The 42870-nt window shown below is 72.0% G+C and carries 33 protein-coding genes, 1 tRNA gene and 1 rRNA gene; 24 read left to right on the top strand and 11 right to left on the bottom strand.

What is annotated here, in order from left to right; all coding sequences use genetic code 11:
• The 3 genes from rrf to ACZ573_RS14095 all read left to right on the top strand — a co-directional run.
• Positions 1 to 93: ribosomal RNA gene (gene rrf, locus ACZ573_RS14105) — 5S ribosomal RNA — on the top strand; the annotation flags it as partial.
• 5 nt (positions 94 to 98) lie between these two features.
• A tRNA-Thr gene (locus tag ACZ573_RS14100) sits at positions 99 to 174 on the top strand.
• Between the two features lie 212 nt (positions 175 to 386).
• Complete coding sequence (locus ACZ573_RS14095) at positions 387 to 1001, top strand: HdeD family acid-resistance protein (RefSeq protein ID WP_471303285.1); 615 nt, start codon at positions 387 to 389, stop codon at positions 999 to 1001.
• A gap of 95 nt (positions 1002 to 1096) precedes the next feature.
• Here ACZ573_RS14095 and ACZ573_RS14090 read toward each other — a convergent pair whose 3' ends face one another.
• Positions 1097 to 3682, bottom strand: coding sequence for a SpoIIE family protein phosphatase (locus tag ACZ573_RS14090; RefSeq protein ID WP_471303282.1), 2586 nt, complete (start codon positions 3680 to 3682; stop codon positions 1097 to 1099).
• Positions 3683 to 3850: 168 nt separating this feature from the next.
• On the opposite strand from ACZ573_RS14090, the gene ACZ573_RS14085 reads away from it, so the two are divergent.
• The 9 genes from ACZ573_RS14085 to ACZ573_RS14045 all read left to right on the top strand — a co-directional run bounded on the left by ACZ573_RS14085 (position 3851) and on the right by ACZ573_RS14045 (position 18155).
• Positions 3851 to 9385, top strand: a complete 5535-nt coding sequence (locus ACZ573_RS14085) for a HAMP domain-containing protein (protein ID WP_471303280.1) — start codon at positions 3851 to 3853, stop codon at positions 9383 to 9385.
• A 274-nt stretch (positions 9386 to 9659) separates the two neighbouring features.
• Positions 9660 to 10343, top strand: coding sequence for a response regulator (locus tag ACZ573_RS14080; protein ID WP_390169639.1), 684 nt, complete (start codon positions 9660 to 9662; stop codon positions 10341 to 10343).
• 115 nt (positions 10344 to 10458) lie between these two features.
• Positions 10459 to 13257, top strand: coding sequence for an FtsK/SpoIIIE family DNA translocase (locus ACZ573_RS14075; RefSeq protein ID WP_471303277.1), 2799 nt, complete (start codon positions 10459 to 10461; stop codon positions 13255 to 13257).
• Between the two features lie 220 nt (positions 13258 to 13477).
• Entirely contained in the window at positions 13478 to 14374 is an 897-nt protein-coding gene (locus tag ACZ573_RS14070; protein ID WP_471303348.1) for a helix-turn-helix domain-containing protein, read from the top strand.
• A gap of 126 nt (positions 14375 to 14500) precedes the next feature.
• Positions 14501 to 16018: a 30S ribosomal protein S12 methylthiotransferase RimO gene (gene rimO / locus ACZ573_RS14065; RefSeq protein ID WP_471303275.1), complete on the top strand. Its 1518-nt coding sequence runs from the start codon at positions 14501 to 14503 to the stop codon at positions 16016 to 16018.
• Positions 16015 to 16683 (top strand): CDP-diacylglycerol--glycerol-3-phosphate 3-phosphatidyltransferase, encoded by a 669-nt coding sequence (pgsA, locus tag ACZ573_RS14060; protein ID WP_351162403.1) that lies wholly within the window; start codon positions 16015 to 16017, stop codon positions 16681 to 16683. Before rimO ends, pgsA begins: the two co-directional genes overlap by 4 nt.
• Before the next feature lie 47 nt (positions 16684 to 16730).
• Positions 16731 to 17246 (top strand): CinA family protein, encoded by a 516-nt coding sequence (locus tag ACZ573_RS14055; protein ID WP_471303345.1) that lies wholly within the window; start codon positions 16731 to 16733, stop codon positions 17244 to 17246.
• A 109-nt stretch (positions 17247 to 17355) separates the two neighbouring features.
• Complete coding sequence (locus tag ACZ573_RS14050; RefSeq protein ID WP_030389368.1) at positions 17356 to 17736, top strand: helix-turn-helix domain-containing protein; 381 nt, start codon at positions 17356 to 17358, stop codon at positions 17734 to 17736.
• A 143-nt stretch (positions 17737 to 17879) separates the two neighbouring features.
• Complete coding sequence (locus ACZ573_RS14045; protein ID WP_471303272.1) at positions 17880 to 18155, top strand: hypothetical protein; 276 nt, start codon at positions 17880 to 17882, stop codon at positions 18153 to 18155.
• On the opposite strand, the gene ACZ573_RS14040 is transcribed toward ACZ573_RS14045, so the two are convergent.
• The 4 genes from ACZ573_RS14040 to ACZ573_RS14025 form a co-directional block, all read right to left on the bottom strand.
• Entirely contained in the window at positions 18103 to 18873 is a 771-nt protein-coding gene (locus ACZ573_RS14040) for an SDR family NAD(P)-dependent oxidoreductase (RefSeq protein ID WP_471303270.1), read from the bottom strand. The two genes, ACZ573_RS14045 and ACZ573_RS14040, sit on opposite strands and share 53 nt — an antisense overlap.
• A gap of 89 nt (positions 18874 to 18962) precedes the next feature.
• Positions 18963 to 19757 carry an Fpg/Nei family DNA glycosylase gene (locus ACZ573_RS14035; protein ID WP_471303267.1) on the bottom strand — a complete coding sequence of 265 codons (795 nt, stop codon included), beginning with the start codon at positions 19755 to 19757 and terminating at the stop codon, positions 18963 to 18965.
• Between the two features lie 309 nt (positions 19758 to 20066).
• The gene (locus ACZ573_RS14030; protein WP_471303264.1) at positions 20067 to 20738 is read right to left on the bottom strand and encodes a hypothetical protein; all 672 of its coding nucleotides are present in this window, start codon (positions 20736 to 20738) and stop codon (positions 20067 to 20069) included.
• Positions 20739 to 20892: 154 nt separating this feature from the next.
• Positions 20893 to 25482 (bottom strand): ATP-dependent helicase, encoded by a 4590-nt coding sequence (locus ACZ573_RS14025; RefSeq protein WP_471303262.1) that lies wholly within the window; start codon positions 25480 to 25482, stop codon positions 20893 to 20895.
• An 80-nt stretch (positions 25483 to 25562) separates the two neighbouring features.
• Between ACZ573_RS14025 and ACZ573_RS14020 the strand changes: the two genes are divergently transcribed.
• The 3 genes from ACZ573_RS14020 to ACZ573_RS14010 all read left to right on the top strand — a co-directional run bounded on the left by ACZ573_RS14020 (position 25563) and on the right by ACZ573_RS14010 (position 27495).
• Positions 25563 to 26405, top strand: coding sequence for an AraC family transcriptional regulator (locus tag ACZ573_RS14020; RefSeq protein WP_471303260.1), 843 nt, complete (start codon positions 25563 to 25565; stop codon positions 26403 to 26405).
• A 95-nt stretch (positions 26406 to 26500) separates the two neighbouring features.
• The gene (locus tag ACZ573_RS14015; RefSeq protein ID WP_471303342.1) at positions 26501 to 27190 is read left to right on the top strand and encodes an AzlC family ABC transporter permease; all 690 of its coding nucleotides are present in this window, start codon (positions 26501 to 26503) and stop codon (positions 27188 to 27190) included.
• A complete protein-coding gene (locus tag ACZ573_RS14010; RefSeq protein WP_030010743.1) occupies positions 27187 to 27495 on the top strand; it encodes an AzlD domain-containing protein in 309 nt (102 codons plus the stop codon). The genes ACZ573_RS14015 and ACZ573_RS14010 overlap by 4 nt, the downstream gene beginning before the upstream one ends.
• Here the strand turns inward: ACZ573_RS14010 and ACZ573_RS14005 are convergent.
• On the bottom strand, positions 27464 to 28483 hold the full coding sequence (locus tag ACZ573_RS14005) for a hypothetical protein (protein ID WP_471303257.1): 1020 nt from the start codon (positions 28481 to 28483) through the stop codon (positions 27464 to 27466). The genes ACZ573_RS14010 and ACZ573_RS14005 overlap by 32 nt on opposite strands.
• 81 nt (positions 28484 to 28564) lie before the next feature.
• On the opposite strand from ACZ573_RS14005, the gene ACZ573_RS14000 reads away from it, so the two are divergent.
• Both ACZ573_RS14000 and ACZ573_RS13995 read left to right on the top strand, forming a co-directional pair.
• Complete coding sequence (locus ACZ573_RS14000; RefSeq protein ID WP_030154244.1) at positions 28565 to 28759, top strand: DUF3046 domain-containing protein; 195 nt, start codon at positions 28565 to 28567, stop codon at positions 28757 to 28759.
• A 215-nt stretch (positions 28760 to 28974) separates the two neighbouring features.
• Positions 28975 to 30063, top strand: a complete 1089-nt coding sequence (locus ACZ573_RS13995; RefSeq protein WP_471303255.1) for an AI-2E family transporter — start codon at positions 28975 to 28977, stop codon at positions 30061 to 30063.
• Here ACZ573_RS13995 and ACZ573_RS13990 read toward each other — a convergent pair.
• Complete coding sequence (locus tag ACZ573_RS13990; protein ID WP_471303252.1) at positions 30017 to 30772, bottom strand: Clp protease N-terminal domain-containing protein; 756 nt, start codon at positions 30770 to 30772, stop codon at positions 30017 to 30019. The two genes, ACZ573_RS13995 and ACZ573_RS13990, sit on opposite strands and share 47 nt — an antisense overlap.
• Before the next feature lie 87 nt (positions 30773 to 30859).
• On the opposite strand from ACZ573_RS13990, the gene ACZ573_RS13985 reads away from it, so the two are divergent.
• The 7 genes from ACZ573_RS13985 to ACZ573_RS13955 all read left to right on the top strand — a co-directional run bounded on the left by ACZ573_RS13985 (position 30860) and on the right by ACZ573_RS13955 (position 37967).
• Positions 30860 to 31516 (top strand): class I SAM-dependent methyltransferase, encoded by a 657-nt coding sequence (locus ACZ573_RS13985; RefSeq protein ID WP_471303340.1) that lies wholly within the window; start codon positions 30860 to 30862, stop codon positions 31514 to 31516.
• Between the two features lie 93 nt (positions 31517 to 31609).
• Positions 31610 to 32074, top strand: coding sequence for a hypothetical protein (locus ACZ573_RS13980; RefSeq protein WP_471303250.1), 465 nt, complete (start codon positions 31610 to 31612; stop codon positions 32072 to 32074).
• Between the two features lie 122 nt (positions 32075 to 32196).
• On the top strand, positions 32197 to 32535 hold the full coding sequence (locus tag ACZ573_RS13975) for a deoxyxylulose-5-phosphate synthase (protein ID WP_471303248.1): 339 nt from the start codon (positions 32197 to 32199) through the stop codon (positions 32533 to 32535).
• Positions 32532 to 33434, top strand: a complete 903-nt coding sequence (locus ACZ573_RS13970; protein ID WP_471303246.1) for an SMI1/KNR4 family protein — start codon at positions 32532 to 32534, stop codon at positions 33432 to 33434. Before ACZ573_RS13975 ends, ACZ573_RS13970 begins: the two co-directional genes overlap by 4 nt.
• Positions 33435 to 33644: 210 nt before the next feature.
• Complete coding sequence (gene recA, locus ACZ573_RS13965; RefSeq protein WP_471303244.1) at positions 33645 to 34754, top strand: recombinase RecA; 1110 nt, start codon at positions 33645 to 33647, stop codon at positions 34752 to 34754.
• A gap of 3 nt (positions 34755 to 34757) precedes the next feature.
• Positions 34758 to 35324 carry a recombination regulator RecX gene (recX, locus tag ACZ573_RS13960; RefSeq protein WP_301366004.1) on the top strand — a complete coding sequence of 189 codons (567 nt, stop codon included), beginning with the start codon at positions 34758 to 34760 and terminating at the stop codon, positions 35322 to 35324.
• A gap of 90 nt (positions 35325 to 35414) precedes the next feature.
• Positions 35415 to 37967 (top strand): FtsX-like permease family protein, encoded by a 2553-nt coding sequence (locus tag ACZ573_RS13955; RefSeq protein WP_471303242.1) that lies wholly within the window; start codon positions 35415 to 35417, stop codon positions 37965 to 37967.
• A gap of 92 nt (positions 37968 to 38059) precedes the next feature.
• On the opposite strand, the gene ACZ573_RS13950 is transcribed toward ACZ573_RS13955, so the two are convergent.
• The 4 genes from ACZ573_RS13950 to ACZ573_RS13935 form a co-directional block, all read right to left on the bottom strand.
• Complete coding sequence (locus tag ACZ573_RS13950) at positions 38060 to 38455, bottom strand: rhodanese-like domain-containing protein (RefSeq protein ID WP_471303336.1); 396 nt, start codon at positions 38453 to 38455, stop codon at positions 38060 to 38062.
• Positions 38446 to 38994 carry a cupin domain-containing protein gene (locus tag ACZ573_RS13945; protein WP_471303239.1) on the bottom strand — a complete coding sequence of 183 codons (549 nt, stop codon included), beginning with the start codon at positions 38992 to 38994 and terminating at the stop codon, positions 38446 to 38448. The genes ACZ573_RS13950 and ACZ573_RS13945 overlap by 10 nt, the downstream gene beginning before the upstream one ends.
• Positions 38995 to 39072: 78 nt before the next feature.
• Complete coding sequence (locus ACZ573_RS13940; RefSeq protein ID WP_311318651.1) at positions 39073 to 39159, bottom strand: putative leader peptide; 87 nt, start codon at positions 39157 to 39159, stop codon at positions 39073 to 39075.
• 32 nt (positions 39160 to 39191) lie between these two features.
• Positions 39192 to 40799 (bottom strand): FAD-dependent monooxygenase, encoded by a 1608-nt coding sequence (locus tag ACZ573_RS13935; RefSeq protein WP_471303237.1) that lies wholly within the window; start codon positions 40797 to 40799, stop codon positions 39192 to 39194.
• Positions 40800 to 42870 lie beyond the last annotated feature (2071 nt).

Below are 42870 nucleotides of genomic sequence, written 5' to 3'. Positions count from 1 at the left end.
ACGCCCGGTTACATTCCGAACCCGGAAGCTAAGCCTTTCAGCGCCGATGGTACTGCAGGGGGGACCCTGTGGGAGAGTAGGACGCCGCCGAACAACCCGCCCTTTTAGCTCAGTCGGTAGAGCGTCTCCATGGTAAGGAGAAGGTCAACGGTTCGATTCCGTTAAAGGGCTCCACTGAAAAAGGCCCCCGCCAATTGGCGGGGGCCTTTTTTGTTTTCCGGCACGCACGTCCTCCTGCCGTACGGCCGGCAGAGCCGCCGAGAGCCGCCGATGCCGGAGGGGCGGGCCGCAGCAGAGCTGCCTACCATGGATGTGAAGGGTAGATAAGGTACGTACGGCGGCTTCGAGGTGCCCCCACGGGCCGCTCGGCTGGCCCAGGAGGCGTGATGACCGTACCCCCCGACGCAGCGGCGCCACAGCACACCCAGGGCGACCCCGAGGACGTCCTCAAGCGCATCGGAAGCACGTGGCACTGGGCGCTCGGCTTCGCCCTCGCGACCCTGATCCCCGGCATCCTGGTGCTCGTCTGGCCGGACGAGACGCTGCACATCCTGGCCGTCATCATCGGTCTGCAACTCCTGGTGGCCGGCGCCTTCCGGTTCGTCACCGCCTTTTCGCACAGCCGCGACGGCGGCAGCAGGCTGGCGGGTGTCCTCATCGCCATGCTCGCGTTCCTGGCGGGCGTCCTGGTGCTGCGTCATCCGATGCAGACCATCGGCGCGCTGAGCTTGATCATCGGAGTGTTCTGGTTGCTGTCCGGCGTGCTCGCGGCGTTCACCGCGATCGCCGACCACACGCTCGTGCACCGGGGCCTGCAGTTCGGACTCGGTGCTCTCGGCGCCGTCGCCGGAATCGTCGTGCTCTGCTTCCCGGTGGACTCCGCGGTGGCCCTGACCCGGCTGCTGGGGCTCTGGCTCGTCCTGCTGGGTGTGTTCGAGCTGGTGATGGCCTTCGCACTGCGTTCCGCCACCCGCCGGGTCTCGCCGGCCCGTCCGGGGTGAACTCGGGGCGCCACGTACTCGTACTCTCCTGAGCCTGGGCCCGGCGCACGCCGGGCCCAGGCTCTTGGCGGCGGAGGCACGCGCCGGCCGGTGGCCTATTCGCCGGTGCGCTGTTCCGGGACGCGGAAGGCGAGGATCGCCATGTCGTCCGACGCGGGTTCCGCGGCGAAGCGTTCCACCGCACGCAGAACGCGGGAGGCGACCGCGCCCGCGGTGAGGCCCGTACACGTGGTGAGGACCTCGGCGAGGCCGTCGTCGCCCAGCATGCGGGTGCCCTCGCGGCGTTCGGTCACGCCGTCGGTGACGCAGAGCAGTACATCGCCGGGGTCGAGGGTGAGGGTCTGTTCGTAGAGGTCCAGGTCCTCGATCACGCCCAGCAGCGGCTGCGGGTCCGCGGCCGCGTCGACCTGGCCGTCCGGGCGCAGGCGCAGCGGGAGCGGGTGGCCCGCGCAGACCACCTTCATCAGGGCGCCGCCGTCCGGCTGGGGGTGGAGCTCGCCGTAGAGGAGGGTGAGGAAGCGGCTGCGGGCACCCTCGTCGAGGATGGCCGCGTTGAGGCGTTCGAGGACCGCCGGGCCGCCGAGCCCCTCGCGGGCCAGCAGGCGCAGCGCGTGCCGGGCGAGGCCGGTGACGGCGGCAGCCTCGGGGCCCGTACCGCAGACGTCGCCGATGGCGAAGCCGTACGCGCCGTCGCGGATCGGGAAGACGTCGTAGAAGTCGCCGCCGACCTCGTTGCCCTCGCCGGCCGCGCGGTAGATGACCTCGACCTCCATGCCGGGGATCGCGGGGGAGCCGGGCGGCAGGAGGCTGCGCTGGAGGGAACGGCTGATCGCGGTGCGCTCGGAGTAGAGGCGGGCGTTGTCGAGGGCCAGGGCGGCGCGGCGGGAGAGGTCCTCGGCGAGTTCGAGGATCTCCTGGCGGAAGTGCTCCTCGCGCGGCTTGCCGAGGGTGAGCATGCCGATCACGCGGTTGCGGGCCAGGAGGGGGAGGACCACGGTCTCGCCGCCGACCGCGAGGGTCGCCTCGGCCCACGGGCGGGCGCCGGCTTCGCGGACCGGTTCGGGCGGGCTGACCCGGGAGAGCAGGTCCTTGAGACCGTCGATGCGTTCCTCGTCCTCGTGGAGGACGTAGGAGAGGTACGGGTCGGAGGACTGGTCGGCGATCGTGTAGACGGCGCACCACGTGGCGAGCGTCGGGACGGTCATCTGGGCCATCAGGGCCAGGGTCTGGTCCCGGTCGAGGGTGCCGGCCAGCAGGTCGGAGGCCTCGACGAGGAAGGACAGGGAGCCGCGGCGCAGTCGTTCCAGTTCGCCGAGGCGTGCGGATTCGACGGCGAGGGCGATGCGGTCGGCGGCGAACTGGAGGTGCAGGGCCTCTTCGTTGGAGTAGCGGCCGGGGGTTTCGGCGGCGACGCCGAGTGAGCCGGTGAGGCGGCCTTCCACCTTGAGGGGGACGGTGACGGCGGAGCGCATGCCGGTGGCCTCCAGGAGCGGCACGGCTCCTGGGGAGGCGATGAGGTCGTCGTGGACGGCGGGCATGCGGGCGGAGCCGTAGCGGTTGGTGCCGGCCTCGACGGGGACGCGGGCGAAGCGCTGGCGGGTGGAGGGCAGGCCGGTGGTGGCGCGGACCTCCAGCTCGGTCTCGTCGTCGGTGGCGAGCAGCAGGAAGGCGGCGTCGGCGTCGAGGAGGTCGCGGGCGCGCTCCACGGTGCGCTGGAGGAGCCCGTCGAGGTCGTCGGGGGCGGGGGAGCCGATGAATACCTCGAACGGGTCCGTGGGGCGTGGGTCGGTGAAGTGGCCGCTGTCGGAGGTGGGCACCCGCACCGGGGTCTGGAGCAGGGCGCGCTCGTCGTCGTGGACGAGGAGGCAGACGATGGACGGTTCGCCGTGGGCGTCGCGGACCCGCAGATGTGAGGCGAAGACCGGGATGACGCGGCCGTCGGCGCCGCGGACGCCGTAGCTGCCCTCCCAGCGGGACAGGCGCAGGGCCTCGGCGATGCCGGTTCCGGTGCCGGGGGTCTGGGGCCAGGCGGCGAGCTCGGCGAGCGGGCGGCCGAGCGCCTTCTCGGCGGGGTGGCCGAAGATGTGCTCGGCGTCCTCGTTCCAGGCGGAGATGGAGTCGGTCGAGTCGATCTGGAGGACGGCGACGCGGACCCGGCTGTCGGCCAGGGGCAGCAGCTGGTCGGGGACGACGGGGCCCGCGGAGCGGGTACCGACCGGCCGGTCTGGCAGGTCCAGGCGGAACCACACGTGCTTGTGCGTGGCGGTGTACTCGACGCCCCAGCGGGTGGCGAGGGCGGCGCACAGCATCAGGCCGCGGCCGTTCTCGCGGTCGGGGTCGGCGTAGGGGCGCTCGCCGGGGTGCTGGAGCGGGAGCTCGCGCTCCGGATACCGGTCGGCGACCTCGACCCGTACGCCGCCCTCGGCGCGCAGGCACAGGACCTCGGCCCGGGTGCCGGCGTGGACCACGGCATTGGTGACGAGCTCGCTGGTGAGGACCACCGCGTCGTCGACGATGTCCGCGAAGCCCCAGCCGTGCAGGGTGTCGCGGACGAACCCGCGGGCGGCGGCGACCGAGCGCCCGAGGGGATCGAAGCTGGCAGCCGCCCGTGCCGTGATCACGAATCTCCTTCGACGCGGTTGGACATCGGGTGCCAGGTTACTTACCTTCGCGGACGGCATGGTGCCGTCGTCCGGGATTCCACCCGCAGGGTACGGCGGGTGTGCGATGGTGCCGAAGTGTTATGGCCGGGTTCGGCCAGGGTGAAACACTGGGCAGGCTTGCAGAGCCGGCTTGTGACGAGTCAGGCGTCCGGTGGAAAAGTGGTCGACCCTTTCGGGAGGGACACGGTGGAGTCTGGCGCAGCGGTACGGCGTACGGGAACGCGGCCGAAGGGCGGACGTTCCCGGCGCAGCGGCACGACAGAGGTCGATACCGCCGCACTGAACCGGCTGCTCACGGCCCTGGTGTCGATGCGGGACGGGAATTTCCGCAAGCGGCTGACGGTGTCCGGCGAGGGCGTGATGGCGGAGATCGCCGCCGTCTACAACGAGGTCGCCGACCGTAATCTCCACCTGACCGGGGAGTTGTCCCGGGTGCGGCGGATGGTGGGCCGCGAGGGCAAGCTGAGCGAACGGCTGGAAACGGGTGCCTGTGAGGGCTCCTGGGCGGCCGCGATCGATGCCTCGAACCAGCTGGTGGACGATCTGGCCCGGCCGGTGTCCGAGGTGGGCCGGGTGCTGTCGGCGGTGGCCGAGGGCGATCTGGACCAGCGGATGGATCTGCGGACGCAGGCGGCCGAGGGGGCCGGGCATCCGCTGCGCGGGGAGTTCCTGAAGGTCGGGCGCACGGTCAACAACCTGGTCGACCAGCTGTCGGCGTTCACCGACGAGGTGACGCGCGTGGCGCTGGAGGTGGGTACCGAGGGCAAGCTCGGTGGTCAGGCCCAGGTGCGCGGGATGTCGGGTTCCTGGAAGGATCTGACCGACTCCGTCAACACGATGGCGTACCGGCTCACCGCTCAGGTGCGTGACATCGCTCTCGTCACGACGGCGGTCGCCAAGGGCGATCTGTCGCGCAAGGTCACGGTGCACGTGGCGGGCGAGATGCTCCAGCTGAAGAACACCGTGAACACGATGGTGGACCAGCTGTCGTCCTTCTCCTCCGAGGTGACCCGCGTCGCCCGCGAGGTGGGTACCGAGGGCGAGCTGGGCGGCCAGGCGAAGGTGCCCGGGGTCGCGGGCGTGTGGAAGGACCTGACCGACTCGGTCAACACCATGGCCGGGAACCTGACGGCCCAGGTGCGCGGGATCGCGCAGGTGACCACGGCGGTCGCGAACGGTGACCTGTCGCAGAAGGTACGGGTCAGCGCGCGCGGCGAGGTGGCGCAGCTGGCCGAAACGATCAATCAGATGACCGAGACGCTGCGGACCTTCGCGGACGAGGTCACCCGTGTGGCCAGCGAGGTCGGGGCCAAGGGAACGCTCGGCGGCCAGGCGCAGGTGCCGGGAGCGGCGGGCACGTGGAAGGACCTCACCGATTCGGTGAACACGGTCTTCCGCAACCTCACCACCCAGGTGCGGGACATTGCGACAGTGACGACCGCGGTGGCCAACGGCGACCTGTCGCAGAAGGTCACCGTCGATGTGGCCGGCGAGATGCTGGAGCTGAAGAACACCGTCAACACGATGGTGGACCAGCTGTCCTCCTTCGGCGCGGAAGTGACGCGTGTGGCCCGTGAGGTGGGCGTCGAGGGTGAACTGGGCGGCCAGGCGCAGGTGCCGGGGGCCGCGGGGACGTGGAAGGACCTCACCGACTCGGTGAACACCGCCTTCCGCAACCTCACCGGGCAGGTGCGCAACATCGCCCAGGTGACGACGGCGGTCGCCAACGGCGACCTGTCGCAGAAGGTCACCGTGGACGTCTCCGGCGAGATGCTCCAGCTGAAGAACACCGTGAACACGATGGTCGACCAGCTGTCCTCCTTCGCCGACCAGGTCACGCGGATGGCGCGGGACGTGGGTACGGAGGGCCGCCTCGGCGGCCAGGCCCGGGTGGAGGGGGTGTCCGGCACCTGGAAGGAGCTCACCGACTCCGTCAACTTCATGGCCGGGAACCTGACCTCCCAGGTGCGTCAGATCGCCCAGGTGACGACGGCGGTGGCGCGGGGTGACCTGTCGCAGAAGATCGACGTGGACGCCCGGGGCGAGATCCTGGAGCTGAAGAACACCATCAACACGATGGTCGACCAGCTCTCGGCCTTCGCCGAGCAGGTGACGCGGGTGGCCCGCGACGTGGGTACCGAGGGCCGCCTCGGCGGTCAGGCGCAGGTGCCCGGGGTGGCCGGTGTATGGCGCGACCTGACGGACTCGGTGAACGGCATGGCCGGGAACCTGACCTCGCAGGTGCGCAACATCGCCCAGGTCGCGACGGCGGTGGCCCGCGGTGACCTGTCGCAGAAGATCGACGTGGACGCGCGGGGCGAGATCCTGGAGCTCAAGAACACCCTCAACACCATGGTCGACCAGCTCTCGAACTTCGCGGAGCAGGTGACCCGGGTGGCGCGGGAGGTGGGTACCGAGGGCATCCTCGGCGGCCAGGCGGAGGTGAAGGGGGTCTCCGGTACCTGGAAGGACCTCACCCAGTCCGTCAACTTCATGGCGAACAACCTGACGTCCCAGGTGCGCAACATCGCCGAGGTGACCACGGCCGTGGCCATGGGCGACCTCTCCAAGAAGATCACCGTCGATGCCAAGGGCGAGATCCTCGAACTGGTCACCACCGTCAACACGATGGTGGACCAGCTGTCGTCCTTCGCGGAGCAGGTGACGCGGGTGGCGCGTGAGGTGGGCTCCGAGGGCATTCTCGGCGGCCAGGCCCGGGTGCGCGGGGTGACGGGCATCTGGAAGGACCTGACCGACAACGTCAACTTGATGGCCAACAACCTGACCTCCCAGGTGCGCAACATCTCGCAGGTCTCGGCGGCGGTCGCCAACGGCGACCTGACGAAGAAGGTCACGGTCGAGGCGCGCGGCGAGGTCGCGCAGCTCGCCGACACCGTCAACACGATGGTGAAGACGCTGTCCTCGTTCGCGGACGAGGTGACCCGGGTGGCCCGCGAGGTGGGTACGGAGGGCCGCCTCGGCGGCCAGGCGCACGTGCCGGGCGTCTCGGGGACGTGGAAGGACCTCACCGACTCGGTGAACTTCATGGCCTCCAACCTCACCGGTCAGGTGCGGCAGATCGCCATGGTCACGACCGCCATCGCCAAGGGCGACATGACCAAGAAGATCGACATCGATGCCCGCGGCGAGATCCTGGAGCTCAAGACGACCATCAACACGATGGTCGACCAGCTGTCCTCCTTCGCGGACCAGGTGACCCGGGTGGCCCGCGAGGTGGGTACCGAGGGCATCCTGGGCGGCCAGGCCCGGGTCCGGGACGTCGACGGTACCTGGCGGGACCTGACCGAGTCCGTGAACGAGATGGCCGGGAACCTCACCCGGCAGGTGCGCGCGATCGCGGCGGTGGCCACCGCGGTGACCCGCGGCGACCTCAACCTGAAGATCGACGTGGACGCGGCGGGCGAGATCCAGGTCCTCCAGGACAACATCAACACGATGATCGCGAACCTGCGCGACACCACCTTGGCCAACAAGGAGCAGGACTGGCTCAAGGGCAACCTCGCCCGGATCTCCGCCCTGATGCAGGGCCGCCGGGAGCTCGACGACGTCGCCTCGCTGATCATGAGCGAGCTGACCCCGGTGGTCTCCGCGCAGCACGGCGCCTTCTTCCTGGCGCTGCCGGCCGGCGGTACCACCGAGATCGGGACGGAGGGGGGCGCGGACGGCTCGTACGAGCTGCGGATGCGCGGGAGTTACGCGTACGCGGGCGGTCAGATGCCCATCTCCTTCCGGCCGGGGGAGGGGCTGATCGGGGCGGTCGCCGAGGAGAAGCGGATGATCCTCGTCGAGAACACCCCGCCGGGCTACCTGAAGATTTCCTCGGGGCTGGGCGAGGCGCCGCCGGCACATGTGATCGTGCTGCCGGTGCTCTTCGAGGGGAAGGTGCTCGGCGTCATCGAGCTGGCCTCCTTCACGCCCTTCACCCAGATCCAGAAGGACTTCCTCAGCCAGATCGCCGAGATGATCGGTACGAGCGTCAACACCATCAGCGTCAACTCCAAGACGGAGATGCTGCTGAAGCAGTCGCAGGAGATGACCGAGCAGCTGCGCGAGCGCTCCGACGAGCTGGAGAACCGGCAGAAGGCCCTGCAGGCCGCCAACGCGGAGCTGGAGGAGAAGGCCGAGCTGCTGGCCCAGCAGAACCGGGACATCGAGGTGAAGAACACCGAGATCGAGGAGGCCCGGCAGGTCCTGGAGGAGCGTGCCGAGCAGCTCGCGGTCTCGATGCGCTACAAGTCGGAGTTCCTGGCGAACATGTCGCACGAGCTGCGGACCCCGCTCAACTCGCTGCTGATCCTGGCCAAGCTGCTCGCCGACAACGCGGAGGGCAACCTCTCGCCGAAGCAGGTGGAGTTCGCCGAGACCATCCACGGCGCGGGTTCGGACCTGCTGCAGCTGATCAACGACATCCTCGACCTGTCGAAGGTCGAGGCCGGGAAGATGGACGTCTCGCCGACCCGGATCGCGCTGGTCCAGCTCGTGGACTACGTGGAAGCGACCTTCCGGCCGCTGACGGCGGAGAAGGGCCTGGACTTCTCGGTACGGGTCTCCCCGGAGCTGCCCGCCACGCTGCACACCGACGAGCAGCGGCTGCTGCAGGTGCTGCGCAACCTGCTGTCCAACGCGGTGAAGTTCACCGACACCGGGGCGGTGGAGCTGGTGATCCGGCCGGCCGGCGCCGATGTGCCCACCGCGATCCGCGAGCAGCTGCTGGAGGCCGGTTCGCTGCGGGAGGCGGACGCGGACCTGATCGCCTTCTCGGTCACCGACACCGGGATCGGGATCGCCGCGAGCAAGATGCTGGTGATCTTCGAGGCGTTCAAGCAGGCGGACGGGACGACGAGCCGCAAGTACGGCGGCACCGGGCTGGGGCTGTCCATCAGCCGGGAGATCGCCCGGCTGCTGGGCGGGGAGATCCACGCGGCCAGCGAGCCGGGCCGCGGGTCCACCTTCACGCTGTACCTGCCGCTGCACCCGAGCGAGCTGCCTCCGCAGGGGTACGCGCCGCCGACCCCCGGCGGCGCCCGCGGGGAGCTGTACCGCAGATCGCCGGCCGCGGGCCGGCCGGTGCTGCCGGGCACCCAGGCGGGCCCGGCGGCCCTGCCGTCGGTGCAGGGGCAGCCGGTGCGGCCGGCGCTGTCGGCGGCCGATCCGGCCGGGCAGGGGCAGGGCGGCGGGGCCGCGCTGTTCCGGCGGCGGCGCAAGGCGGCGAGCGATCTGGAGCCGCGTACGGCGGTGCCGGGCCAGCCGAACGTGGTGGGGGCCGAGGACGGCTGGGGCAGCGCGGACGAGGAGCTTCCGGTGGTGCCCCGGACGTACGACTTCCACGGCGAGAAGGTGCTCATCGTCGACGACGACGTCCGCAACGTCTTCGCGCTCACCAGCGTGCTGGAGCAGCACGGACTGGCCGTGCTGTACGCGGAGAACGGGCGGGAGGGCATCGAAGTCCTGGAGCAGCACGACGATGTGACGGTCGTACTGATGGACATCATGATGCCCGAGATGGACGGGTACGCGACGACCTCGGCGATCCGGCGGATGCCGCAGTTCGCCGGGCTGCCGATCATCGCGCTGACGGCGAAGGCGATGAAGGGGGACCGGGAGAAGGCGATCGACTCCGGTGCTTCCGACTACGTCACCAAGCCGGTCGATCCGGACTACCTGCTGTCGGTGATGGAGCAGTGGATGCGCGGCAAGTGATCGCCGGGAGAGCGGAAGGACACCGATCGCCGACCCACTGCGCCCGGAGCGGTGTGAGAGGGCTGTGAACGGGGAACCTTCTGCTCTCCCACCGCGTTTGCGCTTCGTGCACAGTGACATCTCGGTGACAGGGTGTGGCGATCTCGGGACTGGGGCTACGATGACCGGCACAAGGACGGACGGCGCAAGGATGCCGTCCTCTGGGGCGGGGCCCGGCGCACAGGCCGGAGCCCGGAGCCGGGTAGGCCCCATGCCGGGGCGAGGAGGACAGGGCATGGTGCAGAAGGCCAAGATCCTCCTGGTCGACGACCGGCCGGAGAATCTGCTGGCGCTGGAGGCCATCCTCTCCGCGCTCGATCAGACACTGGTCCGGGCGTCGTCGGGGGAGGAAGCGCTCAAAGCGCTGCTGACGGACGATTTCGCGGTCATCCTGCTGGATGTCCAGATGCCGGGCATGGACGGATTCGAAACGGCCGCGCACATCAAGCGGCGGGAACGGACCCGGGACATCCCGATCATCTTCCTCACCGCGATCAACCATGGTCCGCACCACACGTTCCGCGGCTACGCGGCGGGTGCGGTCGACTACATCTCCAAGCCCTTCGACCCGTGGGTGCTGCGGGCCAAGGTCTCGGTCTTCGTGGAGCTGTACACGAAGAACTGCCAACTGCGGGAGCAGGCGGCCCTGCTGCGGCTCCAGCTGGAGGGCGGCAGCTCGGGCGGCGTGGACGCGGGCAAGGAGACGGCCGGACTGCTGGCCGAGCTCTCCGCCCGGCTCGCGGCGGTCGAGGAGCAGGCCGAGGCGCTGACCAAGCAGCTCGGCGAGGACTCGGCCGACGCCGGCGTGGTGGCGACCGCGGCCCACCTGGAGCGCAAACTCACCGGGCTGCGGAGGGCACTCGACGCGCTGGAGCCCGGGACCGCCGGAGGGGCCTCGGTCCTGCCCGCGCAGAACTGACCGTGCCCGGGTCGGTACTGGCGGTGTGTCAAAGCGCCTGCGGAGCCGACGACACGAACGGGTGAAGGGGTGGGCACGCGTGTCCACCGGCACGCGCACCGGTAACCTCGGGCCCATGGCCTCACGTACGTCCGGTAAGGGTTCCCAGAGCACCGCGGGCACCGCGAAGGGCCGCACCGGCCGTACGACGGCGCCGGCGAAGAAGGCCGCGCCCGCTCGCAAGCCCCCGGCCAAGAAGGCCGCGGCCGCCAAGCGGGCCCCGGTCAAGAAGGTCGCGGCCAAGCCCGCGCCCTCCCCGACCGGGGGCGTGGTGCGGCTGGTGCGCGCCGTATGGCTCGGCTGCGCGCACGCGGTCGGCGCCGTCTTCCGCGGGATCGGCCAGGGCGCCCGGAACCTCGACCCCGCGCACCGCAAGGACGGCGTGGCGCTGCTGCTGCTCGCCCTCGCGCTGATCGTCGCCGCCGGTACCTGGTCGAATCTGAGCGGTCCCGTCGGGGACCTGGTCACGATGCTGATCACCGGTCTCTTCGGACGGCTGGATCTGCTCGTGCCGATCCTGCTCGGCGTCATGGCGGTGCGTTTCATCCGCCATCCCGAGCAGACCGATGCCAACGGCCGCATCGGCATCGGACTGTCCGCCCTCGTCATCGGCGTCCTGGGCCTGGTCCACATCGCCTGCGGGGCGCCCGGCCGCGACGAGGGCACCACCGCGATGCAGAACGCGGGCGGCCTCATCGGCTGGGGCGCCTCCAAGCCGCTGATCTTCACCATGGGCGCGCCGCTGGCCGTGCCCATGCTGGTGCTGCTCACGATCTTCGGGCTGCTCGTGGTCACGGCGACCCCGGTCAATGCGATCCCGCAGCGGCTGCGCAGGCTCGGCATCCGGCTCGGGATCATCGCCCCGAACGAGTACGACGAGGGCTACGGCGAGGCCGAGGGCACCGCCGGCGACCGGCACGACCCGGAGCGGTGGCTGGCCCGCGGCGGAGCCGGTGAGGGCTCCGGCGACCCGGCGGACGAGGCCGAGGAGGAGGCGCTCGCCCGGCGGCGCAGGCCGCGCCGGACCCCGGCCCGGCCCGCCATGGAGCGGGGGATGGACGCCGTCGACGTGGCAGCGGCGGCCGCCGCCGCGCTGGACGGGGTGGTCTACGGCGGAATGCCGCCCTCCCCGCTCGTCGCCGACCTCACGCAGGGGATCACCGCCGAGCGCGACGGCGCGGAGCTCACCGCTCCGGTGCCGACCGCCCGCGCGGAGCGTCCCGTACCGGACACCACCCCGGCGAGCGCCCCCGAGAGTGCCTCCGGACCGGCCGGCGCAGGGCAGCCGCACGCCACCACCGCCGCGGCCTCCGGGACGCTGTCGGTGCCCGACCTGACCAAGGCCCCGCCGCAGACCCAGGCGCTGCCGCCGCGCGCCGAGCAGCTCCAGCTGCGCGGGGACATCACGTACGCGCTGCCCTCGCTCGACCTGCTGGAGAAGGGCGGGCCCGGCAAGACCCGCAGCGCCGCCAACGACGCGGTGGTCGCCTCGCTGCGCAACGTCTTCACCGAGTTCAAGGTCGACGCGGACGTCACCGGCTTCACCCGGGGCCCGACCGTCACCCGGTACGAGGTCACTCTGGGCGCCGCGGTCAAGGTCGAGCGGATCACCGCGCTGACCAAGAACATCGCCTACGCGGTGGCCTCGCCGGACGTCCGGATCATCAGTCCGATCCCGGGCAAGTCCGCGGTCGGCATCGAGATCCCGAACACCGACCGCGAGATGGTCAACCTCGGTGACGTGCTGCGCCTCGCGGACGCGGCCGAGGACGACCACCCGATGCTGGTCGCGCTCGGCAAGGACGTCGAGGGCGGCTACGTCATGGCCAACCTCGCCAAGATGCCGCACGTGCTGGTCGCCGGCGCCACCGGTTCCGGCAAGTCCTCCTGCATCAACTGCCTGATCACCTCGGTCATGGTCCGGGCCACCCCGGAGGACGTCCGGATGGTCCTCGTGGACCCCAAGCGCGTCGAGCTGACGGCGTACGAGGGCATCCCGCACCTGATCACGCCGATCATCACCAACCCCAAGCGGGCCGCCGAGGCGCTCCAGTGGGTCGTGCGCGAGATGGACCTGCGCTACGACGACCTGGCCGCCTTCGGCTACCGGCACATCGACGACTTCAACCAGGCCATCCGGGACGGCAAGATCAAACTGCCGCCGGGCAGCGAGCGGGAGCTCAGCCCGTACCCGTACCTGCTGGTGATCGTCGACGAGCTCGCCGACCTGATGATGGTGGCCCCGCGCGACGTCGAGGACTCGATCGTCCGCATCACCCAGCTGGCCCGCGCGGCCGGCATCCACCTGGTGCTCGCCACCCAGCGGCCCTCGGTGGACGTGGTCACGGGCCTGATCAAGGCGAACGTGCCCTCGCGCCTGGCCTTCGCCACCTCCTCGCTCGCCGACAGCCGGGTCATCCTCGACCAGCCGGGCGCCGAGAAGCTGATCGGCAAGGGCGACGGGCTGTTCCTGCCGATGGGTGCCAACAAGCCGGTCCGCCTGCAGGGCGCCTTCGTCACCGAGGACGAGATCGCCGGGATCGTCCAGCACTGCAAGGACCAGATGGCGCCCGTCTTCCGGGACGACGTCACCGTCGGGCAGAAGCAGAAGAAGGAGATCGACGAGGACATCGGCGACGACCTGGACCTGCTGTGCCAGGCGGCGGAGCTGGTGGTCTCCACGCAGTTCGGGTCCACGTCCATGCTCCAGCGCAAGCTGCGGGTGGGGTTCGCGAAGGCAGGGCGGCTCATGGACCTCATGGAGTCGCGGGGAATCGTCGGCCCGAGCGAGGGTTCGAAGGCGCGCGACGTCCTGCTGAAGGCCGATGACCTGGACGGAGTGCTCGCCGTCATCCGCGGCGAGGCCCATCCGTAATGAATTTCCGGGCAACCGTTTCCCTTGGGCCCGCGTCAAGTTGAAGAGAGGTGGCGGTAGGCGCACGAGATCGCTCGCAGTGCCGGGCCGCCGCACCCGAGCATGACCTCCCTTCGCCATTCGGATGGCGTAGGGAGTGCACCCTCCGGTTGCTCCACCCTTTCGTCACCCCCCTAGACTGGACTTCCAGCAGGTGGCTACACGCTCGAAAGGCGCCCACGTGTCCATCGGCAACTCCAACTCCCCCGAAGAAGAGCGGCCTTCGACCGACGACCGGTCCGAGGACCGCATCGTCGAACGTCCCGTCGAAGGACCGTCCATCGGGACGGCCCTCAAGAAGGCCCGGATCGCCGCCGGGCTCACAGTCGACGAGGTCAGTTCCACCACCCGCGTGCGCATCCCGATCGTGCACGCGATCGAAGAGGACGACTTCACGCGGTGCGGCGGCGACGTCTACGCCCGCGGTCACATCCGTACGCTCGCCCGCGCCGTGGGCCTCGATCCGGCACCCCTGGTCGAGAGCTACGACGCGGCCCACGGCGGCCGGCCGGCACCCACGCCCGCCGCGCCGATGTTCGAAGCCGAGCGGATCCGCCCCGAGCGGCAGCGGCCCAACTGGACCGCGGCCATGGTTGCCGCCATCGTCGCCGTGATCGGCTTCGTGGGCTTCACCGCCTTCAGCGGTGGCGACGAGAAGGACAAGCGCCCCGTGGCGGAAGGTTCCGCCTCCCCCAAGCCCGCACCCAAGCAGACCGGCGCCAAGCCGGTCGCCCCGCCTCCGCAGACCCCGCAGGCGCCCAAGCCGGAGCCCTCGGACAGTGCGATCGCCGCCGCGCCCAAGGACCTCGTCACCGTGGTCCTGACGGCCGACACGGGCGAGAGCTGGATCTCCGCGAAGGACTCCACCGGCCGGCTGCTCTTCGACGGCACGATCACGCAGGGTGAGTCCAAGACCTTCACGGACAAGGAGTCCGTCGACCTCGTGCTCGGCGACGCCGGGGCCGTGAAGCTCTTCGTGAACGGCAAGGAGATCAAGGACGACTTCCAGCCGGGTCAGGTGGAGCGTCTGAAATACACGAAGGCCGACCCCGCCCAGGACCAGCCCCAGGCGGGCTGACGCGGGACCGCCCTAGGGCGGAAGGCTTGAATCCGGATCCCCGGGGCGCTGCGCCGCACCCCGGGGATCTTGCTGTACGGGGACTTGCGGCAGGGGCCGACGCCGGGACGAAGTAGTCTTGAGTCCATGCCCGAACGCCGTACCGTCGCCCTTGTCACTCTTGGCTGCGCCCGTAACGAGGTGGACTCGGAGGAGCTCGCAGGCCGCTTGGCGGCGGATGGCTGGGAGCTCGTCGAGGATGCCGCCGATGCGGACGTAGCCGTCGTCAACACCTGCGGCTTCGTCGAAGCCGCCAAAAAGGACTCCGTAGACGCCCTGCTGGAAGCCAACGATCTCAAGGATCACGGCAAGACCCAGGCCGTCGTCGCCGTCGGCTGTATGGCCGAGCGCTATGGCAAGGAACTCGCCGAAGCGCTCCCCGAGGCCGACGGAGTCCTCGGTTTCGACGACTACGCCGACATCTCCGACCGCCTCCAGACCATCCTCAACGGCGGCATCCACGCCTCCCACACCCCGCGCGACCGGCGCAAGCTGCTGCCGATCAGCCCGGCCGAGCGCCAGGCCGCAGAGGTCTCCCTCCCGGGCCACGCCCAGGCCGCGACCGGTGAGCCGACTCCGTCGGCGGAGGTTGCGGAGGCCCCCGCCGATCTGCCGGACGGGCTCGCGCCCGCCTCGGGTCCGCGCGCGCCCCTGCGCCGCCGCCTGGACAAGAGCCCCGTAGCCTCGGTCAAGCTGGCCTCCGGCTGCGACCGGCGCTGCTCCTTCTGCGCCATCCCGTCCTTCCGCGGCTCCTTCATCTCCCGCCGCCCCAGCGACGTGCTGGGCGAGACCCGCTGGCTCGCCGAGCAGGGCGTCAAGGAGATCATGCTGGTCTCCGAGAACAACACCTCGTACGGCAAGGACCTCGGCGACATCCGGCTGCTGGAGACCCTGCTGCCGGAGCTGGCCGAGGTGGACGGCATCGAGCGCGTCCGCGTCAGCTACCTCCAGCCCGCCGAGATGCGGCCCGGCCTGATCGACGTGCTCACCTCGACCCCCAAGGTCGTGCCGTACTTCGACCTGTCCTTCCAGCACTCGGCCCCCGACGTGCTGCGCGCCATGCGCCGCTTCGGTGACACCGACCGCTTCCTGGAGCTGCTGGACACCATCCGCTCCAAGGCCCCGACGGCCGGCGTCCGCTCCAACTTCATCGTCGGCTTCCCCGGCGAGAAGGAATCGGACTTCGCCGAGCTGGAGCGTTTCCTCACCCACGCGCGCCTCGACGCCATCGGCGTCTTCGGCTACTCCGACGAGGACGGCACCGAGGCCGTCACCTACGAGAACAAGCTGGACGAGGACACCATCGCCGAGCGGCTCGCGCACATGCAGCGGCTCGCCGAGGAGCTCACCTCGCAGCGCGCCGAGGAGCGCATCGGGGAGACCCTCGAAGTGCTCGTCGAGACCGTGGAAGCGGTCGACGAGGACGGCGAGGGCGCCTACGGGCGCGCCGCGCACCAGGCGCCCGAAACGGACGGCCAGGTGGTCTTCACGGACAGCACGGGCCTGGTCCCCGGGCGTATCGTCACGGCAAAGGTGGTCGGCACCCTGGGCGTGGACCTGGTGGCCGAGCCCCTCGGCATGGATCTTGAGGAGGCGGCCGGATGACCGGAGTCCCGGCATCTGCGGCGGGCGGGACCGGCCGCCGGCCCGTACCCGGCGCGAAGCTGGGGGCCGCGGCGGTCAATCAGGCCAGCCTGTGGAACATCGCCAACATCCTGACGATGATCCGGCTCGTGCTCGTGCCGGGCTTCGTCCTGCTGCTGCTCGCCGACGGCGGCTACGACCCGGCCTGGCGGGCCTGGGCCTGGGCAGCGTTCGCCGTCGCCATGATCACGGACATCTTCGACGGGCACCTTGCCCGGACGTACAACCTGGTCACGGACTTCGGCAAGATCGCCGACCCCATCGCCGACAAGGCGATCATGGGGTCGGCGCTGATCTGTCTCTCCTGGCTCGGTGACCTCCCCTGGTGGGTGACCGGGGTGATCCTCGGACGGGAGCTCGGGATCACCCTGCTCCGCTTCTGGGTCATCCGCTACGGAGTGATTCCGGCCAGCCGGGGCGGAAAGCTGAAGACCCTGGCGCAGGGCACGGCCGTGGGCATGTACGTGCTCGCACTGACCGGGGCGCTGGCGACCATGCGCTTCTGGGTGATGGCGATCGCCGTCGTGCTGACCGTCGTCACCGGTTTGGACTACATCCGGCAGGCGGTCGTGCTGCGCCGCCAGGGTCTCGCCGAGGAGCGGGCTGCGGAGCGGGCCGCGCGGTGACCGACGCGGCGGGGGATTTTCCGGCGGCGGAAGCCGCTTCGGGAGCGGTGGACGCGGCCGGAGTGGCAGCGGATGCGCTGCGCCTGCTTGCGGAGAGTGACGAGAGCGTCGCCGTGGCGGAATCGCTGACCGGCGGCATGGTGGCCGCCGAGCTCACGGCCGTCCCCGGAGCCTCCCGGTCCTTCCGCGGCTCGGTCACCGCGTACGCGACGGAGATCAAGCACCTGGTGCTCGGGGTGGACGCGGGACTGCTTGCGGCCGAAGGCGCGGTGAATGCGCAGGTCGCAGCGGAGATGGCGGCCGGCGTGCGGCGCGTGATGGGCGCTTCATGGGGAATTTCGACCACCGGGGTGGCCGGTCCGGAGCCGCAGGACGGGCAGCCGGTGGGCACCGTTTTCGTCGCGGTGGACGGTCCAGGGGGCAGGAAAACGGTCCGTCTGAGGTTGAAAGGCTCCCGCGCGGAAATCCGTAGGGAGAGTGCACGCACAGTGCTGATGCTTCTCTCGGACCAACTCCGTGAGAATGCGCGGGGGCAGGATACGGAACAGAACGGGGGGATTTGATGTTTGCAGCCCTGAGTGAACACGACATCGCTCCCCGCACGGCCGCGGCGCGAGGCGGTACGGTGGGGCGTGAAGGATGCGGCTACACGGTCAGAGGAGGGAGCCACCGATGATTCTGCTCCGTCGCCTGCTGGGTGACGTGCTGCGTCGGCAGCGCCAGCGCCAGGGCCGTACTCTGCGCGAAGTCTCCTCGTCGGCCCGAGTTTCTCTCGGCTATCTCTCCGAGGTGGAGCGGGGGCAGAAGGAGGCATCCTCCGAGCTGCTCTCCGCGATCTGCGACGCGTTGGACGTACGGATGTCCGAGCTGATGCGCGAAGTCAGTGACGAACTGTCGCTGGCCGAGCTGGCACAGTCGGCCGCGGCAAGCGAACCGGTGAGTGTGCCGGTCCGCCCGATGCTCAATTCGGTCTCCATGGCTTCGGTCGCGGGTGGACCGGAGCGGGTGACCATCAAGGCGCCTGCGGAAGCGGTGAATGTCGTAGCCGCGTGAGCGAGCACGTGCGTGTTTGAGCGTGGCCGGAGCCCCGGCCGGTGCCTGGTGCACCGGCCGGGGCTCCCGGCCGTTCTGGGTGCGGGCGCGCAGGGGGTGCGGGAGGATGGGGCCGTCCGGGTTCCGGCCCCTGGGAGGCAGTCGTGCGGCGGTTGCTGCGCATACCCGCGGTGTCGGTCCTCGCGTTGACGGTGGGGGCGCTGTGGTGGTGGGCCGTGCTGCGGCTGGTCCTGGTGCCCGCGGAGTCCGGGGCCGTGGAGGGCGCGGTGGCGGTGGGCGGCTGGGGGCTGGGCCTGCTGCCGGTGCACTGTGTGCCGGGCCCGGTGCGCAACGCGCGGCGGAAGGCGCTGTCGGAGGCCGACGGGGCTACCAGGGCATGGACACCCCGCCGTTCGGGCGAAGGATCTGACCCGTCATGAAGGACGAGGCGTCCGAGGCCAGGTAGAGCACCGCCCGGGCGATGTCCTCGGGCTCGCCGACCCGGCGCAGCGGGGACATGCGGACCATCGCCGCCTCGGTCTGCTGCTGGACCTCGGGGCTGTGGCGGCCGGTCATGGGGGTGCGGATCCAGCCCGGGACGACGGCGTTGACCCGTATGCCGTGCGGGCCGGCCTCGGTGGCGAGGGTCTTGGTCAGCTGGACGACGGCGGCCTTGGCGGCGCTGTAGCAGAGCAGGCCGGGCTGGGCGGCGTCCACGGCTCCGGAGGCCATGGTGACGATCGAGCCCGGGCGGCCCGCCGCGATCATGGAGCGGGCGGCCTCCTGGCAGGTGCGCAGGACCCCCTTGAAATTGATGTCCAGGATCCGGTCGAGGTCCGCGTCGGTCGTCTCCAGGACGCTGCTCCTGTGCATGACTCCGGCGATGGCGGCCGTGATGTCGAGCGGGCCCGCCGCGGTGACGGCCGCCCGGAGCGCGGCCCGGTCGGTGACGTCGAGGGGATGGACGGTGGCGGCTCCGCCGGCTTCGGCGACGAGGGCGGCCGTCTCGGCGAGACCCTGCTCGTCGCGGTCCGCGCAGTGCACATGCGCGCCCGCCTCGGCGAGCAGGACGGCGGTGGCGCGGCCGATGCCGCTGGCGGCGCCGGTGATCAGGGCGGTGCGGCGGGTGAGGCCGTACGGGGCTGTGGGTGTGGGCATGTCCGGACCGTACGACCGCATCTGACGGACCGTCAATCGGTGGGGGCCGGCCGGGTCCGGGGCTTCGGTGACTGGGCCCGAGGGCGACCTCAGGGTGTCGGGCCCTGCTGGCAGCGGGGGCACCAGTAGGTGGGGCGGCCGTCCTGGAGGGCCTCGCGGACGGGGGTGCCGCAGCGCAGGCAGGGGCGGCGCGTGCGGCCGTAGACGAAGAGGTCCTGGCCGGGGCGGCGGCTGCCGGTCGTGTTGCGCGGGCCCGGCCGCTCGCCGGTGTTGGCTGACAGCAGCCGGTGGGCGGCGGCGGCCAGCCGGGGGAGATCGGACTCGGGGAGCGCGCCGACCGGGGTCCACGGGGTGACCTGGGCCAGGAAGCAGAGCTCGGCCTTGTAGATGTTGCCGATTCCGGCGAGGTTGCGCTGATCGAGCAGGGCCTCGCCGAGAGCGCGCTCGGGGGCGGCGAGGAGGTGGGCGGCGGCGAGGGCCGGGTCCCAGTCAGGGCCGAGGAGGTCGGGGCCGAGGTGGCCCACGGCCCGGTTCTCCTCGGCGGTGCGGATCAGCTCCAGCACGGGGAGGCGGTAGCCGACGGCGGTGTGGTCGGCCGTGCCGAGGACGGCCCGGATCTCGTGGGCGGGGCCGCCGCGCCACTTCTCGCCGGAGGCGAAGACGTGCCAGGCACCGTCCATCCGCAGGTGGCTGTGCAGGGTGAGGCCGCCCTCGAAGCGGGCGAGGAGGTGCTTGCCTCGCGGGGTGACGTCGAGGGTGACGCGGCCGGTGAGGTCGGCGGTGGCGAAGCGGGGGACGCGCAGGTCGCTGCGGGTGAGTACGCGGCCCGCGAGGGCGGTGTGGAGCCGGGTCGCCACGCGCCGGATGCTGTCGCCTTCGGGCATGGCTACATTGTGCCGCCGCTCGCCCCCTGTCCGGCGCGCCCCGCTCCGCGCGAAGTCCGCGGTCTGCCCGGGCGCGCTCCGCGCGGGGTCGGGCAGACCACATCCCCGCCCCCGGAACGTGTCAGGGGGACAGCCCCGCTGCCGCGGTCCGCCGGGGCGCTCCGCGCCGGGTCGGAAGACCGCGACCCGGGCCGGGTGCCCGGGGGCGGGTGCCCGGGGCGGCGCTGCCGCGGTCCGTGCGGGGCCGGCCGCCCCGGGGCCCGCGCTCGTGCCGGGTCCGGGCGGGTGCCGCGGAGACCGGCGGTGGGGCTACTTCCAGGTGATGCCCTTGCTGTTGCTCGTCGCGTTGTACGGGTTGCCCCAGTACTCGGCGCCGGCGACCTTCACCTGGGCCGACGGGGCGAGGGCTATCGCGCAACTGGTCTGGGTCTGGCCGTTGGCGAAGCCCTTCGGCATGGACTCGTCCTTGCACTTCTCGAACTTACCGATGACCGCAAGGCTCTGAGCCTCGGTGCCGTCCCCGAGCAGGCCCCTGACGTGGCCGACCGAGGCGTACGACATGTCCGTGGTGCCGATGTTCTTGACCGTGTAGCGGATGTAGTACGGGACCTTGCCGTTCGCCTTGTCGCCGAGCTTCAGTCCCTCCAGGTCGGCGGGCGTGCCCTGCTCGATCGCGGTGACGGTGAGGGCGAGCCGGCTGCCCTTGAAGTCTCCGTAGTCGTACGGGATCTCCGCGGCCTCGCCGATCTTGAAGACCTGGCCCGGCTTCGCCGTGCCCGGGGCGCCGGCGGGAGCCGCGCTCCCGTCGGCGGAAGGGCTGGCCGAGGCGCCGGGGGCGGGCGGGGTGCTGCCGGGGCCGGACGCGGCCGGCTGTGCCGGGAGCTCTTCGTCGCCGCTCTTGCAGCCGGTCAGGACCAGGCTGCCGACGACGGCCAGACCGACCGCGCCCAGGGCGGTGTTGCGCATGCTGATGGTGCTCACTCTTCTCGTCCCCCATGACTGCGCATTGCCAGTGCAATGCCTGTGATCATCTTGATAAAGGATCAATAAGGGGATCGGCCAGCCAGCAGGCGATCGGCGACGGGTTTGTGACAAGTTCAGGACGCCGGTGGCACAGTCGGGACCGTTCGGGCGGTCAGGAGCGCAGGCGCAACCCCCTCGGCGTGGCGTGGAAGCCGGCCGCCTCCAGGGCCGGGCCCAGGGGAGAGGTCAGGGCCGCCGTCGCGTTGATCCGTTCCACCGTGAGGGACGGGAGCGTGCCCGCGCGGGAGGCGTCCGCCAGGGCGGCCGTGGCCGCCGCGAGCCGGGGGTCCTCCGGGGCGGGCCAGGCCAGCAGGGTCTTGCCGCCGCGCTCCAGGTACAGGACGAGCTCCCCGTCCACCAGGACCACCAGCGAGCCCGCCTTGCGGCCCGGCTTGTGGGTGGCCCCGGCCGGGGGCTCGGGCCAGGGCAGGGCCGCCCCGTACGCGTTCGCCGGATCGGCGGCCGCCAGCACCACCGCCGCCAGCGGGGGCGGGGTCCGCTCGGCGGCCCGGAGCCGGTCCACCGCGCCGTCCATCGCGAACTGGGCCGCGCCCAGTCCTTCGACCACATAGCCCCGGCGGGCCTGGCCACTGTCCTCGAAGGCCGACAGGACGCGGTAGACCGCGCTGAAGCCGCCCTCCACCCCTTCCGCGGCGACCGCCCCGCGGGTCACCACCCCGTGCCGGTCCAGCAGGGTGCGGGCCAGCGCATGGGCCCGGTGCGTCGGGTCGGGGGCCGCGGCCGGCAGCAGGGACCAGCGCCCGGAGACCGTGGGCGGGCCGGTACGGGACACGGTCGCGCTGAGCGTGCCGTACCGGCCGCGGGGGACGGTGCGCCGGGCCCGGTGGGCCGTCGAGCCTGCCGTGCGGCCCGAACCGAGCAGCGAGCGCAACGGGGCCAGGGTGTCGTTGGTGAGCCGGCCCGACCAGGCCAGATCCCATACCGCCTCGGAGAGGGCGACATCGGACACCTCGGGAAACTCGCCGCGGATCGACTGCGCGATCTGCCGGAAGAACAGGCCGTACCCGCCCGCCAGCGACGCCAGGACCGCCTGGTGGAGGGGGCTCTGCTCCAGCGGGTGCGGCGGGGGCAGCAGCATCGGGGCCGCCTCGGCCAGGTAGAGCGAGATCCAGCCGTCCTTGCCCGGGAGCGCCCCGGCGCCCGCCCAGACCACCTCGCCCGCGGTCGTCAGTTCGTCCAGCAGGCCCGGGGAGTAGCCGCTCACCCGCGACGGGAGGATCAGGCGTTCCAGCGCGGAGGCCGGGACCGGGGCGCCCTGGAGCTGTTCCACCGCCCGGGCCAGCCCGTCGAGGCCGCGCAGGGCTCCGCCCAGGTGCTGCCACTGCGGGAGGAAGGTGGCCAGCGAGGTCGGCGGCACCGGCTCCAGCTCCTGGCGGAGCGCGGCGAGGGAGCGGCGGCGGAGCCTGCGCAGCACCGTCGCGTCGCACCACTCCTGGCCGATGCCCGCCGGGTGGAACTCGCCCTGCACGACCCGGCCGGCCGCGGCCAGCCGGTGCAGGGCGCCCTCGGTCACCGCCGCGCCCAGGCCGAAGCGGGCGGCGACGGCGGCCGTGGTGAAGGGCCCGTGGGTGCGGGCGTACCGGGCCAGCAGGTCCCCGAGCGGGTCCTTGACCGGCTCGGTGAACGCCTCGGGGACACCGACGGGCAGTGCCGTGCCCAGCGCGTCCCGCAGCCGGCCCGCGTCCTCGATCGCCGCCCAGTGGTCCGCGCCGCCGATCCTGACCGGGATGGCGCGGCGGGCCGCGGCGAGCTCGCGGGCCCAGGCCGGATCCGCCCCGCGCTCGGTCAACTGGTCCTGCGTCAGCGGGCCCAGCAGCCGCAGCAGGTCGGCCACCGACTCGGGATCCTTGGCCCGCCGGTCCTCCGTGAGCCACTGGAGCTCCCGCTCCAGCTCCTCCAGCACCTGCGCGTCGAGGAGTTCGCGCAGCTCCGCCTGGCCGAGCAGCTCGGCCAGCAGCCGGGAGTCCAGCGACAGCGCGGCCGCCCTGCGCTCGGCCAGAGGCGAGTCGCCCTCGTAGAGGAACTGGGCCACGTACCCGAAGAGGAGCGAACGGGCGAAGGGCGAGGGCTCCGGGGTGGTGACCTCCACCATCCGCACGCGCCGCGCCTCGATGTCCCCCATCAGCTCGGTCAGGCCGGGCACGTCGAAGACGTCCTGGAGGCACTCCCGTACGGCTTCCAGCACGATCGGGAAGGACCCGAACTCCGAGGCCACCTGGAGCAGCTGGGAGGCGCGCTGGCGCTGCTGCCACAGCGGGGTGCGCCGGCCGGGACTGCGGCGCGGCAGCAGCAGGGCGCGGGCCGCGCACTCGCGGAAGCGGGAGGCGAACAGCGCGGAGCCGCCGACCTGGTCGGTGACGATCTGGTTGATGTCACCGTGGTCGAAGGCGACATCGGCCGCCCCCAGCGGGGCCTGCTCGTCGTCGAACTCGAACCCGTGCGCGGCGGCCGGGTCGTGGTCCAGGAGGTCCATGGACAGCAGGTCCGCATCGGGCAGCCGGAGCACGATCCCGTCGTCGGCGTGCATCACCTGCGCGTCCATGCCGTACTTCTCGGCGAGCCGGGCGCCCAGCGCCAGCGCCCACGGGGCGTGCACCTGCGCGCCGAAAGGCGAGTGGACCACGACCCGCCAGTCGCCCAGTTCGTCGCGGAACCGCTCGACCACGATGGTCCGGTCGTCGGGCACGTGACCGCAGGTCTCGCGCTGTTCGGCGAGGTAGGCCAGCACGTTCTCGGCGGCCCAGGCGTCCAGGCCGGCCGCCAGCAGCCGCAGCCGGGCGTCCTCCTCGCCCATGCCGCCGAGCTCGCGCAGGAACGCGCCGACCGCACGGCCCAGTTCGAGCGGCCGGCCGAGCTGGTCGCCCTTCCAGAACGGCAGCCGGCCCGGCACCCCGGGGGCCGGGGTGACCAGGACCCGGTCGCGGGTGATGTCCTCGATCCGCCACGAGGTGGTGCCCAGGGTGAAGACGTCCCCGATGCGGGACTCGTAGACCATCTCCTCGTCGAGCTCCCCGACCCGGCCGCCGCCCTTCTTGGGGTCGGAGCCCGCGAGGAAGACACCGAACAGACCCCGGTCGGGGATCGTGCCGCCCGAAGTGACCGCGAGGCGCTGGGCACCCGGCCGGCCCGTGACCGTCCCCGCCACCCGGTCCCACACCACACGCGGCCGCAGCTCGGCGAACGCGTCCGACGGATAGCGCCCGGCCAGCATGTCCAGCACCGCAGTGAACGCCGACTCCGGCAGCGCCGCGAAGGGCGCCGCCCGCCGCACCAGGGCGAGCAGGTCGTCCAGCTGCCAGGTGTCCATCGCGACCATCGCGACCAGCTGCTGCGCCAGTACGTCGAGGGGGTTGGACGGCACCCGCAGCGACTCGATCGCCCCCGTGCGCATCCGCTCGGTGACCACCGCCGCCTGCACCAGGTCGCCCCGGTACTTGGGGAAGACCACCCCGGTGGAGACCGCGCCCACCTGGTGCCCGGCCCGGCCCACCCGCTGCAGCCCCGAGGCCACCGAGGGCGGCGACTCCACCTGGACCACCAGGTCCACCGCGCCCATGTCGATCCCCAGCTCCAGGCTGGAGGTGGCGACCACGGCGGGCAGCCGGCCCGCCTTCAGGTCCTCCTCCACCAGCGCCCGCTGCTCCTTGGAGACCGAGCCGTGGTGTGCGCGGGCCAGCAGGGGCGGAGCGCCCAGTGCGGCGCCCGACTGGGCCATGATCTCGGCCGGCGGTTTGCCGTCCGGCAGCTTCTCGCCCATGGCGCGCTCGTACGCGATCTCGTTGAGCCGGTTGCACAATCGCTCGGCGAGCCGCCGGGAGTTGGCGAACACGATCGTCGAGCGGTGCGCCTGCACCAGGTCGACGATCCGCTCCTCCACATGCGGCCAGATCGACGGCTTGTCCCCGCCCTCCTTGCCCTCGGTCGCGGGGGAGCCGCCCAACTCGCCCATGTCCTGCACCGGGACGACCACCGACAGGTCGAACTCCTTGGCCGACGGCGGCTGGACGATCTCCACCTTGCCGCGCGGCGCCAGGTACCGGGCCACCTCGTCCACCGGCCGGACCGTCGCCGACAGCCCGATCCGGCGCGCCGGGCGCGGCAGCAGCTCGTCCAGCCGCTCCAGGGAGAGGGCGAGGTGGGCGCCGCGCTTGGTCCCCGCGACCGCGTGCACCTCGTCCAGGATCACCGTCTCGATCCCGGCCAGGGCCTCCCGGGCCGCCGAGGTCAGCATCAGGAACAGTGACTCGGGCGTGGTGATGAGGATGTCCGGCGGGCGGGTGGCCAGCGTCCGCCGCTCGGCGGGCGGGGTGTCGCCGGAGCGGATCCCGACCCGGATGTCCGGCTCGGGCAGGCCCAGGCGGACCGACTCCTGGCGGATCCCGGTCAGCGGGCTGCGCAGATTGCGCTCCACGTCGACGGCCAAGGCCTTCAGGGGCGATACGTACAGCACGCGGCAGCGCTTCTTCGACTCGGCGGGCGGCGGGGTCGAAGCGAGCCGGTCGAGGGCGGCGAGGAACGCGGCCAGGGTCTTGCCGGAGCCGGTGGGGGCCACCACCAGCACGTCGGAGCCCTCCCCGATCGCCCGCCACGCGCCCTCCTGCGCGGCGGTGGGCGTCACAAAGGCCCCCGTGAACCACGAGCGGGTCGCGGGGGAGAACGAGTCGAGCGCAGCGCCTGCCATGCCCCCATCGTGCACCCGGCCACTGACAACGGGCCGGACCTGGGGAAACGCGCGACCGGGTCGGGGCGCAGAATGGGGGGATGGGGACGGACGGGGGCGCCGACGGGCGCCGGGAGTGGGCACGGCACTGGCAGTACGCCGAACTGCCCGGGCTCGACCTGCTGCGCGCCCACTACGTACGCCACACCTTCCCGCGCCACGCCCACGACGGGTACGTCATCGCGGCCGTCACCGGAGGCATCGAGGAGATCGGGCTCCCCGGGCACGTGGTGCGCGCCGGGCCCGGCAGCGTGGTCCTGATCAACCCCGAGGTGCCGCACACCGCGCGCGCCGGGGTGCCCGAGGGCTGGGCCTACGCCACCCTCTACCCCTCGCGCGACCTGATCGTCGAGGTCGCCGACGAGATCGGCATCCTGCGCGGCACCCCGGGCTTCACCACCGATATGGTCACCGACCCGCAGGGAGCCCGCGCGATCACCGAGATCCACCGGGCCGCCGAGGCGGGCAACGCGCTGGCCGCCGACACGCTGCTGCGAAGCGTGGTCGCGCGGATGCTGACCCGGCACGCCGGACCGCTGCCCGCCCGTACGGTCCGCGGCGCGGGCGGCGCCGACGCGGCGGCCGCCCGGGCCGTACTGCAGGAGCGGATGGCCGACCCGCCGTCGCTGGAGCAGCTCGCGGCGGAGCTGGGTACGAGCCCCTTCGCCCTGCTGCGGGCCTTCCGCGAGCGCTACGGGATGCCGCCCCACACCTGGCTGACCGACGCCCGCGTCCGGCAGGCGCGCCGGCTCCTCGACGCGGGTACGGCCCCCGCGGAGGCCGCCGTCACCGTGGGCTTCACCGACCAGCCACACCTGAACCGGCACTTCACCCGCATCGTGGGCGTCCCACCGGGTGCGTACCGGCGGGAGCGGGTGCTCTAGGGCGCCGGGCGGGCGCAAGAACGTACAAGACCCACTCGGCGGACACCCCGTAGTTTCGGAGCGTGCGAGAGAACCAGCTGGTCACAGAACCAGAGATACGTGAGACACCGGCGCCCGACGAGCGGCCGCGCGCGGCCGTCGTACGCGACGCGCTGGGAGTCGGCGTTGCCGTCGGACTGTCCGGGTTCGCCTTCGGCGTGACCGCCGCCGGGGCCGGCATCAGCACCCTGCAGGCCTGTGTGCTCAGCCTGCTCGTCTTCACCGGCGCCTCGCAGTTCGCGCTGGTCGGGGCGCTCGCGGCGGGCGGGAACCCGTTCACCGCCGCCGCCGGGGCCTTCTTCCTCGGGACCCGGAACGCCTTCTACGGGCTGCGCCTGTCGCAGCTGCTCGAGCTGCCCCGCCCCGTGCGGCCCCTCGCCGCGCACTGGGTGATCGACGAGACCACCGCCGTCGCGCTGGCCCAGCCCGACCGGAAGTCGGCCCGGCTCGGCTTCACCGTCACCGGGCTCACCCTCTACGTGCTGTGGAACCTCACCACCCTGCTCGGCGCGCTCGGCGCCGAGGCCATCGGGGACACCCGGGCGTGGGGCCTGGACGCCGCCGGACCCGCCGTGTTCCTGGCGCTGCTGGCACCGATGCTGAAGACCTCCACCGAACGGGCCGTGGCCGCCCTCGCGCTCGTCCTCGGGCTCGGCTTCCTGCCCGTACTGCCCGCCGGGGTACCCGTGCTGATCGCGGCCCTGGCCGCCCCCGTCGTGCTGTGGATGAAGGGACGCCGCTCGTGAACGTCTGGATCGCCATCGGACTGACCGTCGTCGGCTGCTACGCCGTCAAGCTCGCCGGGCTGCTCGTCCCGGCGGGGGCCCTGGAACGGCCGCTCGTGCGCCGCCTGGCCGCCCTGCTGCCGGTCGCCCTGCTGGCCGCGCTCACCGCCCAGCAGACCTTCAGCACCGGGTCCGCCCTCGTCGTCGACGCCCGCGCCGCCGGGCTCGCGGCCGCCGGGCTGGCGCTGCTGCTGCGCGCGCCGTTCCTGGTCGTGGTCGCGGCCGCCGTCGTCGTCACCGCGGGCGTACGGGCCCTGGGCGGCTGACGTCGGCGGGCAGGCGCCCGTACGCCCGCAGGGTGAGCAGGGCCTCCAGGGTGGCGATCGGCCGCCGCTCCAGCGAGCTGCCCGGAGCCCAGGCCCGCCGGCGCACCGGCCAGCCGCCGTCCGGCTGCTGCTCGGAGGCCAGGAAGTCCAGTGAGCGGCGCAGCTCCGCGTCGGTGAACCAGCCGCGGGCCAGCGACTCCGGCCGCCGGGCGAAGTCGTGCGGGTACAGCCGCTCGCCCGGCGCGTAGCCGGGGGCCTCCGGGTACTCCGCCCGCCGCACCGGATCGAGCACCACGAGCTTCTGCTCGCGCACCAGCCGGCCCAGCCGGTCGGCGGCCGCCGCCGCGCGCGCCCGGTCGGGGATGCCGTCGAGGAAGGCCACCGCGCTCTGGACCTCGTACGGGTGGGAGTGGCGCAGGTTCTCGACCCGGTCCCAGCAGAAGTCCGTGGCCCGGAAGAGCCAGGCGTGCCAGACCCGGTTGCGGTGCAGTACGCCGACGACCGGGCCCGTGGTCAGCAGCTCGCCCGGCGGGTCGTCGTGCATCGGGTGGTAGGGGGCCGCGGGATAGTCGCGGGGGGCCGGGAAGACCACCGGAAGCGCGCCGTCCGCGGTGGAGACCCCGGTCAGGTGGCGGCAGAGCCGCTCGATGCGCTGCCCGGCGCAGCGGCCCAGGCTGTCGAGCACGCGCAGCGCGTGCGCGGTGTGCAGCGGCTGGCTGAGCGGACCGCGGAGATCCGGATCGAGTGCGTGACCGTAGCCCCCGTCCGCGTTGAGATACGAACCGAGGGCCGTATCCACCGGGTCGGCGTCCCCGCCGAGGAAGTGGAACGCGAACCGCCGCTGCTCCAGCACGCGGGCCGTGAGCCAGATGAACCCCTCGGCGCGGGCCAGCGGGGCCTGCGGGGCCTGCGGGGGCTGGGGGGGCCGGGGGATCTGCAGGGTCTGGGGGGACGGCTGGGTCTGCGAGGAAGCTTCGTCTCCGGGCATGCGTGCAACCTAGGACGCGGCGGTGCGCCGGGGAGGGCCGAACGCGAGCGGTGCACTCTCCCGGGGCGGGATACTGGGGGCATGCGGTTGACGATTTTCTGGGAGCGGATGGCGGAGCACTTCGGTGCGGGCTACGCCGACTCCTTCGCGCGGGACCACGTCATGACGGAACTGGGCGGACGGACCGTCCACCAGGCGCTGGACGCGGGCTGGGAGGCCAAGGACGTGTGGCGCGCGGTGTGTTCGGCGATGGACGTGCCGGCTTCGCTGCGCTGACCGGCGCGCGGTTTCGCGGTGGCGGGCGCGGGTGGGACAGACTTGGCGCCGTGGCAGCCAGCGAAGAGACGACCGATCAGTCCGCCGACGCGCGGGGAGTGACACCGGCGGTGCAGGCGGAGGAGCCGGGATCGCCGGGCCGGCCGGGTGCGCCGGACCGGCCGGGTCCGCCCGCGCCGCCGGCTGGCGCGGCTCCCGCCCCGGACGATGCGCGCATGCCGCGCTGGCTGCCGCGCGCCGTGATCCTCGTACTGGCCCTCGTGGCCTGTTTCCAGCTCGGCAGCTGGGCCTTCCACCAGCTGATAGGCCTCCTCGTCAACATCCTGATCGCGTTCTTCCTCGCGCTCGCGATCGAACCGGCGGTGGCCAGGATGGCGGCCGGCGGCATGCGCCGAGGGGTCGCCACCTTCGTGATGTTCCTCGCGGTGCTCGTCGTGACCGCCGGCTTCCTCGCGCTGCTCGGCTCGCTGCTCGCCGGGCAGATCGTCGCCATGGTCGAGGGCTTCCCGGGCTATCTCGACTCGGTGATCAAAGCGATCAACTCCACCTTCCACACCGAACTGTCCCGGCTGGAGATCCAGGAGAGCGTGCTGCGCTCCGACTGGCTGCGCAAGTACGTGCAGAACAGCGCGTCCGGCGTGCTCGACGTCTCCGCCACCGTGCTCGGCGGACTCTTCAAGCTGCTGACGATCGGGCTGTTCTCCTTCTACTTCGCCGCCGACGGACCGAGGCTGCGGCGCGCGCTGTGCTCCGTACTGCCGCCCGCGAAGCAGGCCGAGGTGCTGCGCGCCTGGGAGATCGCGGTCGCCAAGACGGGCGGGTACCTCTACTCGCGCGGGCTGATGGCTCTGATCTCCGGTGTCGCGACGTACATCGTGCTGGCGGTCCTCGGGGTGCCGTACGCGCCCGCGCTCGCCGTGTGGGTGGGGCTGGTCTCGCAGTTCGTCCCCACCATCGGCACCTACCTCGCGGGCGCGCTGCCGGTCCTGCTCGCCTTCACCGTGGACCCCTGGTACGCGCTGTACGTACTGGGCTTCGTGGTGATCTACCAGCAGTTCGAGAACTACGTCCTGCAGCCGAAGCTGACCTCGAGGACCGTGGACATCCATCCGGCGGTGGCCTTCGGATCGGTCATCGCGGGCACCGCCCTGCTGGGCGCGGTCGGGGCGCTCATCGCGATCCCCGCCGTCGCCACGCTGCAGGCCTTCCTGGGCGCGTACGTCAAGCGCTACGAACTGACCCAGGACGCGGATTCCTCTACTTCTCGTCCGCGACGACGCGTACGACTTCCAAGGCTTCGCTGACGGTCGTCTCGACGGCGGCCTTGTCCAGACCGAGGCCGCTCAGCGGGCCCTCGCCGTTCTCCAGCTCCAGGAGCGCGAGCAGGACGTGCTCCGTGCCGACGAAGTCGTGGCCGAGGCGCAGGGCCTCGCGGAAGGTGAGCTCGAGGACCTTCTTGGCGGACGCGTCGAAGGGGACCAGGTCGGGGACCTCCGGCTGCGCCGGGGGCAGCAGGGCGGTCACGGCGGCGCGCACGTCGTCCGCCGCGACCCCTTGGGCGCGCAGGGCGTACCCGGCGAGGCCCTCGGGTTCGGCGAGGAGGCCCAGGACCAGGTGCTCGGTGCGGATCTCGGTGTTGCCGGCGGCGCGGGCCTCGTTCTGGGCGGTCATGACGATGTTGCGGGCGCGGGGGGTGAAGCGGCCGAAGCCGGCGTTCGGGTCGAGGCCGCCGGCACCCTCCTTGTCCGCCTTGGGGACGAAGCGCTTCTGGGCCGCCTGGCGGGTGACGCCCATGCTGCGGCCGATGTCGGTCCAGGAGGCACCGGAGCGGCGGGCCTGGTCGACGAAGTGGCCGATGAGGTGGTCCGCGACGTCCCCGAGAGCCTCTGCCGCGACGACGGCGCCACTGAGCTGCTCCAGGGGGTCGGTGTGGACCTTGTTGATGGCCTCGATCAGGTCGTCGAGGCGTACCGGATTGGTCATGCGAACGGGTTCCACCGAAGGGTTCGTCATAGCGCAACCGTAGGTTGACACTTCGGTGAGCGTCAACCCTGGGTTGTCACTCGGGCGGGATGTTCGTGGGCGTGGGGCCGCGGTGCCATCCTGAGGAGGAGAAGAGAGTCCCGGAGGCCGCCATGGGGTTCTACGCCGAGCCGGCGGTTCCGCGGAGCCTCGCCGTCGCCTGCGGGGCCAGGACGGCCCGGCCGCTGCGCCGCCGGGTCTGCGCGGGGCTGGCGGGCGAGGTCGTGGAGATCGGCTTCGGCGCGGGGTGCAACGCCCCCTTTTATCCGCAGGACGACCGGCGTCTCGGCGGTCGAGCCGTCCGACGTCGCGTGGCGGCTGGCCGCGGCACGCGTGCGCGACGCCCGCGTGCCGGTCCGGCGGGCCGGCCTGGACGGCCAGTCGCTGCCCTTCGGGGACGGCGGTTTCGACTCCGCGCTGTCCACCTGGACGCTGTGCACCATCCCGGACGCCGTGGCCGCCCTGCGCGAGCTGCGCCGCGTACTCAGGCCCGGCGGGACGCTGCACTTCGTCGAACACGGGCTCGCCCCGGAGGGCGACCGGCGCGTACGCCGCCTGCAGCGACGGCTGGAGCCCCTGAACATGCGGCTCCTGGGCGGCTGCCACCTCACCCGCCCCGCCCCGGAGCTGCTGGCGGCGGCGGGATTCACGATCACCGCCCTCGACGTCTTCTACGAGGAGGGCGCGCCGAAGTTCCTGTGCGCCGAATCCCTCGGGACGGCGATCTCCCTCTGACCGGCGACCCGTCACGAATCCATCACGAGGGGCACGGGCCCGGAGCGTCCCTGGCAGCATCGGTCGGACCGATCCAGGGGGGTTCCAGGTTCCATGAGATTCCGTGTGCGTGTCCCCGCGGCGACCCGCGTCACCGCCGTCGTCACCGTCGCAGCCGTCTCGCTGTTGCTCGGAGGCTGTTCCCAGACCCCGGCCGAGCGGCTGGAGGAGTGGTACAGCTCGGGGGGCGAGGCCCAGATCCGGAAGCTGAACGAGGACGCCGGCCGGGTCAACGAGGTGAGCATGCGCACAATCGACGTCCAGGGACCCGCCTGCCAGGACCTGCTGGCCCAGACCGCCAAGGCCGAGAAGCTCGACCCGATCCCGGACGAAGCCGCCCAGCGGTACTGGAAGGAGGCCCTCGGCGGATTCAGGCGGGGGGCGGGCGAATGCGCCGACGGGGCCGCGAAGAAGGACGGGAGCCAGGTTTCCCGGGGCATCACGGGGGTCCAGACGGAAGGCCTCCCCAAGCTGGTGAACACCGTCACGATGATCAAGGCGGCCCTGGCGCACAAGTGACGGAGCCGGCGCAGCCGACGGAGCTCTTGTCAGAGGCTGTTGCTAGCTTCCGCCGAGTGCCGGTACCGGACGGCCCGGTCATCGTGTCGGTCCCGGCGCGGGGTGCTGCCTACCCTGCTCGCATGGCTCATGCGAAGACCTCCTATGTCTGCCTGCCCTGCCGGGCCTCGTACAAGCAGCCTTACGACCTTTACGACAGGGACCGGGAGCGGATCTGTCCGCGGTGTGCGGGCACCCTGGTCCATGCGGGCTCGGCCTTCGCCGTGCCGCGGCGCCGGGACGCCGCGGCATGGCGGACGCTCGGCGTGCTGCTGAACGCGGGCGTGCGTTTCCACAAGAGCTGCTGCGGCGGACCGGGTTACCGGCCGCGCACCCTGCACGAGGTGCGAGAGCGGATGACCTACGCGAAGCGGACCGGCAGGCCCTTCGCGGAGGCGCTCGTACTGCGCGACCTGCCGTGACCGGGCAGGCCGGGCAGGCCGGGCAGGCCGGGGAGATCGGGTACGGCGACACCCTGGCGCGGCTCGTGACGCCGCCGGCCGTACCCATCGACGCCCGTGGCGACTGGGACGCCGCCGAGGCCGCGGTCGGGGTGCGGCTGCCCGACGACTACAAGCGGCTGGTCGCCACCTACGGATGGGGGGAGTTCTGCGACTTCCTCTACCTGCGGACACCGTTCGGCACGAGCGAGTACAACGGCATCGAGTGGCAGCGCACCTACCCGCCGGGATCGCCCGATCCGGACACCGAGCGCTACCCGCACCCGCTGCACCCGGCGCCGGGCGGCCTGCTGGTCTGGGGCACCACCATGGACGCCGATCGGCTGTGCTGGCTCACCGACGGGGAGCCGGGGGAGTGGCCCGTCGTCGTGTGGAGCAGCGAAGGCTGGTACGAGACGCACCGCACGGGCGCGGCCGGGTTCATCGAGGGCTGGGCCGCCGGCCGCATCCGCTCCGGCCTGCTCGGCGCCATGGAGCCGGACCTGGCACCCTGGTTCAACGCCTTCCGGCCACGCGTCGACCGGTGCCTGCGGCTGTCCGAGGGGCCCTTGCCCCACGAAGAGCGCCTGAGGCTCCTGCGTGCGGCACTGGCCCCCACCACGGACCGGGGCACGTGGCGGTCGGAGCACGACGAGATGGGGCAGGACCATTTCGCGACTGTCGACACCGACTGGCTGCTCACCTACGACGCGTCCCGCCCCCACCAGATCCGGATCGGCTTCCCGCCCGAGGACTCGGAGCAGGTCCGCCGACGGCTCTACGCCGCCGCCGAGCTCATGGAATGCCGGGTGCTGGAGGTCCTGACCGCGGCGGGGACCCCGCTGGTGGCCTGGGACACGGTCACGGACGAGGACGACTAGGTCGCCTCTTCCGGCAAGATCCGCAAGATCCGCAAGAGACGGCCTGGGTCGGCGGGGCGGCCGGGTGAGCGTGGCGCGCTTGACAGGGAAATCGAACATCCATTCTGATGAGTTATCCACAGCCGAAACGCTCGTGGAGGCGCATTGTCAGTGGCAGGCATTAGCGTCAGTGACGTGAAGCGATCGACTCAAGCAAACCGGGTGGAACCCATGGCAGGCACCGACCGCGAGAAGGCTCTCGACGCCGCTCTCGCACAGATTGAACGGCAATTCGGCAAGGGTGCGGTCATGCGCCTCGGCGACAAGCCGAACGACCCCATCGAGGTCATCCCCACCGGGTCGACCGCGCTGGACATCGCCCTCGGCGTCGGCGGGCTGCCCCGCGGCCGTGTGATCGAGGTGTACGGCCCGGAGTCCTCCGGTAAGACGACCCTGACCCTGCACGCCGTGGCCAACGCGCAGAAGGCCGGCGGCACCGTCGCCTTCGTGGACGCCGAGCACGCGCTCGACCCCGAGTACGCGAAGGCCCTCGGCGTCGACACCGACAACCTCATCCTGTCGCAGCCGGACACCGGCGAGCAGGCACTGGAGATCGTGGACATGCTGGTCCGCTCCGGTGCCCTCGACCTGATCGTCATCGACTCCGTGGCGGCCCTCGTGCCGCGCGCGGAGATCGAGGGTGAGATGGGCGACTCGCACGTCGGTCTCCAGGCCCGCCTGATGAGCCAGGCGCTCCGGAAGATCACCGGTGCGCTCAACCAGTCCAAGACCACCGCGATCTTCATCAACCAGCTCCGCGAGAAGATCGGTGTGATGTTCGGCTCGCCCGAGACCACCACCGGTGGTCGCGCGCTGAAGTTCTACGCCTCCGTGCGCCTCGACATCCGCCGCATCGAGACCCTCAAGGACGGCACGGACGCGGTCGGCAACCGCACCCGCGTCAAGGTCGTCAAGAACAAGGTCGCGCCCCCGTTCAAGCAGGCCGAGTTCGACATCCTCTACGGCCAGGGCATCAGCCGCGAGGGCGGCCTGATCGACATGGGCGTGGAGCACGGCTTCGTGCGCAAGGCAGGCGCCTGGTACACGTACGAGGGCGACCAGCTCGGCCAGGGCAAGGAGAACGCCCGCAACTTCCTGAAGGACAACCCCGACCTCGCCAACGAGATCGAGCGGAAGATCAAGGAGAAGCTGGGCGTGGGTGTCCGCAAGGACGCCGCCGCCGAAGCCGGTACGGGCGCGGCCGACGCCGCGGCCACCGCCGTGCCCGCCCCGGCATCGAAGGCCAAGACGACGGCCAAGGCCGCCGTGGCCAAGAGCTGACCCGTGCGGGAGCAGGAAGGGGGCGGCGAGCGCCGGGGCGGCCGTGAGGGCCGTTCGGAGCTGCCGCCCCAGAGCCCCGAGGAGCAGGCGCGGGCGATCTGTCTGCGCCTGCTCACCGGGAGCCCGCGTACCCGGCGCCAGCTCGCGGACGCCCTGCACAAGCGGGGCATCCCCGAGGAGGTGTCGCAGCAGGTCCTCTCCCGGTACGAGGAGGTGGGCCTGATCGACGACGCGGCCTTCGCCGGTGCCTGGGTCGAGTCCCGGCACCGCGGCAGGGGCCTGGCCCGCCGGGCGCTGGCCCAGGAGCTCCGGACCAAGGGGGTGCACGCCACCCTCGTGGAGGAGGCCCTGGAGCTGCTGGACTCCGACCAGGAGGAACAGACCGCCCGGGAACTCGTGGAGCGCAAGCTCCGCTCCACCCGGGGCCTGGAGCGGGACAAGCGGATCCGGCGCCTCGCCGGGATGCTCGCCCGCAAGGGATACCCGGAGGGCATGGCCCTGCGGGTGGTGCGCCGCGCCCTGGAGACGGAGGGCGAGGACGCCGACGACCTCGGGTACCCGGGGGAGTGAGACGGTGGGCCCGGGGTGGGGGTAGCCCCCGGGACCGGACGCCTGGATACGCCAGTGTCAGGCGCCGCGCACGGCGGCAGAGTTGGCCGCATGATGCTGCGTTACGCCCTTCAGACCGTCAGGGACCGCAAGGCCGGTTTCCTCGGCGCCTTCGTCGCACTGCTGTGCGCGGCCGCCCTCGTCACCGCCTGCGGGACGCTCCTGGAAACGGGACTCCGCGGAAAGATCGGTACCGAGCGCTACGCGGCCACGCCGATCCTCGTCTCCGCCGACCAGAACGTCCACGAGACCACGGTCAAGGAGAAGAAGGGCGGCCGGACCAAGACCAAGCACAAGGCCAAGCCCGTCGCCGAGCGGGCCTGGCTCCCCGCCGCCACCGTGGACACGGTCCGCGCCGTGCCCGGCGTCGAACGGGCCGTCCCCGAGCTCACCTTCCAGGCCGTCCCCCTGCTCAAGGGCCCCGGCGGGCCGGTGCCCTCGTACGGGCACGCCTGGACATCCGCCGCACTGACCCCCTTCACCCTCTCCGAGGGCCGCGCGCCGCAGAGCGGCGGCGAGGTCGTCGTCGACCGTGCGCTGGCCGCCCGCGCCGGGCTGAAGCCCGGCTCCGAGCTCGCCGTACAGTCCACCGGCGAACCCAGGACGTACCGGGTCAGCGGGGTCGCGACGACGGACCGGGGCGGCCCCGCCCAGCAGAGCGCGCTCTTCTTCAGCGACGACGAGGCCCAGCGGCTCGCGGCCCGCGACGGCCAGGTCAGCGCCGTCGGAGTGCTGCCCGCACCGGGTGTCGGCGCCGCCGAGCTCGCCGCCCGCGTCGAGCGGGCGCTGCGGGGCACCACCGCGCAGGTCGCCACCGGCGACGAGCGCGGCCCCGTCGAATTCCTCGACGCCGCCGGCGCCCGCATCAAGCTGGTCTCCATGGGCGGTGCGATGGGCGGCACCTCGCTGCTCGTCGCGATCCTCGTGGTCGTCGGCACCTTCGCACTCTCCGTCCAGCAGCGCTACCGCGAACTCGCCCTGCTGCGGGCCATCGCCGCCACCCCGGGACAGCTACGGCGCATGATCGGCCGGGAAGCGCTGCTCGTCGGCCTGGCCGCCGGCGTCGCCGGAGCGCTCGCCGGGCTGCCGCTCGCCGCCTGGCTCCACGGCCGGTTCGTCGACAGCGGGGTCGTCCCCGTCACCCTGGAGCGCACCGCCGGCATCTTCCCGATGTTCGCGGCCGTCGCCGCCAGCCTGCTCGGAGCCTGGGCCGCCGCCCGGATCACCGGCCGCCGGATCGCCCGGATCCGCCCGGCCGAGGCGCTCGCCGAAGCCGCCGTCGAGCGGCGGCGGCCCGGCTGGATCCGCAGCGTGCTCGGCGTGCTGCTGCTGGCGGGCGGGGCGGTGCTGGTCGTCGTGCTCGGCTCGCTGCGCACCGAGCCGGCCTCCACCCCGGTCACCTTCCTCGCCGTGGTGGTACTGGCCGGGGCGGTCTCGCTGCTCGGCCCGCTGCTCGTACGGGGCGCCACCGCGCTGTTCGCCGGACCACTGCGGCTGGCCGGCCCCGGCGGCCACCTGGCCACCGCCAACCTGCGCGGGAACGCCACGCGCATGGCCTCCGCCGTCACCCCGCTCGCGCTGCTGATCGGCATGACCTGCACCGTGCTGTTCATCACCCCGACGCTCGGGGACGCCGCCCGGGCCCAGGCCCGCGACGGGATCCGGGCCCAGTGGGTCCTGGCCGCGCAGGGTCCCGGGGTCACGCGGGAGGCCGCTGAGACGATCCGGCGTACCCCGGGGGTCACGGCGGCCACCGAGATCGTGCACACGTCGGTACGGGTGGGGCTGACGAAGTACGCCGCGCAGGGCGTGACCCCGGCCGGGCTGACCCGGACCTGGGACCCCGAGGTCACCGGCGGCAGCCTGGACGGCTTCGGCGAGGGGAGCGCGGCGGTGAGCGAACTCGCCGCCGACCAGCTGGGGCTGAAGCCGGGAAGCCCGCTGAAGCTGACGCTGGGGGACGGAACCCCGGTCACGCTGACGGTCTCGGCCGTGTACGCGCGGGGGCTCGGCTTCGGCGATCTGACGCTGCCGCACGGGCTGGTGGCCGCGCACGCGGACAATCCGCTGGCCGGCGGTGTGCTGGTGGCGGCGGAACCGGGTTCGGGGACCGGACGGGAGCAACTGGCCGCAGCGGTACGGTCGTTCCCGGGCGTACAGGTCCTGTCCGCGGCGGACGCCGACGCGGCACGGGCGCAGCGGCAGGACGCCGGGGCGGAGATCAACCTGCTGGCGATGGGGCTGGTGCTGGCCTTCACCGCGATCGCGGTGGTGAACACGCTCGCGATGTCGACCGCCGAGCGGTTCCGGGAGTTCGCGATTCTGAGGCTGGCCGGGGCCAAGCGCCGGCAGGTGCTGCGGATGCTGCGGACGGAGGCGCTGGCGGTGGTCCTGATCGGGACGGCGCTGGGGTCGGGAATCGCGCTGGCGGTACTGACCGCGTTCAGCGTGGGCATGACGGGGGCGGCGGCGCCCGCGGTGCTGCCGGTGGCTTACGCGGCGGTGGTGGGCGTGGCCGGGGTGCTCGCCCTGGCAGCCACTGCCCTCCCGGGCCGGGTGGCGTTGCGGGTACCTCCGGTGGACGTCGCCACGGCGAAGGCGTAGCCCCCGAAGCCCCGCGCCTCAAACGCCGCCGGGGCTGGATCTTCCAGCCCGTCCGGCGTTTGAGGACCGGGTCCGGGCGGAGCCCGGAGAGCTCAGGCGGGTGAGACCGGGAAGCCGCAGGACTTCCAGGCCTGGAAGCCGCCGGTCAGGTCCGTGGCGCGGTGCAGGCCCAGGGCGTGGAGCGAGGCCGCGGCGAGGCTGGACGCGTAGCCCTCGTTGCAGATCACCACCACCTGGAGGTCGTGGCTCGTGGCTTCGGGGAGGCGGTGGCTGCCCCGGGGGTCCAGGCGCCACTCCAGCTCGTTGCGCTCGACCACCACCGCGCCCGGGATCAGCCCGTCCCGCTCGCGCAGCGCCTGGTAGCGGATGTCCACCAGGAGGGCCCCGGCGCGGGAGGCGGCGTACGCCTCCCGCGCATCCACGCGGGTGTAGCCCGCGCGGACCCGCTCCAGCAGCTCGTCGATGCCGGCCGGGGCGCTCACTGCCAGTCCGCCGGACGCTCGACGTGCTCCAGGCTGAGCACCGGGCCGCTGCGGCTGTAGCGTCGGATCAGCGGGAGCGGCGGGTAGTAGGCGTGCACGGAGATCGCGTGCTCGGCCTGCGATTCGTTGAAGACCTCGTGCACGTGGTGTTCCCGGAAGGCTCGCCCCGAGCCCGCGGCCAGTGTGCGGCGCCGGTCGATGTCGGGGGCCAGTTCCAGGGACTTCCAGCCCTCCGAGGGCAGGCGTACGGCCAGCGAGTGCTCGGTGAGCCGGCCCCGGGCGGTGGCGAACGCGCCCCGCGATTCGGCGTGGTCGTGCCAGCCGGTGCCGGTGCCCGGCGGCCAGCCGATCAGCCACGCCTCGCTGCCGCCCGGCCCGTCCAGCCGGATCCAGGTGCGGCCCTCGGGATCGAGCGGCAGCGAGGCCACGACCGCGGGGTCGGCCGCCGTGCGGAGGGCGAAGTCGAGGAGCTCGGCGGCCGTGGGGCCCCCGGCCGCGGAGCCGGTCTCCGGGGCGTACGAGGGTGCGGATACGGGTGCAGTCATGAAGGGGGACCGTTCCTGGGTTCGCGGAGGTGCGCGCAGGCCGGTGGACGGCACGGGGCGCGCGGAGGGAAGGGCGAATCAGCAGGAAGGGCGACACACGCAGCCCGCGTAGCGGAGCAGGTCCATATGGACCCTCCGCCACAGGCGTACGTCGTTGCCGGTCATTCCGCGAGTGAACCACGGAGTCCCGGAGACGGTCAATCGATCACCACGGTCGGTGTCGGTGACGGCGCCGGCTTGGAGGCCGTGCTCGCCGTGGAGGGCGTCGGCACCCGGGACGCGGGCGCGCCCGCCCGGACCGTGTCCGCCGCCTCGTACAGCTCCGCCGGGCGGACCCCCGCGAAGGTCGCCGCCAGGTGCCCGTCCGGCCGCACCAGCAGCACGGTGTGCGCCGGGGCCCCCGGGTAGCTGTCCGCGACCAGCAGGTCGGTGCGGACCGGGAGGGCGCTCACCGCCGCCGCGAGGCGGGGCATCAGCCCGGCGCCGAGCCAGTGTCGCCGGTCCCACACCCCGGTGCCGGGAGCCACCAGGACCGCCAGCAGCCGGCCCTGCCCGAGGAGGTCCCGCAGGGGCACGGTCGCCCCGTCGGGTGCGGTCACCGGGACATTGGCCACCGGGCCGCCCGGCTCCGTGGCCGTCGGCACCTCCCGGACGGCGACCGGTGGCGCGTACGTGGGTTCCGCGCCCAGCGGCCCGCGCCCCAGGTGGCCGTCGGTGAGCAGGGATTCGGCGGAGCGCGCGGCTCCGGGGAGGTAGGTGCGCAGGCCGCCGCCGGCCCGCAGCGACGGGATCGCCTGGTCGGCCGCGCGCAGCCGGGAGGCGACCGCGGTGCGCCGCTCGCTCTCGTAGCTGTCGAGCAGGGCCTCGGAGGCTCCCTGGTGCCAGGCCAGGGAGAGCTTCCACGCCAGGTTCTCGGCGTCCCGGAGCCCCTCCTCCACGCCCTGGGTGCCGAGCGCGCCCAGCAGGTGGGCGGCGTCTCCGGCGAGGAAGGCGCGGCCGTCGCGCCAGCGGCGGGCGAGGCGGTGGTGCAGGGTGTGGACCCCGGTGTCGATGAGGTCGTACGGGGGTGTCGTGCCGCCGCACCACACCGCGAGGGTGTCGCGGATCAGGGTCACCAGCGCATCGGGAGTCACGAGTTCCCCGCGGGGCGGGAGCAGCCAGTCCAGCCGCCACACCCCGTCGGGCAGCGGCCGCGAGGTGACCTCCTGGGGCGGGCTCCGGTGCAGCAAGGCCTCGCCGGGCCAGGGCAGTTCGGTGCGCAGCGCGGCCACGGCGTGCCGCTCCACGGCGGTGCGGCCCGGGAAGCGGATGCCGAGCAGCTTGCGCACGGTGGAGCGGGCACCGTCGCAGCCGACCAGGTAACTCCCGCGCCACCAGGTGGTTTCGGCGCCCCGGGTGTGCGCGGTGACGCCCCGGCCGTCCTGCTCCAGGGAGTCCAGTTTGCTGTCGGTGACCAGCTGGACGAGCGGATGGGCCGTGGCGGCGTGGCGCAGTCCGCGCGTCAGCGCGTGCTGCGGTACGTGCAGCGGGGCCGGGTGCTCCTCGAAGGTGATCCGCCGGTCGGGCCGGCTGCGGCGCATCGTGCGCCAGGCGGCGAAGTACGCCCCTTCGTCGCGCAGCGTCGTACAGCCCAGCCGGTGCGCCATGGCCGCCGTTTCGGCGTGCAGGACGACGGTGCGGGCCGGGCGGACCTCTTCCTTGCCGGGCCCTTCGTCGAGCACGACGGAGGGCACGCCCGCAGCCGCCAGGGCGAGCGACAGGGACAGCCCGACGGGCCCCGCGCCGACGACGATCACCGGGTCCATGGCGCGGCTCCCGATGTCCGGTATGTGATCACAGAACGTATGCAACCCACTGTAGGTGCCTGCGTCAAGTGACGCCGGTCCGGCGGGCAGTATCCGGAGTCGATGATTCCGAACAGTGTATGGCTTGCGACCGCACTCCAAAGACAGGCGTGGCCGCTCAGTCGAACTCTGGGCAGGAATGGCTTCAAGTGGACGTCGATTATCGGCCGGACAGTCGCTCCAGTGGGTCTTTTTGCTGGTCGATCGCGCGATATCCGGACACTTATGGCTGTCGATTGACGGATTCAGGTGCCGGAATCCATCCATTGATTTTCGGCATGCTCAAGTGAAGCTCAAGAGATCGGTATTTGCTTGCGCGGATTCGCTGGGCATGGAATTGTCGATGGTGCGCAAGGGGCGGGAAACTCCCTGCGTGTGCAAGGGGGTGTGAGTTCGGTCCCCGTGACATGGCAGACGCCACATGAGTCTGTCACCGATGAAGGGTAAAGAGGTTGCTGAAGGATATTCGCCTTCGTGCTGCCGCCGCTCCGGCGGTCGGCTTGCTTATGGTCGGCGTATTCTCGCTCGGTGCGGCTACAACTGCATCTGCTGCCACGCTGGCGCGCCCCAGCGGGTGCCACTACGAGACCCCTGGAAAGTGGGGGGCTGTCGCATGGTGCGACAACCATAACGGCGGCTCGTACCGGGTGAACGCCATATGTAAGGACGAGGAGACCGGGAAGGAGGAGTGGTGGTTCGGTCCATGGAAGCAGCGCGGGACTTCAATTGGCTACTGCCAAGGGTCCTATCGTGCAATCTCCGCAGGAATTGAGACCTCGCCTCGCAACAACACCTGAGTACAGTCAAAGCGTTCCAGGAAGGATCGGATAAATGAAGAAGAAGATGTTTGCGGCGTTGATCGCTGCTGGGGCGATGGCAGGCATCGGACTCCAGGGGACGGCTTCTGCGGCCCCTGCGGGCTGGCCTACGGGGTGCACGAGCTGGAAGGTCCCCGAGAGTAACGGAATTGCAGCCTCCTGTGATGGCGGCAGCGGCGGAAGGTGGAAGGCGTCCGCCTTATGCCAGCCGTGGAACGGCGACCCGGTCGTGACTGTTGACGCCGTTGCTTGGAGCCGTGACAGTGTATCGTTCGCTTTCTGCCCGCCGTACACGCTTGTCAAGAGCGGCTCGTTCTGGACCAGGTCCTACTAGTCGAATCACTCACTGGCACCTGATTGCATAGCCTGCGTCAATAGCCTATGAGTAGTCGATTGAATGTGGTGTCCCATCGCGTCTTCCGATGGGACACCACGCTGCCTTGCATTCCCCCGCCGCATGGTCCCTGGTTGTGCTCAGACCGTGAGGTCGCCCACAAGGACCAGTGCCGTCATTCTCTTTGCTGCACGTGACGCTGACGATGACCTGGCTGTGTAGAGGAACCGACGGTAGGGGTGATCAAATCGAGCGTGCGTTTTTGAGTCGCCGTGCATTGCCTGGGTCGGTCGACAGTCCGATGCTGCTGCCCGCGCCCATCCTCATATGGAGGGCTGATCTGGCGCAGACGGATGAGGAGTGGACCGCGTCAACTGGGTGCGGCAACAAGGATGGCGCTGTCCTGGTAGGTTCCACGCCGCAGGCAGTGGTCCGCTGGCTGGCTCGATTCGGGAGTGCCGCATTGCGGGTCTGAAAGACATGCCGCGTTCGGGCCGCACTCGGACGGGGACGAACGAGCAGGTTGCCGCTCTGGTCTCCAGACGCCGGAGTCGCCGAGGAGCGCGACGCCCGGGTCCACCCGGCCCATGGGAAGAGTGACCGGATGTCGAAGTCGACGCTGTCGCGGAGGGGCGCTGCAGGGGTGTTCGTACGGCGGACGGCCGGGCGAGCGCCATGGCATCACCACCCCGCCGGATGGTCCTGAAGCCCTACACCTGGATTGGGCCACAGAGCTGGCACCCGCACGTGCGTCAGGTGATGCAGGACCCGAGCATGCGTGTGGTGGGGGGGGGGGGGGGAGGGGCCCCCCCCCCCCCCCCCCCCCCCTCCCCCCCCCCTGGGTGAGCAGCGGTGCCCCCGCACCCTCCCCGACCCTCTT

This window comes from Streptomyces sp. NPDC040545 (assembly GCF_055595065.1).
The sequence above is the reverse complement of the archived record's forward strand: the minus strand, read 5'-3'. Positions and strand labels throughout refer to the sequence as shown.

What these genes read in the sequence shown, in the direction of transcription:
- ACZ573_RS14035 (WP_471303267.1), bottom strand. Translation starts at nt 19,757, where the DNA reads ATGCCCGAAGGCGACAGCATCCGGCGCGTGGCGACCCGGCTCCACACC.
- ACZ573_RS14080 (WP_390169639.1), top strand. Translation starts at nt 9,660, where the DNA reads ATGGTGCAGAAGGCCAAGATCCTCCTGGTCGACGACCGGCCGGAGAAT.
- ACZ573_RS13935 (WP_471303237.1), bottom strand. Translation starts at nt 40,799, where the DNA reads ATGGACCCGGTGATCGTCGTCGGCGCGGGGCCCGTCGGGCTGTCCCTG.
- ACZ573_RS13995 (WP_471303255.1), top strand. Translation starts at nt 28,975, where the DNA reads ATGCCGCGCTGGCTGCCGCGCGCCGTGATCCTCGTACTGGCCCTCGTG.
- ACZ573_RS13940 (WP_311318651.1), bottom strand. Translation starts at nt 39,159, where the DNA reads ATGACCGGCAACGACGTACGCCTGTGGCGGAGGGTCCATATGGACCTG.
- ACZ573_RS13990 (WP_471303252.1), bottom strand. Translation starts at nt 30,772, where the DNA reads ATGACGAACCCTTCGGTGGAACCCGTTCGCATGACCAATCCGGTACGC.
- rimO (WP_471303275.1), top strand. Translation starts at nt 14,501, where the DNA reads ATGCCCGAACGCCGTACCGTCGCCCTTGTCACTCTTGGCTGCGCCCGT.
- ACZ573_RS14090 (WP_471303282.1), bottom strand. Translation starts at nt 3,682, where the DNA reads ATGCCGTCCGCGAAGGTAAGTAACCTGGCACCCGATGTCCAACCGCGT.
- ACZ573_RS14075 (WP_471303277.1), top strand. Translation starts at nt 10,459, where the DNA reads ATGGCCTCACGTACGTCCGGTAAGGGTTCCCAGAGCACCGCGGGCACC.
- ACZ573_RS13955 (WP_471303242.1), top strand. Translation starts at nt 35,415, where the DNA reads ATGATGCTGCGTTACGCCCTTCAGACCGTCAGGGACCGCAAGGCCGGT.
- ACZ573_RS14005 (WP_471303257.1), bottom strand. Translation starts at nt 28,483, where the DNA reads ATGCCCGGAGACGAAGCTTCCTCGCAGACCCAGCCGTCCCCCCAGACC.
- ACZ573_RS14095 (WP_471303285.1), top strand. Translation starts at nt 387, where the DNA reads ATGACCGTACCCCCCGACGCAGCGGCGCCACAGCACACCCAGGGCGAC.
- recA (WP_471303244.1), top strand. Translation starts at nt 33,645, where the DNA reads ATGGCAGGCACCGACCGCGAGAAGGCTCTCGACGCCGCTCTCGCACAG.
- ACZ573_RS14020 (WP_471303260.1), top strand. Translation starts at nt 25,563, where the DNA reads ATGGGGACGGACGGGGGCGCCGACGGGCGCCGGGAGTGGGCACGGCAC.
- ACZ573_RS14040 (WP_471303270.1), bottom strand. Translation starts at nt 18,873, where the DNA reads ATGCCCACACCCACAGCCCCGTACGGCCTCACCCGCCGCACCGCCCTG.
- ACZ573_RS14000 (WP_030154244.1), top strand. Translation starts at nt 28,565, where the DNA reads ATGCGGTTGACGATTTTCTGGGAGCGGATGGCGGAGCACTTCGGTGCG.
- pgsA (WP_351162403.1), top strand. Translation starts at nt 16,015, where the DNA reads ATGACCGGAGTCCCGGCATCTGCGGCGGGCGGGACCGGCCGCCGGCCC.
- ACZ573_RS13945 (WP_471303239.1), bottom strand. Translation starts at nt 38,994, where the DNA reads ATGACTGCACCCGTATCCGCACCCTCGTACGCCCCGGAGACCGGCTCC.
- ACZ573_RS14050 (WP_030389368.1), top strand. Translation starts at nt 17,356, where the DNA reads ATGATTCTGCTCCGTCGCCTGCTGGGTGACGTGCTGCGTCGGCAGCGC.
- ACZ573_RS13980 (WP_471303250.1), top strand. Translation starts at nt 31,610, where the DNA reads ATGAGATTCCGTGTGCGTGTCCCCGCGGCGACCCGCGTCACCGCCGTC.
- ACZ573_RS14025 (WP_471303262.1), bottom strand. Translation starts at nt 25,482, where the DNA reads ATGGCAGGCGCTGCGCTCGACTCGTTCTCCCCCGCGACCCGCTCGTGG.
- ACZ573_RS13975 (WP_471303248.1), top strand. Translation starts at nt 32,197, where the DNA reads ATGGCTCATGCGAAGACCTCCTATGTCTGCCTGCCCTGCCGGGCCTCG.